This window comes from Aquimarina macrocephali JAMB N27 (genome assembly GCF_000520995.1).
Lineage (GTDB): Bacteria > Bacteroidota > Bacteroidia > Flavobacteriales > Flavobacteriaceae > Aquimarina > Aquimarina macrocephali.
This window is the reverse complement of sequence record NZ_JACA01000014.1, coordinates 115343-173013: the sequence shown is the minus strand read 5'-3', so window position 1 is coordinate 173013 and position 57671 is coordinate 115343. Positions and strand designations below refer to the sequence as shown.

The following is a 57671-nucleotide window of genomic DNA, read 5'->3' as shown; positions in this document are numbered from 1 at the left end:
CTTTGTCTTTAACAGGCCATCATAACTATTCCAGTCTCTGATAAATCGTTTTAAAGCAAGGTTAACCATCTTTTCTCCAATATAGTCCTGTAAGGCGTAAAGGTTCACTAGTCCTTTGCCATAATGTATGTATTTTTGTCCAGATTCTACCAATGACAGAGGCATCTCACCTATTTGTCCCCCAGCTCTTCCTGTTAGGTAACGATTCATTTGTGTTTTAATAAACTGCCGTACTTTTTCTTCGGGATATGCTTCTTTAAGCACCATGATGGCAGAGTATTGAGCCAAAGCTTCAGAAATCATTCCTCTACCCTGTACAGAGGCAGGATTTACCTGGTGCCCCCACCATTGGTGTGCCAGCTCGTGAGCAGTTATATAGAAAGCCATGTCTACATCATGTTCATCATCAATATCCATCAGGAACCCTATACCTTCAGAAAAGGGTACTGTATTTGGAAATGATTGAGCAAAAGTCTGATATCGAGGAAACTCTAATATTCGCATTTGCTTGTATTGATAAGGCCCGAAATGGGTACTAAAATAATCAAAAGACGTTTTCATTCCTTTCATCATTCTATCTAGATTATATTCATGCCCTTTGTGATAATAAATTTCTAAGTCAACAGAACTACCCAGGCTATCATGTATAGGCACCCACTTATCCTTCAACACTTCATACTTTGCTGAAACAATAGAATAGAAATTAGACATGGGTTTATCCATCTTATAATGATAATAGTTACGATTGCCTTCTTTCCATTTCTTTTGTAAATAACCAGGAGCAATAGCGATTTGACTACTATCAGTACCTATAATCATTTCAAAATTAATTTCTTCTCCATCTCCTTTTGATCTACCTTGTTTAATTGCTTGCGGATCATTTATTTTGGCTCTTCTATTTCTAGGTTTCAAATCATACTCCTCACGCTCATTATCATCATGTAATTCGAGGTTTCTATTGTATCCTAGTGTTGGAAAATGGAAATTATCGAAGAACGTTCCATTATAAACAATTTTGGTATTTGATTTTTCAACAAAACCATTTGTGGTAAATGTTTGCTTAAACTCCATTTTAACAGAATCTCCCGGTTTCAGAGCTGTATTTAATCTATAGACATAATAACTATACTCTTCATTATCATTATTTACTGTAGCTCCATTTTCAAATTTGATATATTCAATTGCTACCTGATAATTTGGTAATTTTTGAATATGAACCTCATTAATAGCTATATTATGCGTATTCGTTAGCACATAGTACCCTTCGACCGAATAGTCTCTATCATATGGAAAAAGATCTACTTTTAAGTTTACATCTACAATTTTTGGTTGTGGCAAATACTCAAAATGTTTGAGTTTTTTCTCATAATTTGCTCTATACGTACTCTCTTCCTTCGGAAATGAATATTCATTAAGAATGTTAGTATTGTAAAAAATATAGCTACCTAATGATATAAAGATTAAGATAGTAACAGTACCTAGCTTTATCAAAGGCTTGGTCAATCGTTGTTTACTTAGTTTCCAACGCTTTTTTATATGTGTTTCTGTACCTCTTACAGAAAATATAGTGGTAATGATAAATAGAATAATAGAAAACAAAATCCAATATATTTTGAAACTCATGTATGGCCATAGAAAATGCCCATAACCATTCATATCTGAATATGTTCCTAAATCTCCTCCACCAAAAGTGTATAATCCATGATCTAACTCTAATACTTCTAGCAAAATAAATGCAACAAAGAAGAAGATTACAACCATAATATGGCCTAAGAATTTATGATTCGTCAGAACCTGGAAAAAAAAGGAAATAAATGTTAAAAGGATAAGAAATGGAAAGATTTCAATAAAAAAACCATAGAAATATACATCCAATTCATAGTGGTAATACCCACTTAATGTTTGGAAAATTACTCCTGCCAATATTAAAGTTGACATTAATACTATATATATAAGTATAAGCCCAACAAACTTACCTGCCAAATTGATGAAATCAGACATGGGTATGGCATCGTAGATACCATTCAATTTTGTATCTCTTTCTTTCCATACAAGTTCGCCAGAATAAAACAAAAGAATCATTAAGAAGAAATAGATAGACATCTCCTGAAGCTCTTCTACTATAATATATGTAGCAGGATAACTATTAACACCATAAGAGGTATCTAAACTGATAGAGTTGATAAATATGATACTCATCCCACAAAGAACAATGGCCCAGAATGAAGTTTCTTTAAGAATTGATTTGAAATTAAATAAGACGTGCTTCCAGAATTGAAAAATAGTAGCTTTAATATCAAAATATAAATTAGCCTTTGGAACTTGACTATCCAAATGGTGTACAGTAGACTTGTTTTCTTCTTCGGAAATAGCTATTAGTTTCTTTTTTGAGGCTTTGCCTCTAACCAAATTGAAATTAAACTTATAATACCCTATTATCAATGTAATTATCCCTACTCCTATCCATAACAACCTGTTGTATAGTAGTACTCCTTCTATAGGAAGCATTAATATACCTCGTTCTGCTTTGGTCCAGAATTGAGTTAATACACTAATAGTTTGAAAAGAAAAGGGGTCCAGTAGAGCAGCAAAAAAACGATTATCCGGGTTCTTTAATAATGTAAGGGTTACTATATATGCCATTAGTAAAAACACTCCCTGAATGTATACAAACATTAATTTTCGGCTTAAAGCACCTCCCACATAGAAAACTGCCCCGCAAAAAAATATATTGGGTATAACCAGATACAGGAAAGGTTGTAAGTAATGCCAGAAATTAAAAGGTAACATAACGTCTGCATCACGCCACGGCATAAATTCACCTAGCATAAGCCCAAAAAGCAAGCCACAGAAAATAAAAAGTAATATGATGAATGATCCTATAAAACGTCCAATTAGATAATCCCTTTTTTTAATGGGATTTATAAACATTAGAGATTCCATATTATGATCAAAATCTCTTAAAGCAGCTACTCCCATGATCATAGAAGTAATCATAGTAAAAAAAGCAGAAACAATTGCCATTATTCTAGCTATATCCTGAGGAGAATTTGTTCCTAAGGCGCCAGAGTTTCTATCCATAAGAACATCTGCCGCTACTATAGAAAATAAAAATACAATTGCAAAGTATATATAGGTATCAGGGCGTTTGGCTCTGTACTTAATTTCGAATTTTAGTATTTCGTACCACATAATATTAGTTGAGATTAGATTGAAATGAAAATATTAGTTAGACCTGTTTAGAGTAATGGCAATGCATTCTGATGTTGATCTCTACCAAAAATTTGTGAGAAATACACATCTTCTAAATCTGCCTGAATCGGTATAAATCCATCTCCCGGATCGTTTTCACTAAGAACATGAATGACAGGCTTACCAAGTAGGAATTTTTCTGCGATCACCACATGATGTTGTTTATAGTGCTCTAATTCATTTTTCTTAATTGTTTTTTTATATACCTTATCTTTCAATTGCTCGATAGCTTTAACCGGATTTCCTTTCAGAAGTACTTCTCCCCGATTAACAATAGCCATATTGGTACACAATTCTTTAACATCATCAACAATATGGGTAGAAAGGATGACTACAGTATTTTCACCAAGTTCACTTAGCAAATTATAGAATCGGTTTCGTTCTGCAGGATCTAGACCGGCGGTTGGTTCGTCTACGATAATGAGTTCTGGATTAGAAAGTAGCGCTTGTGCTATACCAAAACGTTGCTTCATTCCGCCAGAATAACCTCCCATATTTTTTTTCCTGTGATCGTACAGATTTGTTTTATGTAAAAGGGCCTTAACAACTTCTTTTCTTTCTTTAGTATTTGTCAATCCTTTAAGTACCGCCAAATGATTCAATAATACTTCTGCAGATACTTTAGGATATACTCCAAACTCTTGTGGTAAGTATCCCAAAATTTTTCGTACTTCATTTTTTTGAGTTAAGACATCCAGGTCTCCAAATGTGATTGTACCTTCATCTGCTTCCTGAAGCGTAGCAATAGTTCGCATTAGTGTAGATTTTCCAGCTCCGTTAGGTCCTAATAATCCAAACATTCCTGTTCCTATTTCAAGATTTAGATTGTTAATCGCCTTCACTCCGTTTTTATATGTCTTTGTTAAGTTTTTAATGACTAATTCCATAATTGTTCGTTTTTTGATTGAAATTGTAAAATGAGATATACAGTACTTGTTATGATTTGAGTTATTAATTTTCTTCGGGTAGCATAGGGAGTTTTTGACCAGAAAGAGTTCCACGAGCAAATTCACCTGATTGCCACAATAGAATTTCACCCGTCTTTCCGCTTTTCATATTTGCATCAATAACAATTACTTTTCCCTGGTAACGTGTTTCAATTTGTCTATGTGTAGTATGACCAACGATTATATGTTCTACCTTAAAATGTTTTAGTAATTGATCAATTTGTTTTGCGGTTGCCAGTTCTCCCTGAAAATACCCTCTATAATAGATTGGGCCATTATTTCTATGTAGATAAGTACCAAGATCATTACGTGCTTCGGGCAATTCACTAACTACCAGCTGTTGTTTAAATTCTTTATTGATTTGGTCTATTGATAACCCTTTTGATACAAGATCAGGATGAAATCCACCATGGGTAAATAGAAGGTTATTTATTTTGACCAAAACTGATCGAGTTCGCAACCAATCTCCCAGAACACTACCTTTAGCAAAAAGAGATTCTAAAGGTTTGTCTAATATATTTGCGATGTCTTTATATTTAGGGTGTACAGAGCGTAGATTACCATTAAGAACCATTACATCATGATTCCCTAGTAATACATGCAATTTCCCTCCACTTTTTTCTGCTTGTTTTTCTAAATCATATAAAAACCATAATACTTCGGTTACATGAGATCCCCGATCAAAAATATCACCGGTAACTACAAAATGACCATTACCAAAGTTCCATTTCTTATCCTCATTGATAATGCCATTATGTTGTAATAATTGGATAAATACATTGTATTGTCCATGAATATCGCTGATAGCGGCAATTTTGAATTCTCCATTATACTCCAGCATTTCTACTTCAGCAGGATTGCCTCCCCATAAAGTAGCTTTCATCCCATTGTATTCAATTGCTTGAGGAGTTTTGTTGCTGAATTTTTTGATATGTTTTTTTCCTTCACTTACCCAAACAGCAATACGTTCTGTTTCAGATTCGGTTACGTAAGGACCATCAGAAGGTTCTTTATAAGGCACTTTCAATACTTCTAAAATATCTCTGATGTTATCTTCTTTTGCTAAATCAATAGCCGTATACTCATCATGGATATTTAAATAAGGATCCGCATCATAATTTATTAGTATTTGAAGTGCTTTTTTATCTCTACTTTTAATAGCAAATACCAATGCAGTTTGTTTTTTACTACTCACATAATTGATTTCTGCTTTATGATCGATAAGTTCTTTAATAATTGTGTAGTTTCTATATGCAACCGCATACATTAATGGTGTTATACCATCAGAAACTAAATTTGGATCTGCACCACTATTCAATAAATATTTAGTTACTTCATGAGTTCTATCGTTTTTTATAGCATATAAAAGCAAAGTGTATCCTTTATCATAGCTTTTATTGATATCATTGCCTTTATCTAAAAAAGCTTTAACGGCTTCTACATCGCCCAACTTAATATTTTGATGAATATCACTGGAGTTTTTGCCTGTTTTGGTTGTATTGAATCGTTTCTTAATCTGTTCCTTAGTCAATTCTCGAACCATATTTAGAGTAAGTTGTTTTCCGCTTTTAGAACTCCAGGTGCCTGTAATTTCTTTTTCTGAAATTTGACCAGAATAGCTACCTTCTGAATGAATAACAAAATCGAGTGCTGTATCGGTAACAACAATATTCTGCATTGGTAATGTCGCTACTCCTTTAGAAGCTGGCCCCATAAAACCGATTAGTTTACCTTGATCTGACCTCTCAAAACGCCAGATAATACCTACTGATTTATTTTCATTGATAACGATATTGCCATCCCAGTTTCCTATGATACTGGTTACAATTTTGTCACTGGTGATTTGTTCTTGAGCCAAGGTGGCCGTGCTAAAAATTAATAGAGTTATAAAAGAATAAACAAAATTAAATACATGTGTTTTCATAGTATGTGATATGGTTTAGAATGGTTAGTATTTGTATGACTGTTCCTTTTGATTGAATTATTTTGACCAAACATAATAGCCAAGCCTAGTGATATTATGATAAATGTGATAAGTATGGTTTGGTAAGGGACACAAAGGCTTTTGGTGAGTATAAAGTGACTTGATCACACTTTTCTAGAAGTTGAAACCTGTATAGAGTATGTTTATCAACTTCTTTGGATGTACCATTTTATTACCCTAGTTTTGGATATATGATGTTACTATTAAAAAAAAATATGCGATTGATAATCTCTCTGGGGATTTCTACTTTTTTATGGCTTAGTGGAGTAATTTGTATGGCTTCGGGTATCGAACTTACAGGTACTTTATTTGTTTTTTTGGCAGTTAGTTGTATTGGATATTTACTGATTTTCTGGTTATTCAATAGAAAAAAGAAAAGAAATTCTTCTCGATTATGGACAAAAAATGAGATTAGAATCACCACGACTTTAACGGGGTTAATATGTTTTATCGGAATATTTGAATCTGAACCTAATCATCCAGAGTTTACTTCTGTTTTTGTCTTATTGTTTATTTATATTTTAGTCTTTAGCGCTGTACTTATCAGAAATTACTACCTCCAGAAAAAGGGAGCTCCCACTATTTCCAAATCAGTGATACAAAAACTAATCTTTTGGTCTTTTGTAATAGGTGGAGGAAGGACTTTGATAATGTTTGATGAATATGAGAATAATGACGCATTGATTATTATCGTTTTTATTTATTTTCCGTTGGTTTTCTTTCTAGCAACCCGTTGGATTTTCAAACAAATAAAATCAATTTTAACATTAAAAAATGAAAAAGCAAAAACCGAATTATTGCATTTAAAAAGCCAGGTAAATCCTCATTTCTTTTTTAATATGCTTAATAATTTATACGGTTGGGTAGATAAAGATTCGAAGAAAGCAAAAGAATTGATTCTTAAGCTTTCTGATATGATGCGTTATAGTATTTATGATGGACAAAAAGATGTGGTTACACTAGAAGAAGAAGTGGCATACTTAAAAAATTATATTGAGTTGCATAAAATGCGTTATCACAAAGCTATATCTGTTAATTTTAATCTTCAAATTGAAAATGAAGGATATAAAGTGATGCCTTTGCTTTTTATTATACTTTTAGAAAATGCTTTCAAGCACGGTGTAGAAAATTTAAGAGAGAATGCTTATGTTCATGTTGATATGATTGCCAGAGAAAATGAAATACGTTTTGAGGTTGAGAATAATTTTGATCCTTCAGAAAATACTGAACAATCCGGAATTGGTTTAAATAATCTGGAGCGAAGACTTGAACTCGTTTATCCTAAAAAGCATTCTATATCGTATACTGTAACAGAAGATGTTTATAAAGCGCAACTAATATTAAATCAATTATGATCAAATACTTAATTATTGATGATGAACATATAGCTCATGATATTATCAAAGGGTATTGCGATTTATTACCCAATATGAAATTGATGAAGAATTGCTATGATGCATTAGAAGCATTTGAATATTTAAATAAAAACAAGGTAGATTTAATTTTTCTGGATCTCAATATGCCAAAATTAAAAGGTTTTGAGTTCTTAAAAACGTTACCTTCTTCCCCAAAAGTTATTGTAACTACGGCGTATAAAGAATATGCTCTAGAAGGTTATGAGCTTAATATTTCTGATTATCTGCTAAAACCTTTTGGGTTCGAGCGTTTTCTAAAAGCAATAAACAAGGCAGTAAGCTCATCACCCGTAGTGCAACTCCCAACAGAAATTGCTGGAAATAGTACTTCAGCAAAAACTATTTTTCTTCACAGTAACAAAAAATATACACAAGTAGTTATTGATACTATCCAGTATATTGAAGCAGCGGGAAATTATGCTAAAGTAATTACAACAACAGAAACTATAACGGTTAGGGAGAAAATATCTGATCTCTTAGAATTGCTTCCAAAAGATTATTTTTTACAGGTACATAAATCATTTGCAGTGGCAACAAAACATATTAAAAGTATTGAAGGAAACAGAATAGGTATCGGCGATCATATTATCCCTATCGGAAAAATCTATAAAACAAATATTATCCAGTTATTAAAGTAGTAATTGCCGAAGGGTAAAAATATTCTGCTTTACTTTTTAAGAATGTTATCCTTTGCAACTGCTCTTCAATATTATTTATTTTTTTGTTTTACATCCCATTCATAATTAATTCTACGTTTCAGATATAATTTTAATGGTTCTAATTCTATTGCTTTTCTACGATGATCTACATATTCGGGATCTTTAATAGGAAAAGGCTCTAGATTTCTCTTGTTATTATACCTAAATTGCATTCCATACAACTGTAATTTGTTATCATTTACCAGTATCCTATCCTGTATTTTTGCATATTCTATACAGCTACCCTCACCTTCAAAACAGTTATTTTTTATTTTTGACAAAAACTCTTTTCTCACATCATTACTCTTATGATGATTGATAATCAACAAAGGAGCATCTGCTGCTAACTTACCAACTGTCGAATATTTAGGCCATCCATGTTGATTAATGAGGCTTTTCATTTTTTCATAGTTATTTTTTGAAATTTCTTGCTTATACGCTCCTAACGGATAATACCATTGGGGTGCATGTCCTTGTTTCATAAAATGATCTTTTGCCTGATCAATATAATAATCCAACGCCTGATCTTTACTAATTAATCTAAGTAATCCTAGAGCATATTGAGGTTGTTCTAAGTTTCCTTCCTTTTCCTGATATCTTTGCAATTGTTCGCTTTCAACTTTTTGCCAACGAATATCATCAGTTAATGCGAATAAATCAGGATCTGCCAGAGCCCACAACGACGTATCACTTTTTAAAGCTATAGCTAGATAATGAAAGGCACTATCTTTTTGAAAAGTAAGTGCATAGGCACAGGCTAGATTATATATGTTCTTCCAATCTTTTGATGATGTATCAAAATCCTTTTTATAAGCTTCAATAGCTTCTTTTAATTTTCCTTTTTGTCTTAACAAATCTCCAGTCGATGGTTGAGCCATACATACTGTACTCGTTACAGCAATACTTAGCACTAAAATTATGTGTTTCATAAGAGCAATTAAGACTTTAACGGGTTAGAATTGCTTATTCCATGTAAAATTCTGCAAACCATAAATAAACAAACTCCTAGCACAGGAGTAATTAATGTATTAGAAATTCCTTGAAAGATTAATTCTGGAGCAATCCCTCCTGTTTTTCCAATAAAATAGAAACTATGCATAAGTCCTAATAATAAAGACAGAATGCTTAGAATACCTATCCAAAAAGCAGCATTATAAATTTTTAAGTTATGATGTTTAGCCGACTCCTGATTTTCTTGATTTTTTTTAGCTTGTAATTTTTTAAAAAAATGATAACCAGCGCTAGCAGTACATATGATAAAGACAACAATAAATTTTAAATCACCACTAGCAATAAATTCTGAAAAAGGCATTCTCATAATTATAGAATTTGTATTTATATTTCTTCAAATTTAGTCGCCAAAGGTGATTGCTTTTAAGGTTTGGTGATAAATGACATGATTAAATGGGGTTTTAACAAGTTTACCTCGTTTTTAATGATTACAATATGGTTAAAAATAAAAGCCTTACTAGATAGCAAGGCTTTAAAATCAGTTAAAATAGATGCGTTTATTTTAGTTGCTTTTCCAATTGTTCTTTATAAGCACCTAATTCTTCAGGATGATATTTCTCAACTAGCAGTAATGCTTTTTTCGCTATTTCTGATGCTAACTTAGCATCTCCTTTTGTCTGATATGCCTCTGCCAGCAGCATATGCAAATTGGCTGAATTGGGATAATACCCTATACCAAGTTCTAAGAGGTCGATAACCTGTTTATTTGTACCCCATTTCTTTGCAGCATAGGCCTTACCAGACAAATAATAACCATACGAATGCCCATCTTCTACAGGATAAATATCGAAACCATAAATTGCGGATAACTTATCATAATACTTCTTATAATAATTTTGTGCGTAGTTTTCATTTTTGTCCCAACCCATCCAACCAGGATTCCTCCATAAACTATTAGGATAAATTGTTGCAAAACCATTTCTAATTCCAGCCAAAGACATTAAATAGTGTTCTTCATTTTCTAGGATATCAAGTTTAATAGTCGCATTTGTAGTTTGGATATTTTCTAATTTTTGTTTTGCATCAGTATATGCTGCTTTTGCATTCGGGTGTTGAATTAAATCATTATCTGCTCTACCTAAATAGAGGGTGTTTTTGGGATAATTTGGATCATTTGTTTTAGACAGTATTTCATCAAACAATTCCTCCCCTTCCTTTCTATTCCATTCTAAATGTGCTGATAACGCTATATACCCTTTAAACATATTCGGCTCAGATAAAAATGCTTCAAATAAAAATCCATTGGTTGGTGATAATCCAATAATTGTTCGATGAGAGTTTACTCTATAGCTTTTATCGATATATGGAATAAGTTCTTTCTTAAAAAATTCAATATATTTTTCAGGAATCCCATTCCATTTTTTGTAACCAAGTTCTTTTCGTTTTTCAAATTCTCCATTCGAGAGTCCAATTATAATTGATTGAGGCATCTTACTTCGAGCTGCCATATATTTTGTAATTGTACCCGCAGCTTCAAACAAAAACTCAGCTTCCAATACATAAACAACAGGATAACTATGTACTCGTTCATCGTATTTATGAGGTAATGAAATGTATATTTCTTTTTCTTCTCCCAATACATTGGAGTGTATCTTAAATTTTTGTCCTATAATAATTGGTTCTCCACTATTAATTGTCTCCTTTTGTAAATCTTTAGGTATTGACTGCTGTGCTTCAGTACATCTGCTATTAAGGAACATTAATATTGCTAGAACTAAAATTTTGAATAGTTTCATTTGTTCGTATTTATTGTTTCAAGTCATCAGGTCTTACTTTATGAATAACCTCTGCGCTTACCCAATAAAAGTTTGATAATCCACCTTCTTCGTTATATCTGCCAAAAAATAAAAATTTACCATCTGGAGTAATACTAGGGCATGTTTCAGCAAAATTAGAATTTACTTCATTTCCAAGGCTAATTGGTTTTGACCATGTCCCGTCTTTCTTCTTAAAATAGACATAAATATCGCTGTCTTTTCTTGTGTCATCTTCCTTATTTCGTGCATTTACCACTAAAAAATCTTGAGACAGGGAAATAAAACCGTGAAAACCAGATTCAATTCCAACTTCATGTACTTGGGGAAATTTGCCATTTTTATTAGGCGCATAATACATTTTTCGTTTTGACACATTGGTATAAAATAAATCTCCGTTTTTCGCCTCATTCGAATAAAAAACAAAATCTTCATTTATAGGTGAATCAAGCTGTATAGCATCACTCCAGGAATTCTTGAAACGGTTTACATACCAAGTTTTAACTGATTCTTTATGGTGAGGCGATGTAAAAGAGTCATGGGCTGCAAAATGAATCTTTTTACCATTAGGACTAACAAATGGATGCATTTCACCAACTTTTTTGCCTTTTGTAAAGTTTGCTTTTTTAGGATTTGTCCATTTTTTGTCTTCGAATTTTGAAAAATATATACTTGGATCTTCGTCTTCTTTATTAGCTGAAAAATATACTTCATCTAAATCAGGAGAAAACGAAATACCATGTTCATATCTTCCATTTATTGAAATAATTCCAGGTGCAAAAATTTCAGGAATTAAGCCCGGTGGATCTTGTCCAAAATAAGATACTTCTGTAGTTTGTGAGTCACTGTCTTTTGAATTCTGTTTTTTAGTATTGCAAGCACTTAAAAATAGTGCAAATACAAGTGTCAAAAATATAAAGTTGTAATTTCTCATTGTATAAATTTTTATAATGTTTGGTAACATATAGACTACAGGATAGCCATGTACTCATTCATCATATTTATTGTTCTAATGTACTCGATTAGTTTCTATTACTTCGTTGTACTTGTCGATCTTTATGTCCAGATTTTCCATTAAACTTGTATACAAAACTCAATGACCATCTTGCGCCATTACGACTTCTTACCTGGTTTACAAAAAAATCTGTACCCGTTATCTCTTGTCGAGTTTTACGACTATCAAAAACATTACTAACATTAAAGATCAAATTCGCTTTATTTTTAAATAATTTTTTACTGGCTCCCAAGTTCAGATATGAAATTGATTTTCTTTTAGATTGAGCATTACCTCTTTCTCCCTGGTAATTAAACCTACTCTGAATTGAAATACCATGTTTAAGCCTTATTCTGGTACTTAAAGAAGTTTGCCATGTTTCATCAGAGAAGTCCAGTTTTTGTGTCCCAGCTGTACCTTCCTGGCTAAAACGATAGGCATTAAAATCTCCATTAAAACTAAGCCATTTTAGTGGATTATAAGAAGCTGAAAGCTCAAAACCATATCGTTTTTCTAAATCTAAATTGATAATTGTACTTACAAAAATACCGTCATCATTCTGAGTAGTATACCATTGTGTATCATCTGTAGTATAGGAATAATAAATACTTGGATTTATGGTGAATTTTGTTCCTTTTTGTAAAAGCGATACCTCTACAGCATCAGTAAATGCAGATTTTAATGTTGGATTACCAAAAAATCGGGTATTAAAATCTTCAAGTTCAGAAAATGGATTTAATTGCCATAATGAAGGTCTGTTTATTCTTTTACTATAACTTACTTGAAGATTTGTTTTTTCACCAATAGCATATCCTAAGTTTAACGTAGGAAATAGATTCGTAAAAGTATTAGTGTTATTAAAACTACCTTCCTCATCCTTGATGTTGATATTAGTATCTTCTATTCTTAAACCTAGTAAATAACTAAAGTTACCTATCTTACTTCCGTATTGAACATATCCTCCAATAATTCGTTCGTCGTATGCAATCTCATTATCCAGGTTATCTAATAGTTGATAGTTACCATTTACAAACTCTTCGGCAATAAATCCATCGGTTACATGCCTGTTTTCAAACTTAGCTCCGATTTCCAGTTTTGTATTTTCTCCAAAAGGAGTTACAAAATCAGATTGTAAAACAATATCATTATTCTTGTTTGTAGATTTTGTTCTTAAATTTGATATTGGAGTAATTGTAGGCGTCACTTTTTGAGTGCGTACCCCCCATTTTTTTGTACTATCCCAGAAATCATACTGCAGATCAAAAGTCAATTTACGCCCTTCTTTAACAAAGGTTTTGGTATAATTCATTTCAAGCTGGTTATAAGACCTTTTTTCTTTAGAATTTCCTAAAGTTGTTAATATGCTATCGATAGCTGCCGTAGTAGAGGTATACCCATAAGAAAGCATTGTTTCATCAGTATCTTCTGTTTGGTTTCTATAAAAAGCAGCTGTGATAGCATTGTTTTCATTGAGATAGTAGTCTGCACCAACATAAATTAATTTTCCATCATCATGTCTGTCCTGATCTTCACGTTGGTCTAAATGTACAGTGGTATTATTTCTTGTAGATGTTTGTTGTTTAGTATACTCTCCTTCATAATCTGTATATCGTATTCCGGCATTAGCAAAAAAGTTGAATTTATCTGCTTTATAGCTAAAACTACCATATAATCTATAATCATCTGGAGTTCCTACAACCCCTCTTAATTGTCCTGTTAATCCTCCTTTGGTATTCTTCTTAAGAATAATATTAATGATCCCCGCAGATCCTGAAGCATCATATCTTGCAGAAGGAGTAGTGATTACCTCTACCCGATCTACATTATCAGATGGAATTTGTTCTAATGCCTGGGCAGATGTTAAACCAGAACGTCTGCCATTAATTAAAATAGTAACATTGGCATTACCTCTTAATTGTACCGTCCCTGATGGATCTACCGCAACAGATGGTACATTACCTAATACATCAGTAACCGAACCACTTTGTGATAATATATCTTTACCTACTTTAAATACCTTTTTGTCTAAACGTAAAGAAACTTGTGATACCTCGGTAGTAATTTTTACTTCATCTAGTGAAACAGTTTCTTCTAATAACAGGATAGGTTTTAGATTTATTTTTTGACGAGATTCTTTGATTTCTAATGGTTCTGAGTGTGCCTGAAACCCAGTATATGTTATTTCTAAGTTATACTTCCCGACAGGAATATCCATAATAATATATACTCCTTCCTCATTAGTAATTACTCCTTCAACTAATTGTTGTGTAGCATCTTTTAAAACTACTGATGCAAATGGTAAAGCTTCATTTGTGATATTCTCAATTACTTTTCCAGTAATCTCTGCTTTTCCAGTTTTTGATTGTTGTGCCATAGTACAGGTTACTGAAAACCAGACTATCATTAAGGCTTTTAAATTTTGTTTCATCTGTTATTACTTGTTTTTAGTTATCAGATGGAATTGCCAGTATTCATATAGATTATGGCATATCACATACTGTCGATTTTTAATTGATGAGAGTAAAACTCGGTTTTAGTCAGTATCTTTTCAAGGTATTTTTCATCAACTGCTCTATATATGGATGAACAGCTCTAAGAAGTCCTGTTTTTAAGTTAATTTTACTTCATACTATTTATGATGCATGAATTTTAAATTATTATATCGCCTTCTTATTTTTATCACTGTTATATTAGTGAGTTCTTGTTCCAGATCTAAGTATTACAAGACACATGATTCTGTATATATGCTAGGTGATCAATCGCAATGGGCAACTAAAGATTGGGATCACCAACAATGGAAAAATGAGGTAGACGTAACAGGAGGAGAAGTTTTTTGGTCCAGAACCGAAGTTGAAATTACAGAAGCCCCAGAATTATTTCAACGTTACGGAGTATTTATAAATACTTTTGGAGAATATGATCTCTTTTGGGATGGAGTACTCATTGGAAAAAATGGAAATCCAGGGCAAGAAGCTACTCATGAACCTTCAGGTGAATTATGGGCTACTTTTAGCATACCCGATACTCTAGCAACAAAAGGGTCACATGTAGTGGCTTTAAAAACTAGCTTATATTATTTTCCCAATCACTGGAGAAAGCTTTATATACATGTTGACGATTATGATCATTTGGTACGATCAGAACTTATTAATACAGCATTTATGCATATTTTTGCTGGTGCTTTCCTAATTGCTTCTCTTTACTTCTTTTTCCTTTTTCTAAGCGAAAAAAAGGGATATCCAATCTTAATCTTTAGCATTAATTGTTTTTTGTTTTTTGCTCTGATTATGATGGAGTACGTTAAGTTTTATATCCCTATTCATTATAGCCAGCATCATATTAGATTAGAGATTATAGGAGGGTTAACATTTTGTATTGCCATTTTGGTGCCTTTATATTTTTCATTACAATTTCCTTTTCCTAAACGGAAAACTGTATTAATAACATATATAGGAGTATTATTATTTGTTTTTTTAATCAATCACTATAGTTATGATTTAACTGCCTATAATATGGCAATGACCATGTGGTTTTTTTCTTTTGGGATTATACTTTTTGGGGCTTATAAAAAAACGAAAGGAGCTATTATAGTACTATTAGCGTTATTATCCTGCGCTCTTATAAATGCTATTACTTATTACGATATCAGTCTTTTTGCAGGTTTTGGTATTATCCTTCTAGGCATGTTTTATATCCTCTCTGTGAGAACAAAAGAACAACGACTTGCTTATGAAGAATCTTTGGTACAGTCTACCCGCCTTCGACTAGAATTACTTAAAAAGAATATTCAACCTCATTTTTTGATGAATACCCTTACTTCATTAATAGATTGGGTTGAAGAGTCTCCACAAAAAGGTGTTGCTTTTATAGAAGCACTGGCACAGGAATTTAAACTTTTTAACCAAATAGAAAATCAAACTCTAATTCCTATTGGTCAGGAAATAGAATTATGCCGTACGCATCTTAATATTATGGAATATCGAAAGGAAATAAAATATCATTGGGAAGAAGAAAATATAGATCCAAATCAAAAAATACCTCCGGGAATACTACATACCTTATTAGAAAATGGGATAACCCATAGCCTTGCTAATGAAAATAATAGTGTAACATTCAAATTAATTTTTGAAACCGGTGATACTTATAAAACCTATACATTTTTAACAATTGCCAAAGTGAGAGATCTAGAAAAAAAGATAATAGAAGGCACAGGAATTAAATATATAAAAGCAAGACTAACTGAAAGCTACGCTTCTAAATGGAATTTTTCTTCTGAAGCTATTCCAAACGGTTGGAAAAACAGTATAAAAATAGATAACTAGCCCTATGAATATACTAATAGTTGAAGATGAAGCCAGAATTGCTAAGAGAATTGAAAGAATGACCAGAGAATTCTTTACAAATACTCTGCATTCATTACATCGCGTAGAAACACTACCTGAAGCACTAGAATTTATTAAAAATAATTCATTGGATATCGTACTTCTGGATTTAAATCTTAATGGAGAAAGTGGGTTTGATATCCTTGGTACAGCAGTCTCAGAATCGTTTCATACCGTTATCATTTCAGCAAATAGTGAACAGGCAATATCTGCTTTTGAATATGGTGTACTAGACTTTGTGCCTAAGCCTTTTAGCATGGACAGATTAGAGCAGGCCTTTAACAGGGTATTGTCGAAAGAAAAGACAGAAACTCATAAGATTAAACTTTTGGCAGTTAAGAAAAAAGGTCGAATACAACTGATCCCAATTGAAGATGTACTTTTTATAAAGGGAGCGGGTGCATATACAGAACTTTTTCTTACTAATGGAAGAAAAGAATTACATGATAAAACCCTCGAAAAACTGGAGCAACTGCTACCAGAAACTTTTGAGCGTATTCATAAATCATATCTAGTAAAAATGTCTGAGATAAAAGAAATTATTGTGAAATCAGGTAGTAAGTATATTGCAGAATTAAAAAATGGAGAGCTTATTCCCATCGGAAGAACAAAATATAAAGACATAAAAGCTAAATGGCTTTAGTTTTTTTATGATTTCTCTTTAAGTTTATACATCATATATGTAAATGCTATAAAAACCATAAATGCACACGTATACATAATCAGTGGGATTTTAGAAATCATATCTTGATAATACCATCCAGAAAAGAAAGCCCCCAAACCAATACCCGCTTCTAGCGCAATGTACATTGTAGCCATTGCTTTCCCTCTATGATTAGGGTCACTCATATCCACAGTCCAGGCGTTTAATGTTGGAGATAGTATTCCCATCGCTAATCCATAGAAAACTGCTGCAATAAGCAATCCATTAGCCGTATCCAGGAAGCCGATTAGGATGAGTGCCAAAAATAAAATGATAAGGCTTATAATAATTATAATTTTTCGTCCATAATTATCTGATACTTTCCTCGTCATAAATCGAATACACAACGAAGAAATAGTAAAAACAATAAAAAATGTCCCTTTATTAATAATACCCAAATGATCACTCCAGTCTGGAATTAAAGTTAAAATAACTCCAAAAGCTATATAACATAAAAAAGTTACAATTGCCGATGGCAGAACCTCTATTGCAATGATGTCATTTTTTGAAATCTTGAGAATAGATTTATTAAAGTGCTGGGGAGTTTTAAGAGTTTCTTTTGCATTTACGACTAAAGCGACAGATATGAAAGCAACTAATGAAGAGCTATAGAACAGTACATCAAAAGAATAATACATTTTGATAAAACTCCCCAGAGCTGGCCCCAAAGCCAGACCTGTACTAAAACATAAACCTTGTATCCCGAAAGCTTCTCCCCAACGTTCTTTGGGAACAATATCTGCTATGTATGCAGAAATTGCTGTTGGGCTAAAACCAGTAGAGAAACCATGTAATAGTCTTAAAAAAAGAAAACCAGAAATAGTAGTTAGCACAGGGTATAAAAAACCACATATTAAACATACAATTATACCAATAGTCATTACTGGTTTGCGACCGATTGTATCTGTGATTTTACCACTAAAAGGCCTTGATAAACCTGCCGTAAGTGTAAATAAAGAAATGATTAACCCTTTATATTCTGCCCCACCAAGACTACTTAAATACGCAGGTAATTCTGGGATTAGCATATTATAGCTCGCTGAAAAGAATAAAGAGCTTAAGCTAATCAATGCAAAATTAATCGTATAGATAGAATGCTTCTTATTAATCATCCAATACGACTTTATAATATGTATTAATTAATAATTCAGAATACTCCCACAAGCTATTAGAACCTTTATTTATAGTTTTTGTTTTTTCGTGTACTTTTTGGTATTCAACATCAAAATCATGCCATGTACCGCCACTATTAGAATCATTCTGAAGAGTAGGCTCAAATCTATCTAATGCTTTGGCAAATTTTGCCTCATTAGTTTTTCCTTCTTCAAACTCTAACCAAATTTCTATTAGTTCCTTTGATTGTTCCTCTGGAAGTATTCCAAATATTCGCTTAGCAGATTTTAGCTCTTCTTCGGTATTTATATGATTTTTTACAGTATCATAAATAAAAATATCACCTGTATCTATTTCAACAATATCATGAATCAATACCATTTTTAAAACTTTAAGAATATCAATAGATGCATTAGAATGCTCTGCCAAAACAAGTGCCATCATAGCCAAATGCCAACTATGTTCTGCATCATTTTCTCGTCTATTACTATTAAATAATTTGGTTTGACGTTGAATGTATTTGATTTTATCGATTTCTTTAATAAATTCTATCTGTTTTAATAATCTTTCCATTTGCAATATTTTATCCCTTTTTATTGTATAATTTTACTGAGTTCAAAGAAATAATTTGTTGAATTAAATAAAAAGGACAAATGTCCAAGTACAAGAAAAAATGATAAGAACGGACCAGGAATTATTGGATTATATTGATATTCTTTGTCGTTTGGATATTAACTATTTTATTGAAGAAAGATTTCTGCCAAAACAAAAAATAATAGAACAAGATAAAAGATATGCTTCTGTTTTTATTATTAGAGAGGGCATCACAAAATGTTATTTGTCTGATGAAAATGGAAAAGATTTTATTCAGGAGTTCCTGGGCAAAGGAATGAAATTTGGAGAATTAGAAGTCTTTAGTGGTAAATTAAGTTTTTGTAGTATTGAAGCAATTACAAGACTAGAAGTTTATAAAATTTCATATACAAATTTTAATTACTTATTAGAGCAAGACAAAAGATTTAATAGATTGGTTATGAAAGCTATGGCAGTTAAAATTAGTTATAAAGCTCCAAGACATTCTTACCAACAATCCCATACCATAGAAGATAATATTCTAAAGCTTAAAGAAGCTTTTCCGGAGCTTACAGAAGTGATTTCCAAAAAAGATATCGCTAATTATATGGGAATTACTTTAAGAAGCTTAAACAGGGTATTGATGAAATTAAACGATAAGAATCATAAATAAATTAAATAAGCGTGCATCCCAATAATATTCATAATAAACCATATGATTTTACAACACTAATTAATGCGCATGAAGCATTAGAAACTTTTGTCTTTACCAATACATTTGGGAATAGCACAATAGATTTCTCTGATCATAAAGCAGTTTTGGAGTTAAACAGAGCTATTTTAAAGTATCATTATGGATTAAAGGATTGGAGTATCCCTAAAGGTTATCTCTGCCCTCCTATTCCCGGGAGAGTAGATTATATACATCATTTGGCTGATATGCTGGCAAAAGAAGGGGTTACTACCAAAATAAATGGTTTAGATATTGGCATGGGTGCCAATTGCATTTATCCTATTTTAGGGGCACAAGTATATGATTGGTATATGGTAGGGGCAGATATTGATGAAAAAGCGGTGATATCTGCAAAAAATAATATTAAAATAAATCAGCAGCTGAGTAATTCTATTGAAGTAAGACACCAGACTAACAATGCGAATATATTTGAAGGAATTATAAAAAATGAGGAATTCTTTGATTTTACGATGTGTAACCCACCATTTCATGCCTCACAAGAAGAAGCCTCTAAAGGAACACTTAGAAAATTAAAGAATTTAGGGATTTCAGAAAATATCGAACTCAATTTTGGAGGCCAAGCCAATGAACTCTGGTGTAATGGCGGTGAAGCTTTATTCTTAAAACGAATGATAAAACAAAGCGTTACTTTTGCTAAACAAGTAGGTTTTTTTACAAGCCTCGTTTCCAAAAAAGAACATCTGCCTAAATTAGAGAAACAATTAAATAAATTGAAGGCAACGCATACTACCATCGCAATGGAACAGGGTAATAAAAGAAGCCGATTTATTGTTTGGAAATTTTAGATACTAATCTTCTGGTGGTCTTCCATGAATTTCTTCAAACAAAGTATCAAAATTATCACGTAAATACGTACTTAACTTCTTTCGATAATCATCCTTTAACCAAGTCAAAAAATTATGAGTACTCTTACTGATACATTTAGCATAGGCCTGAATTCTATAATTAATGTCCTCTCCCAGCATTTTAGCTAACCCCAATGCATCATAAATATCTTCACTATTTTCGATACATATCTTGGCGTGCTGAGCTATAGATTGTTCCAATACAACCTTAGATGATTGACCATTCTTTACAGATTGTATATACGTCTCTTTGATATCAAAATATACTTCTTCAGAATTAGCAAACTCTGCTCTTAATTCTGCTGGCATCTCATGTCTAAACTTTCCTTCAATCTCCTCATCATTAAGGAGTTTATCCATATAGTAATTTGGTGAATTAAATATTTTTTGCCAATCCAAATCTGCTCCCCATGGTCCAAAACGATAGAGGTTATTCCCTAAATCAATTACAGAAAATTTAGATTTATTTTTAAGGATACGAGAACCACGACCAATCATTTGATAATATAAAGTCAAAGATTTGGTAGCTCTATTCAAAATAATTGTATCTACCGTAGGTTCATCAAATCCTGTAGTCAAAATACTTACCGATGTTAAAATAGCGTTAGGTGTTTCTTTAAACCATTTTAGGATTTGACTTCTCTGTTTTTTTGTGGCCGTATTATCTAAGTGTGCAATGGGAAATCCTGCTGCTCTAAATGTATCGAAAACATGTAATGAAGTATTAATTCCATTATTAAAAATTAGCGTTTTCTTACCCAAAGAATGTTTTTTATATGCGTCTAGTAATTTACCCAGCATATCTTGATTTGTGTACAGGTCTTCTGATGATTTTACTGTATAATCTCCATTGGATCCAACCTCTAAAGATGTCAATCCCATATTATAAGCAAAGACTTCTGCGCGAGCAAGAAATTCATTCTCGATTAAAGATTCTATCGTTTCACCAACAATCAATTCATTATAGTTATCCTTCATCGGCAATTTCATATTCGAACTCAATGGTGTAGCCGTAACTCCTAAAATAAACGATTTTTCAAAAAACTTAAATAATTTGGTAAAAGAGTTATAATGTGCTTCATCAATAATGACTAAACCAATGTCTGAGATATCAAGCTTATCTTCATTTAGTCTATTATTTAAAGTTTCTACCATAGCCACAAAACAACTATACTCCTCCTGATCATCAAGATTTGCTTTGCTATCAACTACTTTATTAATTACCCCAAACCCGGTAAGCATTTTAGATGTTTGCTTACACAGTTCTATACGATGTGTCATCACTAACACTTTTTTGTTATGATGTTTAAGGTATTGTCTTACTATTTCAGAAAAAATCACTGTCTTACCACCACCAGTTGGTAGTTGATATAACAGATGATAATCTTCTGGAGCGTCTTCAAAACTTTTAAAAATCTTATTGATTGCTCCTTTTTGGTAACTGTATAATTCTTTACCGGTTTTTCTTTCTTCTGACTCTGTAGTCATCTCAGACATAACTTTCCATTTTTTTAGGCCTGTAAAATTAATGCCTTTCAGGAGTTTTGAAAGGATTTTGTCTTAAAAAATGATAAACTTTATAAGAAATGTTCTTTCAGCGTATTATAAAGAAAGAGGCCCATCAATAATGATGGGCCTCTTGATACAAAATTTAAGCGTATATGTTTAGATAACTTTTACGTTTACTGCATTCAATCCTTTGTTACCTTCTTTAAGGTCATACTCTACTTCATCGCCTTCACGAATCTCATCGACTAATCCAGAAATGTGAACAAAATACTCTTGGTTTGAACCTTCTTCTTTAATAAAACCGAAACCTTTGGCATCGTTGAAGAATTTTACTGTTCCTTTACTCATTGTAATATAATTTAATTTTAATAATTACTTTATGCATTTCAAATATGATGCCATAAATTTACAAGCAATAAAACTTTATTTTTTTCTAGATACTAGTTACCCTTATTTTTTTCTTCTTTAATCTACTATTATTCAATGTTGCGACTAGTTCATCGGCTATAGAAACAGGAACAGCAACAAACGTACAATCTTGTTTTAACTCTATAACTCCTAATTGATCCTTATTAATTTTACCTTGTTTAAAAAATAATCCGGCGATATCTCCTTTAGAAATTTTATCCTTTCTACCTCCAGAAATAAATAAAGTTTGCCAATATTGAGGTTCTCGTACAGAGTGCTTAGTAATCGTTTCTATTTCAACATTTTCAATAAAATCTGGTAAGTTTTCCTTTTCCCATTTCAATACATAAGCGGTTCCTTTAGCATTTACTCTGGCTGTTCTGCCGTTTCGATGTGTAAATTCTTCTATTTTTAAAGGAAGCTGATAATGAACAATATATTTAATCTCTGGGATATCGATTCCTCTGGCTGCCAAATCGGTAGCAATAATAATCTGATGGGTACCGTTTCTAAATTTGATTAAAGAACGTTCTCTATCTTTCTGCTCCATTCCTCCATAAAAACAACCATGACTAATATTATTTTTATCCAGGAAGTGACTTACATCACTTATAGTATCTTTTAGATTACAAAATATAATTCCGGGTTGATTACCTAATTGATGTAATAATGCAACAAGAGTATCTAACTTATTTTTTGAAGGAGATACTACCGTTTTTATTGTTAAATTAGAAACACCATCACCCAAGTAATCAATAATAGTTGGGTTTTCTAATTTGACAAAATCAGGAATGTCTATTTCTTGTGTGGCAGAGGTTAATATTCTTCTATTTATTCCTGGCAGTTCATTTATAATGCCTCTCATTTCGTATTCAAAACCAACTTCTAATGATTTGTCAAATTCATCCAGCACCAATGTTTTTATGCTTTCTTTAGAAAAACGCTCTCTACTGAAATGATCTGCTATTCTGCCTGGTGTACCAATAAGAATTGCCGGAGTATGTTTCAGTTCTATTTTATCTTTAGAAATAGAGCGGCCACCATATACAGCATTTACTTTATACCCAGATCCCATTTCTCTAACCACTTGCTCTATTTGAATAGCTAATTCTCTTGATGGTACCAAAACTAAAGCTTGTATCTCTGTACAATCAGGATCTAAATTAGCAATAATAGGCAATAAAAATGCCAGAGTTTTACCTGTTCCGGTAGGAGAAAGTATAATTGTATTTTCGGTTTCTTCAATGGCAACAAGAGCATCTTCCTGCATTGGATTCAAACACTTAATATTTAATTTATCAAGAATATGCTGTTGCTTTTTAATGATATTTGCCATACGTTTTATTTCTTTTTCTTCTTAGGTATTTCCGTTTTTGTATGAGTAGAATTTGTATGTTGTGCAAGGTAATTTGCTAACAGTTTCTCTATCAATTCCTCTTTGGTAAGGTGATGGAAAATTGTTTTAATCTTATCTTTAAATTCATTAGAAACTGTATGATTGGGTTTGGTTTTAAATATCTTCTTTGCCCACAAAAGCCCATTATTTTCTTCGATACTTTGTACATCAGCTTTTTTGAATTCTTTAAAAACTATACCCAAAACAGATTCAAATTCTGGTATATCTTCTATCTCTTCTTGTTGTATTATAGTTAAAGATAACCCTTTTGCTCCTGCTCTTGCCGTTCTTCCACTTCGGTGTACATAGGTATCGTAAACATCTGGCAAATGATAATTAACCACATATGATATTTCTTTGATATCAATTCCTCTGGCAGCCAAATCTGTAGCAACAAGAATATCTATATGTCCTTCTCTAAATTGCCCCATAATTCTATCACGAATAGGCTGTGATAAGCTACCATGTAGTGCTCCAGAGGAAAATTTATTAATAGCAAGATTCTTTGCCAGCTTATTTACTGCCGCTTTTGTTTTACAAAAAATAATACCTCGCTCTCCTTCTTTTGAGCTAAGAAAATGCATTAAAACTTCTAATTTTTCTATAGGTTCTACAACAACATACCGGTGATCTATACCTTGATGTCCAACGGTTTCCATATCTGCACTTACTTGAATAATGTGCTTAGACATATAGTTTTGCACCATCTGTTTTATGGTTCCTGGCATCGTAGCAGTAAACAGAATTGTTCTTCTGTTTTTTGGTAGTACCGCAACTATTTTATCTAAACCTTCTTTAAGAGCACTTAACATCTCATCGGCTTCATCAAGAACCAGATAATTAGCGCTTTTAATATCAATAGCACCACGGTTCATCAAATCAATTAAGCGACCGGGTGTTGCAATAACTATATGAGTAGGGTTGGTTAAACGTTCTATTTGAGGTTTGATAGGAATTCCTCCGCAAACTGATGCTATAGAAATCTCTGGTAAATACGTACTAAAAGATTTTAAATTATCATGAATCTGATGGCCTAATTCCCTGGTCGGAGCTAATATTACAGCCTGAATGGTTGGATTATTTACGTCAATCATTTGCAACAACGGCAATCCGAATGCAGCCGTTTTTCCTGTCCCCGTTTTGGCTAAACCAACAAAATCTTCTTTTTGATTTAACAAAACCGGAATTGCTTTCTTTTGAATATCTGTTGGAATATTAATATCTAAATCCAAAAGTCTTTTTTGGATTGGTTCGGTAATACCTAATTTAAAAAACTGTTTTGACATAAGATGATTTTATACACTTAGACATATACTCTTTATACTATATAATTATTAAACAACAAGCTAATAATAAGTATCCAGAGTTTATGCTTCTTGAAGCGTTTTCTTTGATTTTCTATATAGATATGAATTAAAAATGTTTCTTTTAGCAAATCTATAAAGCTTATCAGAATTAATCATTTTTATATAAACAGTTTTTGGTACACCAAAATATTCATAGGTAGTTCCATCTAAAAATGAAATTTCTAACAGCATACCTTTATGATGATAATCCAAAATATTAGATTGAGAAGTTGTTATAGTATACTCCTCTAGATTCGAAGTTTTTGTTTCTGGAGCAATACTAACCAAAAAATGATAACCATCAATAATTTGACGGCTTTTTACTTCTGCTTCTTCTTTTTGAGGATCACCATCTTGAAATTTATCTGGATGCCATTCTTTTACTAAGTTTCTATAGCTTTTCTTTAATATTTTAAGATCGATTTCCTTTTCAATATTAAATAACTTCTTATACTCATTTATACGCTTCATAATATGCTTTTTAATGCAGGCGCGAAACTACACCTTTTTATTGTAACACACTTGTTTTTTGGACTTACTACCATTTGATTGAACATTTAGTTAAGAGTTATGTAGCTACTTTTTGATTAAACATTACTATTTTAAATTCTTCTATAGTTTTATACCCCAAACTAGAGTGTATTCTTCTTCTATTATACCAAGGTTCAATTCATTGAAAGATTGATAACTCAGCTTCTGATCTAAGTCCATACTTATTACGGTTATATCCAGTCGAACTAAGCACAAGCTTTCTAACGAAATATAAGCAGAATAGAAACGAATTATATGGGGTGTTTTAATGTTTATTTGGTAGTATACCTTCATTCTAAATAATTAAAGAGTATATCTTTCTTAAAACTCTTTAACATTATCATCGATTACTCGTTCTATTAATAATCGTTTTGGATCTATTGCAGCTTTTGCAGGAATAGTATCAATCTCAAAAGAAAAATTCATTTTTTCATCGGTAAACAGCACTCTTTTTGAAAAGATAAGGCGTTTTTCTTCTGTATCTGCATATACACCTATATCTACCCAATCGTGTTGTTTTACCTTAGTTTCAGTCCCCAGACCATCAACTTTTATTTTAGATGCTTCGATATCCATTGAAACTTCATATTTTCCGTTTCCTTTTCTTTTATAAGTAGCATCTTTTAATCTATAATCATATAGTGTAATTTCTTTTATCCAATCGGTTATCAAATAATTTAATGAATCGGGAACTTGAGGTTTTAAATGTCTTAAAAAATCATGAGTTGTTGGATAGGATGATTCCTTATATTTATATTCATCTAAAAAGTTTTTTAAAGCAGTATTCATTTTTTCTTCTCCTATATAATCTTGTAGAGCGTACAAGACAACACTCCCTTTTCCATAATGAATATAACTTTGCCCCTCTACTTTATACAAAGGCATTTCTTTTTTGGCTTCAGCACTTCTACCTTTTAAATATTTTTCATAATCATAGTTTAAAAACTGTTTCATTTTACTATCATCCTTTATCCTGTTTTTCATCACCATCAATGCAGAGTATTCTGAAAAACTTTCAGATAACATAGTAGCCCCTTGCATATTTGCTCCTACTACCTGATGTGCCCAATATTGATGTGCCATTTCGTGTGCTATAATAGCTTCGATAACATTGTTATCATTTTTGTTTGAAAGATCAGTTGTAAATCCACCACCTTCGGTATAAGGCATTGTACCAGGAAAAGCCTGTGCGAAGTTATAATACCTTGGAATCTCGATGATTCTGGCTTGGTTATGAACATAAGGGCCGAAATTTTCGGTATAATACTTCAATGATTTTTCTATAGCATCCAACATCATATCAATATTATAATCATGATCTTTATGATAATATACTTCGATATCAATACCATTCCACTTTTTATGAGATACCTCATATTCTGCAGACATAAAATTGACAAAATTTAAAGAGCTGTGATCATTTCTATACTTAAAATATGAACGCCCATCTACCTTCCACTGTTTTACTAAGGTTCCTGGAGCTATAGCAATTTGATTGCTTGAAGTTGAAACAATCGTTTCAATATTTACCCAATCAGATTCTCCTTCTGTAAAATAATTCTGCTTATTATTAATTTGATCATTAGGACTTAGCTTAGTCATTCGTTTTCTGGGAGGAAAATTGTACTTTTTTCTGACATTTTGATCCATGAGCTCATTATTTTTGTCATATCCAATTTTAGGTAATATATAAGCTTCCTGAATAAAAGTTCCGTTCTTTGCGACACGTAAATTTGAAACACTGTTTTCGAACCCTTCGCTTTTATATACAGCATCTATAACAATATTCATTTCAGAGCCTGGTTGTAGTGGGGTATTCAATTTATAAATTTGGTATCCTAGTTTTTTATCATCTAAAACTAATTTGGCGTTCGGAATGTTTAAAGTAATATCCCATTTTTCTGTTGTATAGTACTTAGAAATAGAGTAATGCAAAAAATCTATAGCATCATTTGTCTTATTTAACAAGGCGATATGAGTTTTAGCAAGTAAATTACGTTCCTCGGGATATATATCTACTTCGTAAGTAACATCACCAAACCTAGGCTGTGGGATGTTCTCATATTTCTTATAGTTCTTTTCATAAAAAACCTGCATCTCTTCTATCTCATTTGCAGATGTATAGGGATTTATTATTTGTGTATTGTAATAAACAAAGCTCGATGTTAGGACAAACAAATGAACAACTGTAATTAGAATCAATGCATATTTCTTTGTAAAATGCTTTTTGGCAGACTTAATTCTATCTTTTATTCCTCTTACAGCTCCTCTTATCCATAAAAGGCTTCCAATAGTAATAAGTAATAAACCAAACAATAACCAATATAAACTAAACCAGTTTTTTGAAATTAGAGCTTCACTAAAACCGTTCATGTCAGAATATTGATAATTTGGTGTAAAACCAAGATTTAACATAAATGACTCTATTCCTAAAGCGTCTACAATAACAAACTCAAATAAGAACAGTAATAGTATTGAAATAAAATAGCTTATATATTTATGGTTTATGATGATTTGTATAAAGACCAAAATACAAGACCAGGCTATATACAATAATAATCCTGAGTAAATAAAATCTAATAAATACACATCGATATCTGGATTAGTATATCCACTTAATAATTGATAACCTATAGAAATCAAAATAAGAAATAAATCGAATATAACATTAATCGCTATTAATGAAGTAATTTTGGCAAAAAGTAAAACGATTGAACTGTGCGGTAATCCATCTATAACTCCGCTAATATTGCTTGATCGTTCTCTCCACACCAATTCTCCACTAAAAAAGACCAACATGACCATTCCAATAATAGTACATATTGGTCGATTGAAATCTAACATTTTATAGGTAACATGATATGACTTAACTCCATAAAAATCAAAACCATTTAGTAATTTATTGATTAAAATTAGAGTCCCAACAATAAGCATTATTTTAAAAGTGTTACTTTTTAAAATGGCATAAAAATTTATTTTAAAAAAACTAGTAAACTGCTTTCTTGAAGCTGTAAAATTAAAATTACTTTGCGCTTTTGGAAGACTAAAAATTTTGATAGTTTGTTCCTTTTTACTGCTCTTCTTTTCTTTTTCTACTTTTTTACTCTTCTGAATAAATGAAAAAGATACATATGAACTAACGATGATAATAAGTCCTATACCTACCCATAGAATCCTATTCGCAAATAGCCAACCACTTACAGATATAACATTTGTATTTTTTTCAACACTTGTAAAGTATTTAGAATCTATTTGATATGCTCTAACACCCAAAATATCTGTAAACGCAGCTAAGTATTCGGTACTAATATCGGTTAAAAATGTTCCTGCAACCAGATATCCTATAATAAGGATAACTGTGGCGATAAAAGATATAATAGTGCTTTTCCATTTTAGAGCTATGGCATAAATAATTGCCCCAGAAACAAACATATTAGGTAAGACATATAAGAAATAGTTATTTATAAAAAAACTCAATTTAAGATCTCCTACTCTATCGGGATTTATCATTCCCGATTCGGGCCCCATATCAGACCCAATTAAAAATCCAAAAAACACACCTAATAGTGGAATCGTAGACAAAAAAAGTGCTCCAAAAAAACGACCAAAAAAGTAACTGGCTTTATGGATGGGAGTGCTAAATAGGATTTCATCAAACTGATTTTGATAATCTCTCAAGGCAGCATTGTTAAAATATGCAGTGGCAATTAGCAAACTAAAAATTGACATATTACCAATATAAATGCTCATAATATGAGGTGCATTTTTTAATACATTTCCTATTGCTCCTCCATACACTATATTATCATTTACAACCCCTATAGCTGCAATTATTGTAAATATGAAAAAGAATATATATAACATGGGACTTTTTATACCCATAGAGATCTCTTTTAAAAAGAATGCTTTAAACATAATGTTACGTTTTTAATTGATTAATCCAGATTTATACTACTTCTCTGATGGTATTAATTTTGGAAAAGAACACATCTTCCAATGTTGGTGAAACAAGAGTAAATCCTACTCCAGGTTTTATGTCGCTTAAAACATGAATCAATGGTTTACCACCGACCATTTTATTAGAGATAATTATATATTCATTACTATAATCTTCAAGTTCATTTCGTTCAATTAATTTTTGCCACACTTTCTCATTTAATTCATCAATTACATGCTGCGGTCTACCTTTACAAATGAGTTTTCCTTGATTCATAATCGCCATATTTTGACATAATTCTCTTACGTCTTCTACAATATGAGTAGACAAAATAATGATGACATCTTCTGCTACGTTAGCCAGAAGGTTATGAAATCTATTTCTTTCTCCAGGATCTAACCCAGCAGTTGGTTCGTCTACAATGATTAGTTTTGGATTGCCTATCAATGCTTGAGCAATACCTATTCTTTGTTTCATCCCTCCCGAGAAACCTTTAACACTTTTGTTTCTTTTTTCATACAGGTTTACTTTTTGTAATAAAAAGCTTACTAATTCTGTTCTTTCCTTTCGGTTTGTGATACCTTTTAATATTGCTAAATGATCCAATAATTGCTTTGCTGTAATCTTTGGGTATACCCCAAACTCTTGTGGCAAATACCCTAATACTTTTCGTAATTCAATTGGGTTTTCGAGAATGTCAATGGCATCCAAATGTATTGTCCCTTTATCTGCTTCCTGCAATGTGGCCAAAGTTCTCATTAATGAAGATTTACCTGCACCATTTGGTCCTAACAAACCAAACATTCCGTTAGAAATTTCGAGCGAAAGGTTATCTAATGCTTTTACTCCATTTGAATACGTTTTACATAAATTTTTGATTACTAATTCCATGAGCTACTGATTTAAAGTCAGCAACAAAAAGAAGGTAAGAGAAAGAAGAAATCAATTTTTTTTAACCAACTTATATATATGAATAGCTAAAAAGTGTATTATCATTAATGAATGCTATTCATTGATAAAAAACATAGTTTCATTGATGATATTAGGGTATTCATTAATTAGAATAGTCTAACTCCAATAGTTTTAATATTTTTATTTCCAAGAATAGAATACTATGAAAATCCAAACACTAGATACCAGAAAAAAATATATTCTAATACATGTTTTAGTACTGTTTAGTATAATTTTGATAGTTGTATTTGGTTTTGTTATTTCTGATAAAAATGCGTTTACGTTATCATCTTTAATTAATTATTTTCTTCAAGCTACTACTAGCATTCTTTTGTTAATAGCCCCTCCTGTTTATTTCAATATATATTGGATTATCCCCAGGTATTTAGTAAAAAAACGATACTTCATTTATATTGTATTACTCCTTATCATGATTATTGGTTGGGGGTATATAATAGGCTATGGTGAACCCTTAATGGATCAATATTGGTTTAATCAACCTAATCAGGAAATGAAGCCAGAAAACGGCATCACTGGCATGATTGTTATCATACTGATTTCTACATTATTAAATCTATCTTATAGATGGTTTATTCAGCTCTCAAAAATAAATCAGATTGAAAATGATCGTCTTCATTTAGAATTATCATTACTAAAAAATCAAATCAATCCGCACTTCTTCTTTAATACATTAAATAACTTGTATGCTCTTTCACTAGAAAAATCTGACAAAACACCATCATTAATTTTGAAGTTGTCTGAAATAATGCGTTATACAATCTATGATTGCAAAGAACCCAGAGTATCTATTGGTGGAGAAGTAACATATTTAGTAAATTTTATTGAACTCCAAAAAATGAGACATCATAACCGTGGAATTATCACTTTCGAAAAAAAGATCGATGATGAATCAAAACAAATTGCACCTATGATCTTAATTGTATTTTTAGAAAACGCATTTAAACATGGTTTTGATCATATGGAAAAAAATGCATTTATAAACTTTAAATTACAGACCACAGAAAAGATATTGCACCTACATATTGAAAACAATTTTAGTGATACCGAAAATGATGGTGGAATCGGTCTTGAAAATGTGAAAAGAAGATTATCTTTAATTTATCCAAATGCACATGAACTTAAGATTGCTAAAAAGAACACTGTTTTTACTATTGATTTAAAATTAAATTTATAATGAACTGCATTACAATTGATGACGAACCTTTGGCCCATAAAGTGATAAAAAATTATTGCGCTAATCTTTCATTTTTAAATGTTGTGAAAGAATGTCATTCGGCGTTTGAAGCTATGAATTATTTAAATGAAAATCATGTAGATTTAATTTTTTTGGATATTAATATGCCCAAGCTTAAAGGATTGGATTTTTTACGTACTTTAAGTAATCCTCCGCTTATTATTGTAACTACAGCTTATCAGGAATATGCTATAGAAGGTTATGAGTTAAACATTCTGGATTATCTCTTAAAACCTTTTAGTTTTGAGCGGTTTTTAAAAGCTATAAATAAAGCCCAGAGTCAAAAGAAAATGATAGAGAGTTTGCAGAATGGAACAGAAAATCAAGTTTTCGAAAATCAAAAAAACACTGTAAATCAAAATGATAGCATATTTGTAAAAGGAGACAAAAAAATACATCAAATTCAATTAGGTAGTATTTTATATCTAGAAAGCTTAGGAAGTTATGTCAAAATACATCTGGAAAACGAAACTATTACATCATTAGATAGATTGACCAATTTTGAAAAGACTTTACCAAAAAATCAATTTTTAAGAATACATCGTTCTTATATAATAGCACTTAAAAAAATACAAACTATTGAAGGGAATCGATTAAAAGTAGCTGGAGTTGATATTCCTATAGGTAATGTTTATAAACATAACCTAACCCATGCTATTAAAAAATAGTGCTCATATTTATTAAAAAAAATATTGTTCTTCTTATTTCCTTACTTTTATTTAATTGTATTAATAACACTACCACAAGTTAGCATTGCGTCACCAAAATAAGGATTACGAATTTCTTTTTCTCCACTTATCCAAATAGCTCCTTTATTGGTATTCGCCATAGGGCATTTTTGCACATATATTGCTGTATTTAATTCGGTAAAACTAGATATTAAAGCTACTATATTCTCATTTAATACTACAAAATAGGTTCTTTGTTTTTCTAATTCTTTGTTGTCGGCAATATTATCTAATACCCTGATACTCTTTGATAGATGATTTTTTTCTACCTCGCTTAAATTTGAAGTTTTAATTGCTTTTAAGGTTTTATTTGTTGTTTTCGCAAAAATAGAAACCTTAGAAACATTAGATTCTACAAATGCTTCTTTCATTTGTAAGTATGGTATAAGGGCTGGTAAAAAATCTTTCTGAAATGATTTTGATAATTCCATTTGCATTCCCAAATGCCCTTCATGACCAGTCATCATCTTTCCTCCTTCTTTGTTCATCATTGATTTTTTTCCTTGTAATTGTGCTGCAGCATCAACGGTAAATGCTCCGTTTGTTACTATCTCATCACCATTATTGAGCCCATTTAGAATTGTATATGTATTTCCTGTAGCATTTCCCAGCAGTACTTCTCTCATTTCAAAAATAGGTTCGGTAGTATTTGCTTTTATATAGACTACAGAGCGCTCACCTGTCCATAACACAGCACTTGCCGGAACAATAAGTTGTTCTGTAACCTGATTTTTACTTGCAACACTACCAGTTACAAACATCCCTGGCTTAAAAAGATGATCTCGATTGCTAAGGTTAGTTCTTATTGTAATGGTTCTTGTTTTAGCATTTAAAACCGGGTTTATAAAAGATATTGTGCCATCAAATTTTTTATCAGGATATGCAGTAGTGATAATATTGATTCGCTGCCCTTTTCTGAATTGTGCAATTTGATTTTCATATACATCAAATTCTGCCCAGACCGTACTAAGGTTACTTACTTTTAAAATAGGCTGCCCCTGTTTTACATAATCACCTTCTGCACTCATTACCTCTGATACTGTACCCGAAACTGTTGCATAAACAGGAAAGTTTTCCTGAACTTTACCAGAAGACTCTATTGCATTGATTTGGTTGTCTGAAAGTTTCCATAACTTTAATTTATTGCGAACAGCTTTATATAGTATTGGTTGGGATTCTTTAAGCGATACCGCAGTAATAAGTTCTTGTTGTGCCGCGACAAGGTTTGGTGCATAAATAGTAGCTAATCTTTGCCCTTTTCTAACTTCTTGTCCTTTATAATTAACATTCAACTGTTCGATTCTACCATCAAAATAGCTAGCTTGTACTGCATTTGCTTCTTCATTTTCCATTATTTTTCCAGATAGTATAATCTTATTTTTATCAACTCCTGTCAAATTTCCGACTCTAGTAGTTTGGATATTTGCCAATGCCATTGCATTTTCGGTCATTTTAAATTGATCAGCAGAAAGGCCATCAGTTTTAGTTCCTGCCGGAATTAGATCCATACCACATATTGGACAATCGCCAGGTTCTGTCTGCATAATTTGAGGATGCATTGAGCAGGTCCACATTTGATTTGTTGTAGCGTCTTCCTGATCACTATTGTGATTGTGTTGAGTAGAATTATTATTCCCAAAAATAAAGTAACCTCCCAATAGCCCAGCAAGAACTGCTATACCAATATAAATGATGTTCTTATTCATGACTCTTATTTTTTTTTATTTTTCTAATTGTCGGTGAGGATATAAACCATAAAGTGAATCCACTTAGTACTGTTATTAATCCTAATAGAGAGAAAGTTCTAAGAATGATAGTATTAAAATTGTCTCTTCCTTCATAGTCCATTGTATGAGTCATCCAGAGGAAATCAAACCAACGCCACGATCGGTGTCTCACTCTTTGAAAACTTCCATCTTTTACCGAGATATATGCTTTTACGTTTTGAGAGTGCTCATATGAAATAACATAAGCAGGTAGTGGTCTTTCTCGATACTCATGATGATTACCCACTTCACTTATTTTGTCAACACTTTTTACTTTTAATTCTGGATGCATATTTTTTTCTGCAATTTTCAGAGCTTCAGAAGCAGTTATTTCTGATTTTGTAACTCCAGTATTTGCATTAAAAAGTTGCTTATCATTTACCCAATAATAAGGTTGTCCATCTATTTCTTTAAGTTCTAGTGATTGGATGGCTTCCTTTGTTTCTATTTGAGAAGGTTTTATCAAGTCATTAAAGGATATAACATCAACATTTTCATTTTTAAACTGATCTCCGTGAATATCATCAATATCTGTCCAGCTAAAATACAGGCCACTAACCGTCCATAGCAGAAACTGGATTCCTAAAAAGAGGCCTAAATACCTGTGTGCTTTTCTAATTTTTGTTGCTGTTTGCCTTTTAACCATATGTATTTATTTTCATATCTAATTGATATGTATTGTTTTTAATCGTAAAGCATTAGTTATTACTGACACAGAACTAAAACTCATCGCCAGAGCTGCAATCATAGGAGATAATAGGATTCCGAAAAAAGGAAAAAGTACTCCAGCAGCTATCGGCACCCCTAGTGTGTTATAAATAAGTGCGAAGAAAAGATTTTGCTTGATATTCTTCATTACTTTATCACTTAATTTTTTTGCCTTTACAATACCCTGTAAATCCCCTTTTACCAAAGTAATAGTTGCACTTTCAATGGCCACATCGGTACCTGTACCCATCGCAATACCAACATCACTTTTTGCAAGAGCAGGAGCATCATTAATACCATCTCCAGCCATTGCAACCACTTTACCGCTATCTTGTAATTTTTTAACTTCACTAAGTTTATCCTCGGGTAACATCTCTGCTTTAAAATTTTTGAGATTAAGCTCATTAGCGACCGCATAGGCGGTATTGTAATTATCCCCGGTAAGCATGATTACATCAATTCCATTATCCTGTAACTGCTTAATAGCTTCACGACTAGTTTCTTTGATTTTATCTCCTATAACGATATAACTTGCTACATTTTGATCGAGAGATAAAAAAGAAACTGTTTTTCCTTTTTTCTGATAAGATTCAGCTTGTTTTTTAAGCTCAACTGAAATAGGTACATTGGCATATTCTAACATTTTTGCATTACCCAATATCACTTTTACATTTGCGATGTTTCCTTCTACTCCTTTCCCTGTTACAGCTTTAAATTCACTTACATCTAATAATTCAATATGCTGTTCTTTTCCATATTTTAGTGTTGCCTGAGCCAATGGATGTTCACTTAAATTATTAAGAGAAATGATATATTGAAGGATTTCTTCTTTACTAAATCGATCTCCGAAAGCTTCTACATTTTCAACAGCCGGTTTCCCTTCAGTTATGGTTCCTGTCTTATCCACAATAAGAGTATCCACTTTGTTCATTGTTTCGAGTGCTTCTGCTCTTTTAATCAACACACCATTTTGAGCTCCCTTACCAACTCCAACCATTACAGACATTGGTGTAGCCAGACCCAAAGCACATGGACAGGCAATTATAAGTACAGCAATTGCATTTACAAATGCATAAACATAAGTAGGTTCGGGACCATAAACTGCCCAAATGACAAATGTGATTAAGGCAATGATAACCACTATAGGCACAAAATATCCCGAAACACTATCTGCCAGTTTTTGGATAGGAGCACGACTACGACTTGCATCATTTACCATTTGGATAATTTTTGATAACAACGTATCAGCTCCAACTTTTTCTGCTTTCAATAAGAAGGAATGATTTCCATTAATGGTTCCACTACTCACCAGATCACCTTCTATCTTATCTACTGGTATTGGTTCACCTGTGATCATTGATTCGTCTACAGATGTTTGCCCTTGAAAGATTGATCCATCTACTGGAATTTTATCTCCTGGTTTTACTCGTAGTATATCATTCAATTCTATCTGATCAATAGAAATTTCTTCTTCTTTACCTTCTACAACACGTATTGCTTTGTTAGGTGCCAGTTTCAACAGCTCCTTAATTGCAGTGTTTGTTTTGCTGTGTGCTCGTGATTCTAATACCTGGCCTAAAAGTACAAGTGTTAAGATAACGGTGGTCGCTTCAAAATATACATGTACTGTTCCTGATTCTGTTTTAAACTGATCTGGAAAAAAACTTGGAAAAAGCATTGCTAAAACACTAAATAACCATGCAGTACCCGCACCAATGCCTATTAGAGTAAACATATTGAGGTTCCAGATTTTTATAGAACGAAAAGCACGCTCAAAAAACATCCAGGTGGCATAGAACACTACAGGAACAGAAAGTCCAAACTGAATCCAATTTCTATATTTTAATTCCAAAATATCATTAAGCGGATTACTCGAAAACATATCTGACATCGCTATTATAAAAATAGGAACCGTAAATAGTACAGCTATCCAGAATTTCCTTAATAATTTTTTATAATTCTTCTCTTCTTCAGAAAGATCTGGTTGTAACACTATTAGATCCATACCACAAATAGAACATGCACCAGGGGCATCTTTAATTACTTCTGGATGCATTGGACAGGTATACTGTTCTACAGCAATTGTATGTAATGTTATTTCTTCAACTAAATCCATCCCACATACAGGACAATCCTGTAACGCATTGTATGTTTTATCTCCTTCGCAATGCATTGGGCAATAAAAAACTCCTGTACCTTTTCCTTTAGGTTTAACCTGTTTGGGTTTATCGTCCTGATCTTGTGTCCCAGGGAGATAAATGCTGTAACGTCCTCCTTCTTGTGCTAATACCTCTTTAAAAATAGCTAAAGAAATGTGTTCTTTTGTCTCAATAATTGCTTCTGCTTTCTCTAGATCAACAGACGCACTGGTCACCCCATCCATAGTATCAAGTATGTGCTCTACATGACCACGACAGCCATTACAAGTCATCCCAGATATTTTATATGTATGTTTCATTTTTTAATTTTCAATGTTTAACCAGTAAAATTATTGAGTTTACATCTCTTTATATTTGATAATTATGGTTTCTTCTTATACAATTTTGTCCAGTGGTTGACGATCCCACGATTGTAGATTTTTAAAGCTACTCATAGACATCCCAGTAACTGTTTTAAATTGTTTTGCCAGATGACTTCCACTTTTATAGTTCAATGAATGTGCTATTTCAGAAAAACTTAAGTTTCCCATTTGAATATATTCCTTCGTTTTTTCAATTTTAAGACGAATAAAATATTTTTCTATAGTCAAACCCTCATTACTACTAAACAATTTACTTATCACAGAATAATCCTTATGTATATGTTTAGAAATAAGATCAGATAGATTTTCATTTAACATACCATCATTCGACAATTCACTTATCAAATAGGATTTCACTTGTTCTACAATAAGAGCTACTTCATCATTTATGATTTCGAAACCATTACGAATAATAATTTCATTTACTTTTTTATAAGTAATGGCGTCAATATTACTAAACATGATCTCTCCCAATTCTATTGTTTCAACAGGGATTTTAGCATTTTTAAATTCCTGTTGTAGTACAGTTTTACATCGGTTACAGACCATGTTTTTGATTAAAACTTTTTTCATCTGGTTGTATTTATTGTTTTAGAAGTCAGATGGAATAGCTAGTGTAATTATCGAATAGTTTCGGCAACACTACCACATTTTAGCATTCGATCTCCAAAATATGGGTTCCTAATTTCTTTTTCTTTAGATAACCAATATCCACCTGTATTATCAAATGCCATTGGACAATATTGCTTATAAACCTCTCCAGACGACAATGCTCCTTTAAGCGCAGTTTCCATTTGTGCAGTAATTTCTATGAACGCTTTTCTTTGCTCCTCGATATCATCTGTATTTGTTATTGCCTCAACCGCCGTTTTTAGAGCTGTATTTTCTGTTACTTTGGCAAGCATTTGAGCTCCTGCTTTAGCTTCATTAGCATCTGTATTTACCAAAGCTGTTTTGATATGGATATAATGCTGAAAAGCTTCTGCTGTTTCTACATTTTTAAACTGAACTTCCTTTGTTTGCTCTCCTTCATGACTACTATGATCATTATTATGACCCATTTCAGAATGTTCCTGTTTTTCATCTGTTTTAGATGTTTTATTCTCTTTGCAAGATAGTATTGTTAATCCTAGTATTGCTACTATAATTACTCTTATATCATAAATTTTTAAGTTTCTCATTTTGTTTACTTTTTTAAATAGTTTTGTTTTTTTGATTTGTTAAATAATTGATAATCGCAGCTTGTGTATAGTATAATTGTATACTCTCTATCTGATTTAGCTGAAATTTAAGTTGTAGTTCCTGGATGTCTAACACATCATTAAAATCTATAGTTCCTGTTTCATAGCTTTTTATCAGTATTTCTTCTGCATTTTTGGCTTGTTTTAAATTTTCTTTCTGAGTATTGTATTTGATTCTTGCAGTATTTCTATTGGAAACAGCCTTCCCTAAAATCGTTTCCATATGGTTTAATCGTTCTTCTTTTTGTGCTGTAATTTCTTGTTGGCGCAATTTGTTTTGACGAGTTCGGGAATTATGACGCTTATTAAATATAGGGATAGAAAAAGATACCATAGGCATTATAATATCTTTACCATTATCATTTATAGCAACATCATTTCTCTCTGATACTGGTATATAGTCAAGTCCAAAACCAATTTGTGGAGCCTTTTCTTTTCGATTAAGCAATTCTGATTGTTTTATGCTTTCATATATCTTATCGTATTTAAGTAGTTCTGGGTTAAGTTGTAAACTTTCAGTATTAGTAATAGGATCTTCTGGTGGCATATTCATTTCACTAGGGACAACTATATCAATACCCAAACCTCTATTTAGTAAGGTATTAAAAGCTATTTGCTCTGCCAAAAAACTTTCTTTAAGTACTGCTTTATGTTGTTCTAGCTCATTTTGACGCATTTGTAGTTTTAATACATCTACTGCAGAGCTTTTACCCACTTCGATAGATGTTAGTGCCAGCTTCTCGTAAGTTTGTAATAGTAGAATATTATCTTCAAGTATCTTTTGTTTGCTTTGTATTGCAAATAATTTATAATACGATTGAGAAATCGAAAGGGCTAATTTTCTTTTCACAATTACAATATTTACATATTCTGTCTCTGCCATAGCCGTAGAATAATTTTCTCTTGTTGTAATTGTTCCAAACCATGGTAACTTTTGTTGGATAGAAAATTTTGCACGTTGTGCACCTGTACGTGTTTCGGGTTCGCTTACAAAGTACCCTACACTTAATTGAGTATTAGGTATAGTATTCACTTCTTTTATTTTTTCTTTTGCAACTGCATAACGTAACTCAAAAGACTGAATACTAGAACTATTACGCCATCCTTCCTGAATATATGATTCAAGTTGTTGGGCATGTGTTAAATGAAAAGTGAAAAGAAATCCTAGTATAATATTTAAATGCTTCATTTACTCATTTTTTTAAGTTGAACTTCTTTTTTCCAGCCAAATAATACCGGTACAACAAATAGTGTTATAAGGGCAATCACCATTCCGCCAAATGAAGGAATTGCCATTGGTATCATAATATCACTCCCACGCCCAGTAGATGTTAATATTGGTAATAATGCAAGAATTGTAGTTGCAGTAGTCATTAGGCAAGGGCGAATTCTCTTCTCTCCTGCTTCGATCACAGATGTTCTAATATCATTAAGGGATTTCGGTTCATTTTTATCAAAAGTCTGTTTAAGATAAGTCGCCATTACTACTCCATCATCTGTAGCAATACCAAAAAGTGCTATGAAGCCAACCCACACTGCAACACTTAGATTGATGGTGTGAACTTGAAACAGATCTCGCAAGTTTTTATCAAAGAAATTGATGTTTAAAAACCAATCTTGACCATATAACCAGATCATTAAAAATCCACCAGAAAAAGCTACTGCAATACCTGTAAATACTATTAATGAGGTAGTTATTGAGCGAAACTGAAGGTAGAGTATTAAAAAGATAATGGCCAAAGCCAAAGGTACTACAATCGATAATGTCTTTTCTGCTCTCAATTGATTTTCATACGTACCTGTGAATTGATAGGTTATTCCTTTTGGAACAATCAGTTCACTATTATCGATCTTGGTTTTTATTAAGTTTTGTGCATTCTTAACAACATTTACTTCTGCAAAACCATCTTTCTTATCAAATAAAACATAGCCCACTAGAAATGTATCTTCACTTTTTATCACTTGCGGCCCTTGTTCATAACGAATATCCACTAATTCGCTTAGCGGTATCGAACTTCCTTTTTCCAAAGGAACATAGATAGTTTCGAGATCTGTTGGATTAGCCCGAAGTTCGCGTGGATAGCGTACTCGAACTCCATAACGTTCTCTACCTTCCACCGTTTGTGTAAGTGAAATTCCTCCTATTGCTACTTCGAGAATTTGCTGAACCTGTTCAACCGATACTCCATAACGTACCAATTGTTCTCTATCAATGTCTAAAAGCAAATAAGGTTTTCCAACAATACGATCTGCAAACACTGCTTCTTCTTTTACTCCATCTACTTCTTTTAGTATCTCTTCTAATTGGATTCCAAAAGCTTCAATTTGTTTTAAATTCTGCCCTTTTACTTTAATACCCATTGGGGCTCGCATTCCCGTTTGTAGCATTATCAATCTGGTTTCTATCGGTTGTAATTTTGGTACCGAAGTAACCCCAGGTAATTTTGTTACTTTTATGATTTGGACCCAAATATCGTCTGGGCTCTTGATTTCTGGCCTCCAGTTACGGTAGAATTGGCCATTATTATCAGGAATAAGGTTTTCTCTATTAACCGAAAAATATTTCTTTTTCGATACATTACCGACTTTATCAGGGTTAACATCATAGTTTTTATTATAAATCAGCTTTCCATCTTTACCTATAAATAAGCCATCATCATTAATCTTATATCGTTGTCTTTTCCCATTTTTATTAAGCATATACTCTGGCTTATATAAAATGATATTCTCATACATTGATAATGGAGCAGGATCAAGTGAAGATTCTGTTCTACCTGCTTTACCAACGACAGTTTTAATTTCGGGAATACTTGCTACTGCCATATCCAATTGCTGTAATATTCTCTTATTTTCTGCCACTCCAGCATGTGATAATGTGGTCGGCATCAATAGAAAAGATCCTTCATTTAACGAAGGCATGAACTCTTTTCCTATATTTTTCATGATTAAAAAACCAAAAACAATAATAATAGTGGGTAGAGATAAAAATAGTAGCTTATTATTCAACGCCCATTGTAATATTCTGGTATAATATTTTCTAAAAAGCGTAAAACTACCTAACAGTCCAAAGCAAATAACCCCTACAAAAATGAGGTTCACGAACATACTTTTACCTGCACCCATTGGTCTCCAATATTCTGATAACAAGAGTACTATTGTTACTACTGCTATACTAATATTGATCAAATTAGTATGGTCTTGTGAAACTATACCTCTTAAGTTAAGAATAGTTGTTATTGCAAAAGCTATCAAAATTACACCTAACCACATACCATTAAGAACTACTATACATCCTAATACAATTAAAACACTATTGATCACATAACTCACTGAGGTTTTGATGTTTTTCTTTCTGAATAGAAAAGCAGCAAATGGTGGAATAAAGAATAAGGCTACTATAATTGATGCTGTAAGTGCCATTGTTTTGGTAAATGCTAATGGTCTAAATAGCTTTCCTTCTGCACCAATCATTGTAAATACAGGTATAAAACTGATTATCGTAGTTAGTACTGCTGTCAATATTGCTCCAGAAATTTCTGCAGTAGCATTATATACTACTGTATTTACCGGTAAATGATTTTTATTATCATCCAGATGCCTTATAATATTTTCTGAAAGTATCACTCCCATATCTACCATCGTACCGATAGCAATAGCAATACCGGATAAAGCAACAATATTAGCATCGACTCCAAACAATTTCATAGCTATAAAAACCATCAAAATGGCTACGGGTAAAAGTCCCGAAATAAGGATTGAAGCTCTGAGATTAAATACCATAATAATGACAACAAGAAAGGTGATCAAAATTTCTAAGGTAAGAGCCTCGTTAAGTGTACCTATTGTTTCATGAATAAGTTCGGTTCGATCATAAAAAGGAACTATCGTTAATTGTGAAGTACGACCGTCTTTTAATTGTTTGGATGGTAAACCGGTACTGAGTTCGGTAATTTTGTCTTTTACATTATTGATAACCTCTAATGGATTTGCTCCATAACGTGCTACTACCACACCTCCTACTACTTCTGCACCTTCCTTATCCAAAATACCTCTTCTGGCTTCTGGCCCTAAACTAACACTGGCAATATCTTTAATACGTATTGAAGTATATTCTTCAGACGTTACTACTGCATTTTCTATATCTGCAATAGATTTTATATATCCCAGACCGCGAACTAGATATTCTGCCTGGTTAATTTCTAACGTCTGTGCGCCGATATCCCTATTTGATTGCTTAACAGCATTAACAACATGCTGCAAACTAATATTATACTGGCGCATTAGCTCTGGATTTACATCTACCTGATATTCTTGTACGTATCCACCGACAGAGGCCACCTCTGATACTCCACCAGCAGATGATAACGCATATTTCACATAGTAATCCTGAACACTTCTTAGTTCTTGCAAATCCCAACCACCAGTTACATTTCCGTTTTCGTCTCGCCCTTCTATGGTGTACCAAAAAATCTGGCCCAATCCAGTTGCATCTGGCCCCAAACTTGGGTTTACTCCATTTGGTAATAATCCTGATGGTAATGAATTTAGTTTCTCCAGAATACGACTCCTACTCCAGTAGAATTCTACATCTTCTTCAAAAATGACATAAATACTTGAAAACCCAAACATTGAAGAGCTACGAATAGTTTTTACTCCTGGCACTCCTAAAAGTGAAGTAGTTAAAGGGTACGTAATCTGGTCCTCGATATCTTGTGGTGATCGCCCCTGCCATTTTGTAAATACAATTTGCTGGTTTTCGCCAATATCTGGTATAGCATCGACTGCTACGGGGTCACTAGGTAATATTCCTGTTTGCCAACCAAATGGTGCATTTACAACACCCCATCCTACAAAAAGAGCTAGTAAAAGGACTGCAACCAATTTATTCTCAATAAGAAATTTGATGCTTTTATTTAGCATATACTGATTATTTGATAATTAGAAAAAGGCGTTGTTTTTGGATTACAAACAACAACTCTAGCCCACATGAATCTCCATTGGGCATAATTTAATTATCAATGTATCAAATAAGAAAGGTTTCGTTAAGCACATGAATATCCTTGACTAAGAAAGGAGGCGGATACTCTTTAAAAGGGATGACATTATCCTCAAGTCCTTCAAAAAGGTCTATATATGAGTAATAAAAAATTGCAACAAAAGCCTGTTGCTCTAAAGTGATTTTATCAAATGAATTTTGAAGTTCATCCTGTCCTTCAAAATTAAGTTGCTTATCAGTACAACAACTTTTTTTGGCCATTACCGAACATGCAATTGAACTAGAAACTTGTTGTTCCATTCCGCAGGTCTTTGCTTCTTTAAACAAAGCAACGTCCACCAAAGTATTTCCACAATAATGCATATCTAATGTAAACGACATAGTAGATATCAACACTACCATTGCCATTAAAACAGCCGATATTTTATGGATAAACTTTTTCATTTATGTAACAAATCTACAAAAAATAGATATAACGAATTTTGTTTAACAGAAGTTTAATCTTTGTTCTTAAGGAATAAAACCCTAAATACTTCTCAAATCAAAAGATTTTTCAATAAAAATTAAGGTCAATTATTTCGCCTTTAGTTGTCTAATAATCGCATTTTATAGTTCCAAAATGGGTTTATTTTACTTCTTAATGATATTAAAGAAAGATGTTCTATACGTTTTCCCGATAGGAATGGCTTCTTTTTCTATATGCACAAGATTCCCTTCTATTTTGTCAATTTTTCTAAAATTAATGATGTAGGACCTATGGATTCTTATAAATCCATCTTCTTTAAGTTTATATTCCCAATTACTCAGACTATCTTGAACTAGTAGTTTCTTTTCGCCATAATAGATATATATGTAGTCTGCTTCTGATTTGATATAATAAATATCATTTTTAATTATTTTGTAAAAGGTTTTGTCTGTATATACAAATAGTTCTTTTTCATTATGAATCGTATTTTTATCTGTAAGGGTGTTTTGTATTCGCATTACAGATTTTAAAAATCTATGATAAGAAAAAGGTTTGAGTAGGTAATCCTCTACAGCTTCTTCAAAAGCATCAATTGCATAATCTCTATAGGCAGTTGTAATAATAACTTTAGGTTTTATTTCTAAACTTTTTAAGAAATCTAAACCATTAGCTCCTGGCAATTGTATGTCTAATAATATAAAATCTACTTCGTTTAGGACATATAAAGGTAATTCTGAAACCGACTCAAAAACGCCAACACATTCAATATCTGAGGACTGCCCAATATATTTCATCAATAATTGCTGTGCAGGCAGTTCATCTTCTATAATGATGCATTTCATTTTAGATCAATTTTTAAATTCACTTTAAAAGTATTTTCTAATGACTCAATAGTAAGAGTATGCTTAGATGGATACAATAAAGCTAATCTCTTTTTTACATTTTCTATACCAATACCACTATCTTTCCATACTTCTGACTGTTTTGAAGAATAACTGGGATCATATCGGTTTTCGATCCATAAATTGAGTACATTATTTGCAAGTTTCACATCAATACTAAGAGGTATTTTCTTTCCTTCTACCATACTAGAATACTTAAATGCATTTTCAATAAAAGGAATCATCAACAATGGTGGTATATTCTGTTTTGGGTTATCCAAAGTATTTGAAAATTTAATATCAATTTTTTTTCCTAATCGGGCCTTTTGTAATTCTATATATCCATTAATAAATTCAATCTCTTGCAACAAAGGTACATTTGGTTTTTCTCCTTCATGCATTAAATAGTGAAGGCTATCAGAGAGTTTTAGAATTTTATCTGCCAAAACTTCATCCTTAAGGATTGCATTAGAGTACAACATGTTTAAGGTATTGAATAAAAAATGAGGATTTAGCTGTGCTTTAAGGCTTTTTAACTCTGCCTGAACTCGTTCTTGTTCTGTTCTTTCTAATATTTGGTTACTAATGATATTCTTCTTAATCGTAAATATTGCCAAAAAAAAGGCATTTATCAATAGATATTCTACTGTTTTATTAATAAAACAAAGTCTAAAATTGCATTGACAAGTTTTACCATTCAAATAACAATTTAGATACACAATTAAAAAAAACATTAATAAAAATATTATCACAGCTTTTATACTTCTGTAATTTTTTATTAAGAAAAAATGAGCGATGTATACAGAAACTCCAATAAAAACTGTATTTAATACTGCCTCACTAAAATCAAAAGAAAACCTGTTATGATCCCCAAATTTAATAATGGGATAGGTAAAGTATAATATCCAAAACAGGAAGTGTAATCCTATTTCAAAATATTTTATTTCGAACACTTTTTTCATACGCTTCTCGTAAATTTAATATTAATCAATGAGACCACTATTATAGCGTCTTGATTTTTTATTTCGTTGTTTAACCGTCCCTCCATCTATACGATAAGAAAATGCCAGGTGTACAACTCTTGAGGTAGGTTTGTATGTATAACTTTGTGAAAACCCATTACCAGAATTGATACCTTCAAAACTTTGAGTATTAAAAAGGTCTGTTACCCGTAAATTTATATTCCCTTTATTTTTTAAGATTTTATGTCTGATTCCTAAATCTATTTTTTGAGTAACTTCCCGGGTATAGAAAAACCCTTTTGAAGGACCATTATAACGCCAGGATACTACCACGTTCGTTTTTTGAGATACTGTGAATTGATTTTTTAGTGTTAGATTATAGCTTCTATTAAAATTACGGGTAAAGCCAATTTGGTCGTTTTTAAATTCTTCATAATTCCAATTAAAATTTAGGTCAGTGGTTAACCAATTATAAGGTTTTATGTTTATTGCCATTTCTAGCCCATAAGCATTCGTTGCGCCATTATTTACAGAAGTAAATACATTAATCCCATCATCATTTACATAATTATTGGTGGTAATAATGTTTTCTTTAAGGCGGTAAGCAAAAGCTGGCGTTATTTTTAAATATTTCTTCTTGAATTGATAGGAAACATCAAAATTATTTGAAAACTCGGGCTCTAAAGCCGGATTTCCCTGGCTAATCGAAAACTCATTAATCTGAAATGCAATGGGGTTTACCTGGCTTAAAGTAGGTCTGGATGTTCTTCTATTATATCCAAAAATAAATGTTTGATCTTCTTTTATTGTATAACTTAAATGCAATGAGGGAAACAGATTTGTAAAGTCATTCTCTATGATTGTATTATCCGTTTTAAGATTTGCTTTTCTGGCAAATAGCTCTCCCCTTACTCCTGCCTGAATATTTACCCCTTTCAGGTTATATTTGATTAATGTGTATGCAGCATATGTCGATTGTGTGTTTTCAAAACTTTCTTGTGATAAAGGAATATTATTTGCATCAAAAAAAGAGCGTGAATTATCGAGATTTTGTCGATTCCAAAACGTTCCTGCTTCAATTTTAAATTTCTCACTTAGTGCTCCCGAATAATCCATTGCCAGACTTGTAATAAAAACATCATTATCAGTAGCGTTATCAGTAATCTCAAGATTTGGTCTAAAATCACTTTTTAGAATATTTGCATTATCGGATAACTGAATATCAATTTCAAGAAAATTTTCTTTCTCCTTAAAATAACGTCTATAATTACCATTTGCATTAAATGTTTTATGAGAATGACTCCCTAAAATATTTTGAAAAGTAGTGACATCATTCTGAATTATATTAGCCTTATTATCCAATATATGTCCGTTATCAGTATAATCCAAACCTAAAGAAAATTCATTATCATCATTTGGAAACCAGTCAATGCCTCCATTAACTTTATACACATCTCCATTAAATTTAAAATCACTTAACTGTGTAAATGGTTGAATTCCCGATCGATTTTGGGTATTTTCATTTTCGAATATATTCTTCTTATAAGAACCTCCAAATCTATAACTGGTTTTAGATCGTCCATAATTAATTCCACCATTTGCACCGTGACTTCCCAGAGAATTTCCATTTAGACTTGTAGTTATGACAACCCCTTTCCTTACTTTTTTATTGGTAATGATATTAATAATTCCGGTAAGACCATTAGCTTGATATTTTGCAGATGGTGATGTTATGATCTCAATTTTATTGATTTCATCAGAGGGAATTTGTTGCAATAGTTCTGTTGTACTTAATGGTGATGGTTTACCATTAACTAATACATTTACATTTTGACTTCCTCTTAAACTAATATTACCATTTTGATCTGCCTGCACTTCGGATAATTGACTTAATACAGTTGCTGCATCTCCCCCACCTGATAATAAATCTTTTCCTACATGCACTACTTTTTTATCAATTAACTGCTTTACTGTGGTTTCTTCTGCTACAAGAGTTACTTCATCCAGTGTTGTTGCTTCTGTTTTCATGGTAATATCCAAAGTGGTGTTTTTATCAATTACAACAGAAGACATATATGTTTCATATCCAATAAAACTTGCTTCTACATCATATTTACCACTTTGATAATCTATACTATAAACACCATTATCATCGGTTGTTACACCTTCTAAAAATTCTCCTTTTTGGTTTTTTAAAATTACAGTTGCGTAAGGTATTGGCTCATTAGTATCTATATCAATAATTTCACCTTTCAAGGATTGAGAGAAAGAGTTGAGAAAAGACAATAATAGAATAATAATGATAGTAATTAATCGGGCCATTACTTTTTGTTTTTTTGTTATGACTCAAAACTACAATCGAATACTAGCACTAGTAATTAATATCTATGAATGGCTTTAGTTTGTCTATGAATGTCGTGTTAGCAAATCTTTCTGTTTTTCACAAATCAGTCCCTAAATCATATGGCTACAGTTAAACTTAATTAAAAGAGATCTCTTGATAACTAAAACTAAACACTCCAAAAAAACCTAATGCTTTTCTATCTGCTGTTGTATTTCTAATATTTCCTACTAAATTTATAGGAGGCTTTGAAAATATTAAAAAAGGTTCGGTAGTTTCTGGGCTACCAAAATCTACTTGATTCTCATATTGTTCATGAGCCGCTACATAATACTCATAAGTATGAAAATTCAAATTTGAAAGACTCACTCCTAAAATATCTCCTCCACTAGTCAAAGTTTCTATAAATGCATTTTCATTTCCATTAAAAAGAACATCATTAGATAATTCGAATACTTGGGATATCAGTTTCCCATTATTATAAAAGGAAAAATGAACCTGATAAAAATTGGTCTCATTTTCCGGGTCACTAAAAATTACTCTAGGATAGCCATTTACCTTACTTATAGTTGTGATTTGTACAGGTTCTTTTAATGGTTCATGAACAGATTCATAAGAAGTTCCATCGGCAAGTAGAACTTCAATCCAATATTTATTCCCAATAAGGCCACTAACTGCATTAGTACTTAGGTAGACTCCTTCAGATACTTGAAAATCATCAGTAACAAGTCTTACTGTACCATCGAGATCTTCAGTATATAGAAACACATAAGCGTCATTAATAGGGTCAAGATTAGTGTTATTAACCGGAACTGTTTTTTGAATGGTGATTTTTATGTTATCTGTGTTATTGATAAGATATCCATAGATAAAAACTTGCGGCTCAAACTCTGCATCAAGTGGTCTTTCTTTAAGACAACTTGATGCAGCTATAAAACAAAGAGTGATTAGTATAATTCGATATAATGGTTTCATGGTATTAAAATTTAAAATTGTACGTGATAAAGGGTACTGGTGCTCCAATTAGGTAAAAATCATAGGATCTTAATCGGTTATTTTTAAATATTGAAAAAGATGAAAAAGCATTTTTACGGGCATAAAGATTATAAAGGCCAAAAGACCAACTACCTTTCCACTTTTTATTAGGCCTTTTTGGAGTGTACGTAAATGAAATATCCATTCTATGCGTACTTGGTAATCGATACGCATTTCTATCTGAATAGGTTAAATAAGGGTTGTTATCAAAAATAAATCGCCCTGTAGCCTTTGTCACAGGTCTTCCTGATTGATATGTAAAAAATAGTCCTACATTCCATTTTGCTCCTAACTTATAATCGGTAGTCATATTAAAAACATGTGGTCGATCATAATTTGATGGGTAATATCTACTATCATTAATATTATCTGAAGAAAAAATACTGGTCGTCTTTCTTTTGGTAACAGAATAGGTATAATTAATACTTCCTCTTAATTTTCCGGTATTTTTATAAACTCCAAATTCTGTTCCGTAAGAATACCCTTTTGCAGGTAATAATTGTGTTTCTATATTCTCATTTAATAATAAGTCTGCTCCATTTTTATATTCTATTATATTTTTGAAGGTTTTATAATATCCTTCGGCTGTAAAATTATAGCGTTTGTCTTGTGTATCGTATGCATACCCTACAGAAATTTGATTTACTTCTAAAGGTTTTACATGTATTCCTGATAGTTTCCACACATCAAAAGGAAAAGCTGCGGTTGTGTTGGATATGTAATGAATGTATTGAAACATCCTGTTGTACCCTAACTTTAATGCTTTATTATCTTGTAAATTATATTTTAATGAAATTCGAGGCTCAAAACCGTTGTAGCTTTTAATGAGTTTTCCTTTTTTATACTCACGAGTATCAATAATAGTAGTTACATTTTGCGGGACCCCCGTACTATACACTGCAACTTTATTATACCCAAAGTTTCCAAACCATGAATATCGTAATCCAGTACTAAATGAAAAATTTTTCCATTTTTTTTCATATTCTATATAAGGCGCAATTTCTACTCCTTTTTCTACTTCAAAATCAATAGTATTGATACCAACATCATCACTGGAAGCCTTTGCCGGAGTGAAACGATATAGTGTACCATTTATTCCAAACCTCATTTTTGTACTAGGGTTAATGAAATACATAAAATCTGGTTTTACAATAAAGTTTTCAATGGAAGATTTCCATTTTATGGAACTATTAGCCTCTAAAGGCCCTCCATCTGTACTTTTTAAATTATAATTATACTCGCTATATATTCCAGAAACATTCATAAATAGCTTGTTAGAGAATATATGATTCCAACGTAATGTAGCTGTAGCATTTTTCCAGCTAAAATCTGTTTTATCATCAGGTTCTTTACCTTCTGGAATAACTTCCCCTTCAGAATGTAGTTTCATGACATCGGCTCCAAAATAACCTGACAAAAACAAGGTATTGTTTTTATTAATCTTCCATGTGAGTTTAGAGTTTAGATCATAAAAGAAAACTTTTTGGTCTTTTACTTCTCCTCCTATAATTGGAAAAAACACATCAAAATAAGATCTACGGCCAGAAACCAAAAAACTCAGTTTCTCCTTTTTTATAGGTCCTTCTAGGGTAAGTCTAGAAAACAACAACCCTAGCCCACCTTCTCCTTTAAAAGTCTTAGTATTTCCATCCCGTTGTCTAATCTCTAAAACAGAAGATGCTCTCCCTCCAAATCGTGCAGGAATTCCTCCTTTGTATAGTTTCATTTCTTTAATAGCATCTGTATTAAATCCTGAAAACAAACCAAATACATGAGTTGGATTATAAATTGGTGCTTCATCTAATAGAATTAGGTTTTGATCTATATTACCTCCTCTAACATTAATTCCCGAAGCGCCTTCACCAACCGTATTTACACCGGGAAGTGTTAATAATGCTCTCATGATATCCGGCTCTCCCAAAAAGGCAGGTAATCGTTTAATCTCTGAACCTTTTAAAGTAGAAACACCAGATGCAATCGTATTCACCTGGCTTTTATTTTCATTATTAGCAGTAATTGTTACTTCATCTAATTCATTAGAAGTTGGTTCTAGCTGTATATCGAGTTTTATATTCTTGGTTAATTCAATTTTTATCTCTTTTAGATTATATCCCAAATATGAAATTTGAAAAGTATAATGGTCTTCGGGAAATGTAATAGAATAAAAACCATATTCATTCGTAGAAACTCCTTTATCGCTATCTTTTATATAGACACTAGCTCCTGGTAGTGTTTCGCCCGTCGTAGTATCTTTAATAGTACCGCTTAGCGTAAACTTATTTTTCTGTTGTGAATGATTAGAAAGTATAATAAAACTATTCTTTACCAAATACTTAATGGTCGTGGTTTGTAATAACTCGTTCAATGTTTTAACCACACCTTCTTCAACTACTTTAATATCAAATTTTTCAGACACATTAATTTCATCGTTATTATAAATAAAACTATATGATGTTTGTTTCTCTATTTGTTTTAATATGGTTTCTAATTGAGTATTCTCGAGGTTTAACGTAACCTTATCCTGAGAAAACCCATTAATAGCCATGAGTTGTAAACAACCTAGTAGATAAAGAGAAAAAGATAATTTCATTAATAAAATACTTTTTTTATCAGGGGTTTTTACCTGCAAAGACAGAACGAACTGTTTTATTTTCATAAATTTGAATGTTGTTAATTATTACTGATTTTCGCGATTAGAATACTATTGACACGTCGGTGGGAAAATGGCAGTTTTCCCACTTTTTTATTTTATTATCCATTCATTTGCTTTTGTATTATATTCATACTTAAAATCTTTTGAAGCTTTTAATACTTCTAGGATTTCATTAATTGGTAACTCTTGATCAAAGGATCCAGTAAATTTTGAATTGGATATTTGTTCATTCTCAAAACGTATATTCACATTATGTTGAATCTTTAAATCATTTGCTATCTCATTTAATGGTTTATTATTGAATTGTATTTTACCTTCTCTCCAAGCAATACTACTGATAGCATTATTAGATTTTGAAGTAAGTACTCGTCCATCATTCTTAAAAATCATCACTTTATCGTTTGGAAGCATCATGATGCTATTTTTAAAATACTCTGCAGATGTCACTTCGACTTTACCAGTTAATAATACCGTTTCTGTAAATGCATTTTTTGCATATGATTTCACGTTAAAACTTGTTCCCAAAGCTTTTACTATAATATGATCTGGTGTCTCTACCGTAAAAGGATGTTCTTTGTCTTTTGCCACTTCAAAAAAGGCTTCACCATCTAAAAATATTGTTCTCGGTGATTTTGGATCATAAGAAATTTTACTTGAAGAATTCAACCAAACTACAGAGCCATCAGGAAGATTTATTTGTTGATGATCACTATAAGCAGTCTGAATGGTTATACTATCATTTGCTACTAATATTTGATATGTAAATACAGAAGCAGATAATAAAATCGCTACCATAGCTGCATACTTTACAATCTTTTTCCAGCTAGAATTTTTTCTTTCTTTATTTGCTATCGAATTGAAAAATCTTTGTTTAGCAATATTTGTTTCTAAATCACTACTCTCTGGGGCTTCACCAGTGATCTTATAAATATTCTTTATTTTATTAAATAAATCCTCATCAAAATCCTCAGAATTCATCCATTGTTCTACTCTTTCATTCGTAGCTGTATCTGCGCTTTTTGAGATATATCCCCAAATATCTACTTCCGTTATTTGATACTGTTCCATAATATGGTATTTTACTATAAGACGTATGTCGTATAGTTACACCCTATTAAAAAATTACAAATAATCTTTTAGTTCTTGTCTAAACGCTGCTAAGGCCTTGGAAATATGAAGTTCTACTGTTTTGATCGAAATATTTTTTTGTATAGCGATTTCCTGATAAGTAAACCCCTGATCCCTTGATAATTTAAATATTTCTATTGTTTTTGGGTGAAGTGAAGAATAAATACTATCTATTTTTTGCGATAGCTCCCATTCATTATCTATATTTTCTTGCATATCCTGGTTTAGTGAATATAAATTGATATGCTTTTCCCGCGTTTTATTCTTTCTGGTATGATCAATTATCTTATTCTTTAAAGTAACGATAAGAAATGATTCTATCGAACGATCATTTGATTGAATTTGCTCTATTTTCTCCCAAAGTTTTATAAATGTTTCTTGTACTAATTCTTGAGAAAAATCTCTTTCTTTAACCACCTTAAAAGAATAATTGAAGAGTTTTGTATAATGTTTATCAAATAAAATTGAAAATCTCTTTTTCTTTGGTGATTTCATTAATTTATTTTTCTCCTATTATTTTTTAGATAGCTAATATTAACATCTGTAGTATCAGAAAATTATACTTTAATAGATAGTGGCTAATATATAAATAATACCTAATTACTCACCTATCTTCATTTTTATTGAAAGCACAACACTTATAAACAACTCTATTTCAATACAATAAAACATGGTGCAATTATAAAATCATCTCCAATTGCATTGATTTTTCATCAACACTTAATGGACGTTCATCAAAATAAATAGTAAGATTTGGATGCTATAAGTAGGTTCGCATTGTCAATTAAAACGAATCCTATGAATACTTTAAAAATTGAAAATCTATCTAAAACGTATCCCAATGGAGTAAAAGCATTACAGGATATCAACCTAACTATTACTAATGGTATGTTTGGGTTATTAGGTCCTAATGGAGCAGGAAAATCTTCACTAATCCGCACCTTAGCTACGCTACAAGAGCCTACTCAAGGGATCGTATTATTTAATGATACAAATAGTAGTAAGAATCCACAAATCATTCGAAATCAATTAGGGTATCTACCTCAAGAATTTGGTGTTTATCCCAAAATATCAGCAATTCAGCTATTAGATCATATAGCAATATTAAAAGGAATACGAGATTCCAAAGAGCGTAAAGAACAAATAGAAGGATTATTACATCAAACGAATTTATATGCAGTGCGAAAAAAATCTGTAAAGACCTTTTCTGGAGGTATGCGTCAGCGATTTGGTATCGCACAAGCACTACTAGGAAATCCCAAACTTATTATTGTAGATGAACCCACTGCTGGTTTAGATCCAGAAGAACGTAATCGTTTTCATAATCTATTAAGCGAAATAGGAGAACATAGAATCATCATTCTATCTACCCACATTGTTGAAGATATTAAAAACCTATGTGCACAAATGGCTATCATGGGAGAAGGAAAAATATTAAAACAAGGTATCCCATCAGAACTTATTGCTCACTTAGAAGGTAAAATATGGCATAAGGTTGTAGCCAAAGAAAATGTTACGGCTTTCAAAAATGCCTTTAATGTCCTTTCTACCCGTTTATTTGGTGGTAAAACAGAGCTTCGAGTATTAGCAGATCATCAACCAGAACAAGGGTTTAAAGCTTCTAAACCAGATTTAGAAGATGTCTACTTCTCTACAATCAATAAACAAATTACAATACAATAATTATGACTATGAAATTACTTCAGTTCGAGTGGCGATATCATACTCGTCAAACTTCCTTTATACTATTTCTCGCATTGTTTATGGGATACGGTGTTCTTGCTATTACACAAGCTTTTCAATATTTAGAATTCAGTAGTATGTATAACGACGCTTATAATTTAAGTTTTCTATCTGGTATTATTAGTATAGGCGTTGTATTTGCAAGTATATTTTTTTGTGTGAATGGACTACTTCGGGATACAATTTTTCATACTGAAGAAATAATTTTTAGTACAGGTATACAGAAACATAGTTTTTTAATTAACCGTTTTCTGGGCCTCTTCTTGATATCTCTTCTTATTGGGAGTACAGCTTTATTAGGAGTTTTTATTGGTACAAACATTACCGGTATAAATCCAGAGACATTGCACCGTTTTGACATGAGCCATTATCTATGGCCTTGGTTAACAATCATAGTACCTAACGTTTTTATTTGTACTGCTATTTTATTTTCGGCAACACTCCTATCCCAAAAAGCAATAGTAACGTATATTACGGGACTTTTACTTATTGCTATTCATTGGATTTTGGGGTTTTATATTAATTCTCCACTTGTTGGCGGCTCAATACTTTCTGATCCGGAGATTTTAGAAATTGCATCTTTGGTGGACCCAATAGGCTTAAGTGCTTTTTTTGAGCAAACTCAGTTCTTAACACCGATAGAAAAAAATGATACACTTATTTCATTATCCGGGCATTTTATATGGAATAGAATTATTTGGATGTCCTTTAGTATTGGGGTTATTATAGTATCATATCAATTATTCTCTTTCAGGAAAATAAACCAAAAGGCAAAAAAACAAACTACTCCTATTGATGATTCAAATAGTAATTCTATTTATATACCGGTGACTACTACTTCAGATACGTTAACAACAAGAATAGCACGTATTAAATCAATTGTCTTTTTGGATGTAAAAATGATAATTACCGGAATTCCTTTTTTGATCATTATGCTATTATGGATTGCTATGATTGTACTGGCATTTAACAATAGCACACATAGTTTCGGAATTTATGGAAATCGATACCCAACTACAGATCTGTTTATAGGACTAATTAATGAAATTTTGCCAATAATAGGATTATTACTAATTATTTTTTATACCGGTGAAATGGTATGGAAATCAAGAACTAATGAGTTTCATGAGATTATTGATGCAACACCTATAAAAAATAGTACATTTTTTATTTCAAAATATATCACAATAGCCATAATACCAATACTCCTTATTTTAATATCAATCCTGGTTGCAATGATATTTCAGATTTCAAAAGGTTATTATGATTTTGAATTAGGTCATTATTTTTCAATGTTCTATTTCGGAGGGCTTCAGATTTTATTATACACAATTTTTGCACTGTTAATTCAGAATATAGTCTCTAATAAGTATTTAGGAATGGTAATTTCTGGTGGTATCATGCTATTGTTCGGCCCTTTAAGCAATAGCATAGGATTAGAACACCCTTTATTTCTTTTTAATAACCTTCCTAGTATGGCCAGAGCGCATTCTGATTTTAATGAGTATGGGCAATATGTTTTAAAATTTAACTGGTTATCCTTGTATTGGATCGCTTTTGCAGGAATATTAGCGCTATTCGGTTTTAAATTATGGAAAAGAGGAACAACTTCTACTATTAAAGCATACGCCAAAATGATATGGAGTAAAAAAGAAAGAGTACTATTGATAAGCTTTGTTTTTCTATTCATAACTATCGGTGGGTATATCTATTATAACACTAACGTAATCAATGAATATAAGATCGCAGACGAAGCATATGATTTTAATGAGGAATATGAACGTGCTTATAAAAAATATGATCATCTTGCTGTACCACAATTGGTCTCTGTAAAAACAGCAGTAGATATTTTTCCTAATGAGCAGAAATATGAGGTAAAAGCATCCTGTTTTATAACTAATACGTCTATACAACCTATAAAAGAAATCTTTATTACTGCACCAGTACCATTAAGAACACTATCTATAGAAAATAGCACACAAGTTTTTCATGATTCAATTATAGGAACTTATCTATTTAAACTTAATACTCCCCTTCGGCAAGGCGCAATAGCAAAAATGGAGTATAGTTTAACCAAAGCCTCTTCAGGATTTGATATTGACCATAGTATTACAAGTAATGGTTCTTATATTAAAAGCCATCAATTTAGTCCCCATTTAGGGTATGTAAATGAATACGAGATTAAACATGCATATGAACGAGAGAAACGAGGGTTACCTGTTAGAGAAAAACCAATAGTTAATGAAAATTATTTGCAAATTGGCAGAAAATTTAATTTTGAAAATATCGCTTTTGAAACTGTAGTCTCTACTTCAAACGATCAATCTGTACTATGCTCTGGAGATTTAATGAAACACTGGAAATTAGATAATAGAAATTATTATCATTTTAAATCGAAAGGTAAAATTAATAGTATGGTGGCATACCATTCTGCACGTTATAAAATTGAAAAAACAAACCACAAAGGCATTCTAATTGAATTATATTATCTCCCTGAGCATTATCGAAATGTTACAGAAATAATTAAAGTAGCCAAAGCAACTATTGATTATGCAACCGATAATTTTGGCAATTACCCTTATAAACATCTTCGTATCGGTGAAATGTCAATATTTGGTGGTAACGGAGCCAACGGTCAAGCAATGCCTGGTGTGATTAGTATTAATGAAAAAGTGTTTAAAAGAGATATTTCAAACCCAGAGAACTTTAATGTAATTGCCAGAGTTATCATTCATGAAATAGCC

General features: G+C 31.9%; 42 protein-coding genes and 1 pseudogene (2 of these 43 running past the window's edge). 10 read left to right on the top strand and 33 right to left on the bottom strand.

The window, feature by feature from the left end:
* From Z054_RS0111275 to Z054_RS30140, 3 genes are all read right to left on the bottom strand, one after another.
* Positions 1-3192 carry the 5' portion of an ABC transporter permease/M1 family aminopeptidase gene (locus tag Z054_RS0111275; RefSeq protein WP_024770173.1) on the bottom strand. It extends 441 nt beyond the left edge of the window, so 3192 of the gene's 3633 nt are visible here — the first part of the coding sequence; its start codon is at positions 3190-3192; its stop codon lies beyond the left edge, outside the window.
* A 47-nt stretch (positions 3193-3239) separates the two neighbouring features.
* The gene (locus Z054_RS0111270; RefSeq protein WP_024770172.1) at positions 3240-4139 is read right to left on the bottom strand and encodes an ABC transporter ATP-binding protein; all 900 of its coding nucleotides are present in this window, start codon (positions 4137-4139) and stop codon (positions 3240-3242) included.
* A gap of 64 nt (positions 4140-4203) precedes the next feature.
* Positions 4204-6123 carry an ankyrin repeat domain-containing protein gene (locus Z054_RS30140; RefSeq protein WP_024770171.1) on the bottom strand — a complete coding sequence of 640 codons (1920 nt, stop codon included), beginning with the start codon at positions 6121-6123 and terminating at the stop codon, positions 4204-4206.
* A 275-nt stretch (positions 6124-6398) separates the two neighbouring features.
* Here Z054_RS30140 and Z054_RS32445 point away from each other — a divergent pair, with 275 nt between their 5' ends.
* Entirely contained in the window at positions 6399-7538 is a 1140-nt protein-coding gene (locus Z054_RS32445) for a sensor histidine kinase (RefSeq protein ID WP_241461408.1), read from the top strand.
* Entirely contained in the window at positions 7535-8236 is a 702-nt protein-coding gene (locus Z054_RS0111255; RefSeq protein WP_024770169.1) for a LytR/AlgR family response regulator transcription factor, read from the top strand. Before Z054_RS32445 ends, Z054_RS0111255 begins: the two co-directional genes overlap by 4 nt.
* Before the next feature lie 71 nt (positions 8237-8307).
* Here the strand turns inward: Z054_RS0111255 and Z054_RS0111250 are convergent, their stop codons facing one another.
* The 5 genes from Z054_RS0111250 to Z054_RS0111230 form a co-directional block, all read right to left on the bottom strand.
* Positions 8308-9225 (bottom strand): DUF6624 domain-containing protein, encoded by a 918-nt coding sequence (locus Z054_RS0111250; RefSeq protein ID WP_152538530.1) that lies wholly within the window; start codon positions 9223-9225, stop codon positions 8308-8310.
* A gap of 8 nt (positions 9226-9233) precedes the next feature.
* The gene (locus Z054_RS0111245) at positions 9234-9614 is read right to left on the bottom strand and encodes a hypothetical protein (protein ID WP_152538529.1); all 381 of its coding nucleotides are present in this window, start codon (positions 9612-9614) and stop codon (positions 9234-9236) included.
* 190 nt (positions 9615-9804) lie between these two features.
* Entirely contained in the window at positions 9805-11043 is a 1239-nt protein-coding gene (locus Z054_RS0111240) for an alpha/beta hydrolase (RefSeq protein ID WP_084050269.1), read from the bottom strand.
* A gap of 10 nt (positions 11044-11053) precedes the next feature.
* Positions 11054-11995 (bottom strand): PD40 domain-containing protein, encoded by a 942-nt coding sequence (locus Z054_RS0111235; protein WP_035091482.1) that lies wholly within the window; start codon positions 11993-11995, stop codon positions 11054-11056.
* 88 nt (positions 11996-12083) lie between these two features.
* On the bottom strand, positions 12084-14483 hold the full coding sequence (locus Z054_RS0111230; protein ID WP_024770164.1) for a TonB-dependent receptor domain-containing protein: 2400 nt from the start codon (positions 14481-14483) through the stop codon (positions 12084-12086).
* 214 nt (positions 14484-14697) lie between these two features.
* Between Z054_RS0111230 and Z054_RS0111225 the strand changes: the two genes are divergently transcribed.
* Both Z054_RS0111225 and Z054_RS0111220 read left to right on the top strand, forming a co-directional pair.
* Positions 14698-16377 carry a histidine kinase gene (locus tag Z054_RS0111225; protein WP_035091479.1) on the top strand — a complete coding sequence of 560 codons (1680 nt, stop codon included), beginning with the start codon at positions 14698-14700 and terminating at the stop codon, positions 16375-16377.
* Positions 16378-16381: 4 nt separating this feature from the next.
* Entirely contained in the window at positions 16382-17080 is a 699-nt protein-coding gene (locus Z054_RS0111220; RefSeq protein ID WP_024770162.1) for a LytR/AlgR family response regulator transcription factor, read from the top strand.
* Between the two features lie 5 nt (positions 17081-17085).
* Here the strand turns inward: Z054_RS0111220 and Z054_RS0111215 are convergent, their stop codons facing one another.
* Together Z054_RS0111215 and Z054_RS0111210 are read right to left on the bottom strand one after the other, a co-directional pair.
* Complete coding sequence (locus tag Z054_RS0111215; RefSeq protein ID WP_152538528.1) at positions 17086-18252, bottom strand: MFS transporter; 1167 nt, start codon at positions 18250-18252, stop codon at positions 17086-17088.
* Positions 18245-18826 carry an HD domain-containing protein gene (locus tag Z054_RS0111210; protein WP_394331058.1) on the bottom strand — a complete coding sequence of 194 codons (582 nt, stop codon included), beginning with the start codon at positions 18824-18826 and terminating at the stop codon, positions 18245-18247. The genes Z054_RS0111215 and Z054_RS0111210 overlap by 8 nt, the downstream gene beginning before the upstream one ends.
* A gap of 100 nt (positions 18827-18926) precedes the next feature.
* Between Z054_RS0111210 and Z054_RS0111205 the strand changes: the two genes are divergently transcribed.
* Complete coding sequence (locus Z054_RS0111205; RefSeq protein ID WP_024770159.1) at positions 18927-19499, top strand: Crp/Fnr family transcriptional regulator; 573 nt, start codon at positions 18927-18929, stop codon at positions 19497-19499.
* An 11-nt stretch (positions 19500-19510) separates the two neighbouring features.
* Entirely contained in the window at positions 19511-20365 is an 855-nt protein-coding gene (gene rlmF, locus Z054_RS0111200) for a 23S rRNA (adenine(1618)-N(6))-methyltransferase RlmF (RefSeq protein WP_024770158.1), read from the top strand.
* Positions 20366-20368: 3 nt separating this feature from the next.
* Here rlmF and Z054_RS0111195 read toward each other — a convergent pair whose 3' ends face one another.
* The 8 genes and pseudogenes from Z054_RS0111195 to Z054_RS0111165 form a co-directional block, all read right to left on the bottom strand.
* Entirely contained in the window at positions 20369-21922 is a 1554-nt protein-coding gene (locus Z054_RS0111195) for a DEAD/DEAH box helicase (protein WP_024770157.1), read from the bottom strand.
* Positions 21923-22090: 168 nt separating this feature from the next.
* Positions 22091-22282: a cold-shock protein gene (locus Z054_RS0111190; RefSeq protein WP_024770156.1), complete on the bottom strand. Its 192-nt coding sequence runs from the start codon at positions 22280-22282 to the stop codon at positions 22091-22093.
* A gap of 85 nt (positions 22283-22367) precedes the next feature.
* Positions 22368-23678, bottom strand: coding sequence for a DEAD/DEAH box helicase (locus Z054_RS0111185; RefSeq protein WP_024770155.1), 1311 nt, complete (start codon positions 23676-23678; stop codon positions 22368-22370).
* Positions 23679-23683: 5 nt separating this feature from the next.
* Positions 23684-25024: a DEAD/DEAH box helicase gene (locus Z054_RS0111180; protein WP_024770154.1), complete on the bottom strand. Its 1341-nt coding sequence runs from the start codon at positions 25022-25024 to the stop codon at positions 23684-23686.
* An 81-nt stretch (positions 25025-25105) separates the two neighbouring features.
* Positions 25106-25555: a KTSC domain-containing protein gene (locus tag Z054_RS0111175; RefSeq protein WP_024770153.1), complete on the bottom strand. Its 450-nt coding sequence runs from the start codon at positions 25553-25555 to the stop codon at positions 25106-25108.
* A 97-nt stretch (positions 25556-25652) separates the two neighbouring features.
* Positions 25653-25802, bottom strand: a pseudogene (locus Z054_RS32440) (IS3-like element ISLbl1 family transposase); the annotation flags it as partial.
* 134 nt (positions 25803-25936) lie between these two features.
* Positions 25937-29530 carry a M1 family aminopeptidase gene (locus tag Z054_RS0111170; RefSeq protein ID WP_024770152.1) on the bottom strand — a complete coding sequence of 1198 codons (3594 nt, stop codon included), beginning with the start codon at positions 29528-29530 and terminating at the stop codon, positions 25937-25939.
* Between the two features lie 31 nt (positions 29531-29561).
* Positions 29562-30443, bottom strand: coding sequence for an ABC transporter ATP-binding protein (locus Z054_RS0111165; RefSeq protein WP_024770151.1), 882 nt, complete (start codon positions 30441-30443; stop codon positions 29562-29564).
* A gap of 223 nt (positions 30444-30666) precedes the next feature.
* Here Z054_RS0111165 and Z054_RS30135 point away from each other — a divergent pair, with 223 nt between their 5' ends.
* Positions 30667-31698, top strand: coding sequence for a sensor histidine kinase (locus Z054_RS30135; RefSeq protein WP_024770150.1), 1032 nt, complete (start codon positions 30667-30669; stop codon positions 31696-31698).
* Complete coding sequence (locus tag Z054_RS0111155; RefSeq protein ID WP_035091475.1) at positions 31698-32426, top strand: LytR/AlgR family response regulator transcription factor; 729 nt, start codon at positions 31698-31700, stop codon at positions 32424-32426. Before Z054_RS30135 ends, Z054_RS0111155 begins: the two co-directional genes overlap by 1 nt.
* A 47-nt stretch (positions 32427-32473) precedes the next feature.
* On the opposite strand, the gene Z054_RS0111150 is transcribed toward Z054_RS0111155, so the two are convergent.
* From Z054_RS0111150 to Z054_RS0111080, 15 genes are all read right to left on the bottom strand, one after another.
* Complete coding sequence (locus Z054_RS0111150; protein WP_024770148.1) at positions 32474-34192, bottom strand: efflux RND transporter periplasmic adaptor subunit; 1719 nt, start codon at positions 34190-34192, stop codon at positions 32474-32476.
* Positions 34185-34898, bottom strand: a complete 714-nt coding sequence (locus Z054_RS0111145) for a PepSY domain-containing protein (RefSeq protein ID WP_024770147.1) — start codon at positions 34896-34898, stop codon at positions 34185-34187. Before Z054_RS0111145 ends, Z054_RS0111150 begins: the two co-directional genes overlap by 8 nt.
* Before the next feature lie 18 nt (positions 34899-34916).
* A complete protein-coding gene (locus Z054_RS0111140) occupies positions 34917-37418 on the bottom strand; it encodes a heavy metal translocating P-type ATPase (protein WP_024770146.1) in 2502 nt (833 codons plus the stop codon).
* Positions 37419-37493: 75 nt separating this feature from the next.
* Complete coding sequence (locus tag Z054_RS0111135; RefSeq protein ID WP_024770145.1) at positions 37494-38054, bottom strand: helix-turn-helix domain-containing protein; 561 nt, start codon at positions 38052-38054, stop codon at positions 37494-37496.
* Between the two features lie 47 nt (positions 38055-38101).
* Positions 38102-38662: a DUF3347 domain-containing protein gene (locus tag Z054_RS28300; RefSeq protein ID WP_024770144.1), complete on the bottom strand. Its 561-nt coding sequence runs from the start codon at positions 38660-38662 to the stop codon at positions 38102-38104.
* Between the two features lie 13 nt (positions 38663-38675).
* Entirely contained in the window at positions 38676-39911 is a 1236-nt protein-coding gene (locus tag Z054_RS0111125; protein ID WP_024770143.1) for a TolC family protein, read from the bottom strand.
* Positions 39908-43642 (bottom strand): efflux RND transporter permease subunit, encoded by a 3735-nt coding sequence (locus Z054_RS0111120; RefSeq protein ID WP_024770142.1) that lies wholly within the window; start codon positions 43640-43642, stop codon positions 39908-39910. The genes Z054_RS0111125 and Z054_RS0111120 overlap by 4 nt, the downstream gene beginning before the upstream one ends.
* A gap of 103 nt (positions 43643-43745) precedes the next feature.
* A complete protein-coding gene (locus Z054_RS0111115; protein WP_024770141.1) occupies positions 43746-44162 on the bottom strand; it encodes an HYC_CC_PP family protein in 417 nt (138 codons plus the stop codon).
* Between the two features lie 186 nt (positions 44163-44348).
* Positions 44349-45026 (bottom strand): LytR/AlgR family response regulator transcription factor, encoded by a 678-nt coding sequence (locus Z054_RS0111110; protein ID WP_024770140.1) that lies wholly within the window; start codon positions 45024-45026, stop codon positions 44349-44351.
* On the bottom strand, positions 45023-46027 hold the full coding sequence (locus Z054_RS0111105; RefSeq protein ID WP_024770139.1) for a sensor histidine kinase: 1005 nt from the start codon (positions 46025-46027) through the stop codon (positions 45023-45025). The genes Z054_RS0111110 and Z054_RS0111105 overlap by 4 nt, the downstream gene beginning before the upstream one ends.
* Before the next feature lie 21 nt (positions 46028-46048).
* Positions 46049-48349, bottom strand: coding sequence for a TonB-dependent receptor domain-containing protein (locus Z054_RS0111100; protein ID WP_084050266.1), 2301 nt, complete (start codon positions 48347-48349; stop codon positions 46049-46051).
* A gap of 157 nt (positions 48350-48506) precedes the next feature.
* Entirely contained in the window at positions 48507-49343 is an 837-nt protein-coding gene (locus Z054_RS0111095) for a DUF4249 family protein (RefSeq protein ID WP_024770137.1), read from the bottom strand.
* A gap of 4 nt (positions 49344-49347) precedes the next feature.
* Positions 49348-51993 (bottom strand): TonB-dependent receptor, encoded by a 2646-nt coding sequence (locus Z054_RS0111090; RefSeq protein ID WP_161635281.1) that lies wholly within the window; start codon positions 51991-51993, stop codon positions 49348-49350.
* 153 nt (positions 51994-52146) lie between these two features.
* Positions 52147-53124 carry a FecR family protein gene (locus Z054_RS30130; RefSeq protein ID WP_024770135.1) on the bottom strand — a complete coding sequence of 326 codons (978 nt, stop codon included), beginning with the start codon at positions 53122-53124 and terminating at the stop codon, positions 52147-52149.
* Between the two features lie 54 nt (positions 53125-53178).
* Complete coding sequence (locus Z054_RS0111080; RefSeq protein ID WP_024770134.1) at positions 53179-53679, bottom strand: RNA polymerase sigma factor; 501 nt, start codon at positions 53677-53679, stop codon at positions 53179-53181.
* 303 nt (positions 53680-53982) lie between these two features.
* Here Z054_RS0111080 and Z054_RS0111075 point away from each other — a divergent pair, with 303 nt between their 5' ends.
* Together Z054_RS0111075 and Z054_RS0111070 are read left to right on the top strand one after the other, a co-directional pair.
* A complete protein-coding gene (locus Z054_RS0111075) occupies positions 53983-54867 on the top strand; it encodes an ABC transporter ATP-binding protein (protein WP_024770133.1) in 885 nt (294 codons plus the stop codon).
* Between the two features lie 8 nt (positions 54868-54875).
* On the top strand, positions 54876-57671 hold the 5' portion of the coding sequence (locus Z054_RS0111070; protein WP_161635280.1) for an ABC transporter permease/M1 family aminopeptidase. 768 nt of this gene lie beyond the right edge of the window; 2796 of the gene's 3564 nt are visible here — the first part of the coding sequence; it begins with the start codon at positions 54876-54878; the stop codon falls past the right edge of the window.

Excerpts from the sequence above, each read along its gene's own strand:
- Z054_RS0111270 (WP_024770172.1), bottom strand. The coding sequence starts at position 4,139 with ATGGAATTAGTCATTAAAAACTTAACAAAGACATATAAAAACGGAGTG.
- Z054_RS30140 (WP_024770171.1), bottom strand. The coding sequence starts at position 6,123 with ATGAAAACACATGTATTTAATTTTGTTTATTCTTTTATAACTCTATTA.
- Z054_RS32445 (WP_241461408.1), top strand. The coding sequence starts at position 6,399 with ATGCGATTGATAATCTCTCTGGGGATTTCTACTTTTTTATGGCTTAGT.
- Z054_RS0111255 (WP_024770169.1), top strand. The coding sequence starts at position 7,535 with ATGATCAAATACTTAATTATTGATGATGAACATATAGCTCATGATATT.
- Z054_RS0111250 (WP_152538530.1), bottom strand. The coding sequence starts at position 9,225 with ATGAAACACATAATTTTAGTGCTAAGTATTGCTGTAACGAGTACAGTA.
- Z054_RS0111245 (WP_152538529.1), bottom strand. The coding sequence starts at position 9,614 with ATGAGAATGCCTTTTTCAGAATTTATTGCTAGTGGTGATTTAAAATTT.
- Z054_RS0111240 (WP_084050269.1), bottom strand. The coding sequence starts at position 11,043 with ATGAAACTATTCAAAATTTTAGTTCTAGCAATATTAATGTTCCTTAAT.
- Z054_RS0111235 (WP_035091482.1), bottom strand. The coding sequence starts at position 11,995 with ATGAGAAATTACAACTTTATATTTTTGACACTTGTATTTGCACTATTT.
- Z054_RS0111230 (WP_024770164.1), bottom strand. The coding sequence starts at position 14,483 with ATGAAACAAAATTTAAAAGCCTTAATGATAGTCTGGTTTTCAGTAACC.
- Z054_RS0111225 (WP_035091479.1), top strand. The coding sequence starts at position 14,698 with ATGAATTTTAAATTATTATATCGCCTTCTTATTTTTATCACTGTTATA.
- Z054_RS0111220 (WP_024770162.1), top strand. The coding sequence starts at position 16,382 with ATGAATATACTAATAGTTGAAGATGAAGCCAGAATTGCTAAGAGAATT.
- Z054_RS0111215 (WP_152538528.1), bottom strand. The coding sequence starts at position 18,252 with ATGATTAATAAGAAGCATTCTATCTATACGATTAATTTTGCATTGATT.
- Z054_RS0111210 (WP_394331058.1), bottom strand. The coding sequence starts at position 18,826 with ATGGAAAGATTATTAAAACAGATAGAATTTATTAAAGAAATCGATAAA.
- Z054_RS0111205 (WP_024770159.1), top strand. The coding sequence starts at position 18,927 with ATGATAAGAACGGACCAGGAATTATTGGATTATATTGATATTCTTTGT.
- Z054_RS0111195 (WP_024770157.1), bottom strand. The coding sequence starts at position 21,922 with ATGTCTGAGATGACTACAGAGTCAGAAGAAAGAAAAACCGGTAAAGAA.
- Z054_RS0111190 (WP_024770156.1), bottom strand. The coding sequence starts at position 22,282 with ATGAGTAAAGGAACAGTAAAATTCTTCAACGATGCCAAAGGTTTCGGT.
- Z054_RS0111185 (WP_024770155.1), bottom strand. The coding sequence starts at position 23,678 with ATGGCAAATATCATTAAAAAGCAACAGCATATTCTTGATAAATTAAAT.
- Z054_RS0111180 (WP_024770154.1), bottom strand. The coding sequence starts at position 25,024 with ATGTCAAAACAGTTTTTTAAATTAGGTATTACCGAACCAATCCAAAAA.
- Z054_RS0111175 (WP_024770153.1), bottom strand. The coding sequence starts at position 25,555 with ATGAAGCGTATAAATGAGTATAAGAAGTTATTTAATATTGAAAAGGAA.
- Z054_RS0111170 (WP_024770152.1), bottom strand. The coding sequence starts at position 29,530 with ATGTTTAAAGCATTCTTTTTAAAAGAGATCTCTATGGGTATAAAAAGT.
- Z054_RS0111165 (WP_024770151.1), bottom strand. The coding sequence starts at position 30,443 with ATGGAATTAGTAATCAAAAATTTATGTAAAACGTATTCAAATGGAGTA.
- Z054_RS30135 (WP_024770150.1), top strand. The coding sequence starts at position 30,667 with ATGAAAATCCAAACACTAGATACCAGAAAAAAATATATTCTAATACAT.
- Z054_RS0111155 (WP_035091475.1), top strand. The coding sequence starts at position 31,698 with ATGAACTGCATTACAATTGATGACGAACCTTTGGCCCATAAAGTGATA.
- Z054_RS0111150 (WP_024770148.1), bottom strand. The coding sequence starts at position 34,192 with ATGAATAAGAACATCATTTATATTGGTATAGCAGTTCTTGCTGGGCTA.
- Z054_RS0111145 (WP_024770147.1), bottom strand. The coding sequence starts at position 34,898 with ATGGTTAAAAGGCAAACAGCAACAAAAATTAGAAAAGCACACAGGTAT.
- Z054_RS0111140 (WP_024770146.1), bottom strand. The coding sequence starts at position 37,418 with ATGAAACATACATATAAAATATCTGGGATGACTTGTAATGGCTGTCGT.
- Z054_RS0111135 (WP_024770145.1), bottom strand. The coding sequence starts at position 38,054 with ATGAAAAAAGTTTTAATCAAAAACATGGTCTGTAACCGATGTAAAACT.
- Z054_RS28300 (WP_024770144.1), bottom strand. The coding sequence starts at position 38,662 with ATGAGAAACTTAAAAATTTATGATATAAGAGTAATTATAGTAGCAATA.
- Z054_RS0111125 (WP_024770143.1), bottom strand. The coding sequence starts at position 39,911 with ATGAAGCATTTAAATATTATACTAGGATTTCTTTTCACTTTTCATTTA.
- Z054_RS0111120 (WP_024770142.1), bottom strand. The coding sequence starts at position 43,642 with ATGCTAAATAAAAGCATCAAATTTCTTATTGAGAATAAATTGGTTGCA.
- Z054_RS0111115 (WP_024770141.1), bottom strand. The coding sequence starts at position 44,162 with ATGAAAAAGTTTATCCATAAAATATCGGCTGTTTTAATGGCAATGGTA.
- Z054_RS0111110 (WP_024770140.1), bottom strand. The coding sequence starts at position 45,026 with ATGAAATGCATCATTATAGAAGATGAACTGCCTGCACAGCAATTATTG.
- Z054_RS0111105 (WP_024770139.1), bottom strand. The coding sequence starts at position 46,027 with ATGAAAAAAGTGTTCGAAATAAAATATTTTGAAATAGGATTACACTTC.
- Z054_RS0111100 (WP_084050266.1), bottom strand. The coding sequence starts at position 48,349 with ATGGCCCGATTAATTACTATCATTATTATTCTATTATTGTCTTTTCTC.
- Z054_RS0111095 (WP_024770137.1), bottom strand. The coding sequence starts at position 49,343 with ATGAAACCATTATATCGAATTATACTAATCACTCTTTGTTTTATAGCT.
- Z054_RS0111090 (WP_161635281.1), bottom strand. The coding sequence starts at position 51,993 with ATGAAATTATCTTTTTCTCTTTATCTACTAGGTTGTTTACAACTCATG.
- Z054_RS30130 (WP_024770135.1), bottom strand. The coding sequence starts at position 53,124 with ATGGAACAGTATCAAATAACGGAAGTAGATATTTGGGGATATATCTCA.
- Z054_RS0111080 (WP_024770134.1), bottom strand. The coding sequence starts at position 53,679 with ATGAAATCACCAAAGAAAAAGAGATTTTCAATTTTATTTGATAAACAT.
- Z054_RS0111075 (WP_024770133.1), top strand. The coding sequence starts at position 53,983 with ATGAATACTTTAAAAATTGAAAATCTATCTAAAACGTATCCCAATGGA.